This is a genomic window from Vibrio paucivorans (genome assembly GCF_054053395.1).
Map to the genome: position 1 here is coordinate 516,510 of NZ_CM133230.1, position 57,671 is coordinate 574,180.

Annotated in this window: 53 protein-coding genes and 1 other RNA gene (1 of these 54 only partly in view); 39 read left to right on the forward strand and 15 right to left on the reverse strand. The window is 45.3% G+C overall.

Features of this window, described 5'->3' with window-relative positions:
- Positions 1-43: 43 nt before the first annotated feature.
- Positions 44-490 (reverse strand): Z-ring associated protein ZapG, encoded by a 447-nt coding sequence (gene zapG / locus ACXABW_RS02515; protein ID WP_252029493.1) that lies wholly within the window; start codon positions 488-490, stop codon positions 44-46.
- A gap of 131 nt (positions 491-621) precedes the next feature.
- On the opposite strand from zapG, the gene zapE reads away from it, so the two are divergent.
- From zapE to sspB, 8 genes are all read left to right on the forward strand, one after another.
- Complete coding sequence (zapE, locus tag ACXABW_RS02520; RefSeq protein ID WP_252029494.1) at positions 622-1,725, forward strand: cell division protein ZapE; 1,104 nt, start codon at positions 622-624, stop codon at positions 1,723-1,725.
- 243 nt (positions 1,726-1,968) lie between these two features.
- On the forward strand, positions 1,969-2,397 hold the full coding sequence (gene rplM / locus ACXABW_RS02525) for a 50S ribosomal protein L13 (RefSeq protein ID WP_252029495.1): 429 nt from the start codon (positions 1,969-1,971) through the stop codon (positions 2,395-2,397).
- A gap of 15 nt (positions 2,398-2,412) precedes the next feature.
- On the forward strand, positions 2,413-2,805 hold the full coding sequence (rpsI, locus tag ACXABW_RS02530) for a 30S ribosomal protein S9 (protein ID WP_252029496.1): 393 nt from the start codon (positions 2,413-2,415) through the stop codon (positions 2,803-2,805).
- Positions 2,806-3,131: 326 nt separating this feature from the next.
- A complete protein-coding gene (gene petA, locus ACXABW_RS02535; protein WP_252029497.1) occupies positions 3,132-3,725 on the forward strand; it encodes a ubiquinol-cytochrome c reductase iron-sulfur subunit in 594 nt (197 codons plus the stop codon).
- The gene (locus ACXABW_RS02540) at positions 3,725-4,990 is read left to right on the forward strand and encodes a cytochrome b (RefSeq protein WP_252029498.1); all 1,266 of its coding nucleotides are present in this window, start codon (positions 3,725-3,727) and stop codon (positions 4,988-4,990) included. Before petA ends, ACXABW_RS02540 begins: the two co-directional genes overlap by 1 nt.
- Positions 4,987-5,724 (forward strand): cytochrome c1, encoded by a 738-nt coding sequence (locus ACXABW_RS02545; protein WP_252029500.1) that lies wholly within the window; start codon positions 4,987-4,989, stop codon positions 5,722-5,724. Before ACXABW_RS02540 ends, ACXABW_RS02545 begins: the two co-directional genes overlap by 4 nt.
- A 98-nt stretch (positions 5,725-5,822) precedes the next feature.
- Positions 5,823-6,458, forward strand: a complete 636-nt coding sequence (sspA, locus tag ACXABW_RS02550; RefSeq protein ID WP_252029502.1) for a stringent starvation protein SspA — start codon at positions 5,823-5,825, stop codon at positions 6,456-6,458.
- A 10-nt stretch (positions 6,459-6,468) separates the two neighbouring features.
- The gene (gene sspB, locus ACXABW_RS02555; protein WP_265686426.1) at positions 6,469-6,960 is read left to right on the forward strand and encodes a ClpXP protease specificity-enhancing factor; all 492 of its coding nucleotides are present in this window, start codon (positions 6,469-6,471) and stop codon (positions 6,958-6,960) included.
- A 46-nt stretch (positions 6,961-7,006) separates the two neighbouring features.
- On the opposite strand, the gene ACXABW_RS02560 is transcribed toward sspB, so the two are convergent.
- From ACXABW_RS02560 to ACXABW_RS02575, 4 genes are read right to left on the reverse strand one after another with little or no spacing between them, the layout of a single operon-like run.
- Entirely contained in the window at positions 7,007-7,558 is a 552-nt protein-coding gene (locus ACXABW_RS02560) for a BON domain-containing protein (protein WP_457523855.1), read from the reverse strand.
- A gap of 2 nt (positions 7,559-7,560) precedes the next feature.
- Positions 7,561-8,151, reverse strand: a complete 591-nt coding sequence (locus ACXABW_RS02565; protein ID WP_252029508.1) for a phosphoheptose isomerase — start codon at positions 8,149-8,151, stop codon at positions 7,561-7,563.
- Positions 8,152-8,154: 3 nt separating this feature from the next.
- Complete coding sequence (locus tag ACXABW_RS02570) at positions 8,155-8,523, reverse strand: YraN family protein (RefSeq protein WP_252029509.1); 369 nt, start codon at positions 8,521-8,523, stop codon at positions 8,155-8,157.
- The gene (locus ACXABW_RS02575) at positions 8,510-10,315 is read right to left on the reverse strand and encodes a penicillin-binding protein activator (protein ID WP_457523857.1); all 1,806 of its coding nucleotides are present in this window, start codon (positions 10,313-10,315) and stop codon (positions 8,510-8,512) included. Before ACXABW_RS02575 ends, ACXABW_RS02570 begins: the two co-directional genes overlap by 14 nt.
- Before the next feature lie 68 nt (positions 10,316-10,383).
- Here ACXABW_RS02575 and rsmI point away from each other — a divergent pair, with 68 nt between their 5' ends.
- The 16 genes from rsmI to lpxC all read left to right on the forward strand — a co-directional run bounded on the left by rsmI (position 10,384) and on the right by lpxC (position 28,591).
- Entirely contained in the window at positions 10,384-11,247 is an 864-nt protein-coding gene (gene rsmI / locus ACXABW_RS02580; protein WP_252029513.1) for a 16S rRNA (cytidine(1402)-2'-O)-methyltransferase, read from the forward strand.
- Positions 11,248-11,357: 110 nt separating this feature from the next.
- An RNA gene (gene rnpB, locus ACXABW_RS02585) (RNase P RNA component class A) lies at positions 11,358-11,763 on the forward strand.
- 249 nt (positions 11,764-12,012) lie between these two features.
- Positions 12,013-12,963, forward strand: coding sequence for a 16S rRNA (cytosine(1402)-N(4))-methyltransferase RsmH (gene rsmH / locus ACXABW_RS02590; protein ID WP_457523858.1), 951 nt, complete (start codon positions 12,013-12,015; stop codon positions 12,961-12,963).
- A gap of 13 nt (positions 12,964-12,976) precedes the next feature.
- On the forward strand, positions 12,977-13,294 hold the full coding sequence (ftsL, locus tag ACXABW_RS02595; RefSeq protein WP_457523859.1) for a cell division protein FtsL: 318 nt from the start codon (positions 12,977-12,979) through the stop codon (positions 13,292-13,294).
- On the forward strand, positions 13,291-15,027 hold the full coding sequence (locus ACXABW_RS02600; protein WP_252029520.1) for a penicillin-binding transpeptidase domain-containing protein: 1,737 nt from the start codon (positions 13,291-13,293) through the stop codon (positions 15,025-15,027). Before ftsL ends, ACXABW_RS02600 begins: the two co-directional genes overlap by 4 nt.
- Before the next feature lie 16 nt (positions 15,028-15,043).
- Positions 15,044-16,531 (forward strand): UDP-N-acetylmuramoyl-L-alanyl-D-glutamate--2,6-diaminopimelate ligase, encoded by a 1,488-nt coding sequence (murE, locus tag ACXABW_RS02605; RefSeq protein WP_457523860.1) that lies wholly within the window; start codon positions 15,044-15,046, stop codon positions 16,529-16,531.
- Positions 16,528-17,889 carry a UDP-N-acetylmuramoyl-tripeptide--D-alanyl-D-alanine ligase gene (locus ACXABW_RS02610; protein ID WP_457523862.1) on the forward strand — a complete coding sequence of 454 codons (1,362 nt, stop codon included), beginning with the start codon at positions 16,528-16,530 and terminating at the stop codon, positions 17,887-17,889. Before murE ends, ACXABW_RS02610 begins: the two co-directional genes overlap by 4 nt.
- Positions 17,886-18,968, forward strand: a complete 1,083-nt coding sequence (gene mraY / locus ACXABW_RS02615; protein WP_252029526.1) for a phospho-N-acetylmuramoyl-pentapeptide-transferase — start codon at positions 17,886-17,888, stop codon at positions 18,966-18,968. The genes ACXABW_RS02610 and mraY overlap by 4 nt, the downstream gene beginning before the upstream one ends.
- A gap of 55 nt (positions 18,969-19,023) precedes the next feature.
- Positions 19,024-20,343 (forward strand): UDP-N-acetylmuramoyl-L-alanine--D-glutamate ligase, encoded by a 1,320-nt coding sequence (gene murD / locus ACXABW_RS02620; RefSeq protein WP_457523865.1) that lies wholly within the window; start codon positions 19,024-19,026, stop codon positions 20,341-20,343.
- Positions 20,344-20,355: 12 nt separating this feature from the next.
- A complete protein-coding gene (gene ftsW / locus ACXABW_RS02625) occupies positions 20,356-21,570 on the forward strand; it encodes a cell division protein FtsW (protein ID WP_252029530.1) in 1,215 nt (404 codons plus the stop codon).
- Positions 21,557-22,618 carry an undecaprenyldiphospho-muramoylpentapeptide beta-N-acetylglucosaminyltransferase gene (gene murG, locus ACXABW_RS02630; RefSeq protein ID WP_457523867.1) on the forward strand — a complete coding sequence of 354 codons (1,062 nt, stop codon included), beginning with the start codon at positions 21,557-21,559 and terminating at the stop codon, positions 22,616-22,618. Before ftsW ends, murG begins: the two co-directional genes overlap by 14 nt.
- 13 nt (positions 22,619-22,631) lie before the next feature.
- Positions 22,632-24,092: a UDP-N-acetylmuramate--L-alanine ligase gene (murC, locus tag ACXABW_RS02635; protein WP_252029534.1), complete on the forward strand. Its 1,461-nt coding sequence runs from the start codon at positions 22,632-22,634 to the stop codon at positions 24,090-24,092.
- Positions 24,093-24,265: 173 nt separating this feature from the next.
- A complete protein-coding gene (locus ACXABW_RS02640) occupies positions 24,266-25,048 on the forward strand; it encodes a cell division protein FtsQ/DivIB (protein ID WP_252029536.1) in 783 nt (260 codons plus the stop codon).
- Positions 25,041-26,303, forward strand: coding sequence for a cell division protein FtsA (gene ftsA / locus ACXABW_RS02645; RefSeq protein ID WP_252029538.1), 1,263 nt, complete (start codon positions 25,041-25,043; stop codon positions 26,301-26,303). Before ACXABW_RS02640 ends, ftsA begins: the two co-directional genes overlap by 8 nt.
- Positions 26,304-26,333: 30 nt before the next feature.
- A complete protein-coding gene (gene ftsZ, locus ACXABW_RS02650; protein WP_252029539.1) occupies positions 26,334-27,575 on the forward strand; it encodes a cell division protein FtsZ in 1,242 nt (413 codons plus the stop codon).
- Between the two features lie 98 nt (positions 27,576-27,673).
- Positions 27,674-28,591 carry a UDP-3-O-acyl-N-acetylglucosamine deacetylase gene (gene lpxC / locus ACXABW_RS02655; RefSeq protein ID WP_457523870.1) on the forward strand — a complete coding sequence of 306 codons (918 nt, stop codon included), beginning with the start codon at positions 27,674-27,676 and terminating at the stop codon, positions 28,589-28,591.
- A gap of 74 nt (positions 28,592-28,665) precedes the next feature.
- On the opposite strand, the gene ACXABW_RS02660 is transcribed toward lpxC, so the two are convergent.
- Positions 28,666-29,127, reverse strand: a complete 462-nt coding sequence (locus ACXABW_RS02660; RefSeq protein WP_252029541.1) for a DUF721 domain-containing protein — start codon at positions 29,125-29,127, stop codon at positions 28,666-28,668.
- A 315-nt stretch (positions 29,128-29,442) separates the two neighbouring features.
- Between ACXABW_RS02660 and secA the strand changes: the two genes are divergently transcribed.
- The 6 genes from secA to ACXABW_RS02690 all read left to right on the forward strand — a co-directional run bounded on the left by secA (position 29,443) and on the right by ACXABW_RS02690 (position 39,420).
- A complete protein-coding gene (secA, locus tag ACXABW_RS02665; protein ID WP_457523872.1) occupies positions 29,443-32,166 on the forward strand; it encodes a preprotein translocase subunit SecA in 2,724 nt (907 codons plus the stop codon).
- Positions 32,167-32,245: 79 nt separating this feature from the next.
- Entirely contained in the window at positions 32,246-32,650 is a 405-nt protein-coding gene (gene mutT, locus ACXABW_RS02670) for an 8-oxo-dGTP diphosphatase MutT (RefSeq protein WP_252029544.1), read from the forward strand.
- A 111-nt stretch (positions 32,651-32,761) separates the two neighbouring features.
- On the forward strand, positions 32,762-33,571 hold the full coding sequence (gene dapB / locus ACXABW_RS02675) for a 4-hydroxy-tetrahydrodipicolinate reductase (protein WP_252029545.1): 810 nt from the start codon (positions 32,762-32,764) through the stop codon (positions 33,569-33,571).
- Between the two features lie 479 nt (positions 33,572-34,050).
- The gene (carA, locus tag ACXABW_RS02680) at positions 34,051-35,190 is read left to right on the forward strand and encodes a glutamine-hydrolyzing carbamoyl-phosphate synthase small subunit (RefSeq protein WP_457523875.1); all 1,140 of its coding nucleotides are present in this window, start codon (positions 34,051-34,053) and stop codon (positions 35,188-35,190) included.
- Between the two features lie 16 nt (positions 35,191-35,206).
- The gene (gene carB, locus ACXABW_RS02685; RefSeq protein WP_265686442.1) at positions 35,207-38,437 is read left to right on the forward strand and encodes a carbamoyl-phosphate synthase large subunit; all 3,231 of its coding nucleotides are present in this window, start codon (positions 35,207-35,209) and stop codon (positions 38,435-38,437) included.
- 203 nt (positions 38,438-38,640) lie between these two features.
- Positions 38,641-39,420 carry a TSUP family transporter gene (locus ACXABW_RS02690; RefSeq protein WP_265686443.1) on the forward strand — a complete coding sequence of 260 codons (780 nt, stop codon included), beginning with the start codon at positions 38,641-38,643 and terminating at the stop codon, positions 39,418-39,420.
- Here the strand turns inward: ACXABW_RS02690 and ACXABW_RS02695 are convergent.
- The 5 genes from ACXABW_RS02695 to mtnN form a co-directional block, all read right to left on the reverse strand.
- The gene (locus ACXABW_RS02695; RefSeq protein ID WP_265686444.1) at positions 39,371-40,216 is read right to left on the reverse strand and encodes a LysR family transcriptional regulator; all 846 of its coding nucleotides are present in this window, start codon (positions 40,214-40,216) and stop codon (positions 39,371-39,373) included. The two genes, ACXABW_RS02690 and ACXABW_RS02695, sit on opposite strands and share 50 nt — an antisense overlap.
- Before the next feature lie 116 nt (positions 40,217-40,332).
- Complete coding sequence (locus ACXABW_RS02700; protein WP_252029554.1) at positions 40,333-40,953, reverse strand: TRIC cation channel family protein; 621 nt, start codon at positions 40,951-40,953, stop codon at positions 40,333-40,335.
- 71 nt (positions 40,954-41,024) lie between these two features.
- A complete protein-coding gene (gene btuF / locus ACXABW_RS02705) occupies positions 41,025-41,843 on the reverse strand; it encodes a vitamin B12 ABC transporter substrate-binding protein BtuF (RefSeq protein WP_457523877.1) in 819 nt (272 codons plus the stop codon).
- Positions 41,844-42,797, reverse strand: a complete 954-nt coding sequence (locus tag ACXABW_RS02710) for a cobalamin biosynthesis family protein (protein WP_265686447.1) — start codon at positions 42,795-42,797, stop codon at positions 41,844-41,846.
- Positions 42,798-42,808: 11 nt separating this feature from the next.
- Positions 42,809-43,507, reverse strand: a complete 699-nt coding sequence (mtnN, locus tag ACXABW_RS02715) for a 5'-methylthioadenosine/S-adenosylhomocysteine nucleosidase (protein WP_265686451.1) — start codon at positions 43,505-43,507, stop codon at positions 42,809-42,811.
- 231 nt (positions 43,508-43,738) lie between these two features.
- Between mtnN and rpsO the strand changes: the two genes are divergently transcribed.
- From rpsO to ACXABW_RS02740, 5 genes are all read left to right on the forward strand, one after another.
- A complete protein-coding gene (gene rpsO / locus ACXABW_RS02720) occupies positions 43,739-44,008 on the forward strand; it encodes a 30S ribosomal protein S15 (RefSeq protein WP_010450057.1) in 270 nt (89 codons plus the stop codon).
- Positions 44,009-44,332: 324 nt separating this feature from the next.
- Positions 44,333-46,465, forward strand: coding sequence for a polyribonucleotide nucleotidyltransferase (gene pnp, locus ACXABW_RS02725; RefSeq protein ID WP_265686454.1), 2,133 nt, complete (start codon positions 44,333-44,335; stop codon positions 46,463-46,465).
- Between the two features lie 134 nt (positions 46,466-46,599).
- The gene (gene nlpI / locus ACXABW_RS02730) at positions 46,600-47,532 is read left to right on the forward strand and encodes a lipoprotein NlpI (RefSeq protein ID WP_457523880.1); all 933 of its coding nucleotides are present in this window, start codon (positions 46,600-46,602) and stop codon (positions 47,530-47,532) included.
- Between the two features lie 120 nt (positions 47,533-47,652).
- The gene (locus ACXABW_RS02735) at positions 47,653-48,072 is read left to right on the forward strand and encodes a MarR family winged helix-turn-helix transcriptional regulator (RefSeq protein WP_457523882.1); all 420 of its coding nucleotides are present in this window, start codon (positions 47,653-47,655) and stop codon (positions 48,070-48,072) included.
- 74 nt (positions 48,073-48,146) lie between these two features.
- Positions 48,147-49,490 carry an MATE family efflux transporter gene (locus ACXABW_RS02740; RefSeq protein ID WP_457523884.1) on the forward strand — a complete coding sequence of 448 codons (1,344 nt, stop codon included), beginning with the start codon at positions 48,147-48,149 and terminating at the stop codon, positions 49,488-49,490.
- A 57-nt stretch (positions 49,491-49,547) separates the two neighbouring features.
- Here ACXABW_RS02740 and ACXABW_RS02745 read toward each other — a convergent pair whose 3' ends face one another.
- From ACXABW_RS02745 to ACXABW_RS02755, 3 genes are all read right to left on the reverse strand, one after another.
- A complete protein-coding gene (locus ACXABW_RS02745) occupies positions 49,548-50,426 on the reverse strand; it encodes a U32 family peptidase (RefSeq protein WP_457524933.1) in 879 nt (292 codons plus the stop codon).
- 34 nt (positions 50,427-50,460) lie between these two features.
- Entirely contained in the window at positions 50,461-51,474 is a 1,014-nt protein-coding gene (gene ubiU, locus ACXABW_RS02750) for a ubiquinone anaerobic biosynthesis protein UbiU (RefSeq protein WP_457523886.1), read from the reverse strand.
- Positions 51,475-51,892: 418 nt separating this feature from the next.
- Positions 51,893-53,932, reverse strand: a complete 2,040-nt coding sequence (locus tag ACXABW_RS02755; RefSeq protein WP_457523888.1) for a sensor domain-containing protein — start codon at positions 53,930-53,932, stop codon at positions 51,893-51,895.
- 196 nt (positions 53,933-54,128) lie between these two features.
- Here ACXABW_RS02755 and ubiT point away from each other — a divergent pair, with 196 nt between their 5' ends.
- The 4 genes from ubiT (at position 54,129) to rimI (ending at position 56,147) form a co-directional block, all read left to right on the forward strand.
- A complete protein-coding gene (ubiT, locus tag ACXABW_RS02760) occupies positions 54,129-54,656 on the forward strand; it encodes a ubiquinone anaerobic biosynthesis accessory factor UbiT (protein ID WP_252029569.1) in 528 nt (175 codons plus the stop codon).
- Positions 54,640-55,143: a GNAT family N-acetyltransferase gene (locus ACXABW_RS02765; RefSeq protein ID WP_252029570.1), complete on the forward strand. Its 504-nt coding sequence runs from the start codon at positions 54,640-54,642 to the stop codon at positions 55,141-55,143. The genes ubiT and ACXABW_RS02765 overlap by 17 nt, the downstream gene beginning before the upstream one ends.
- Before the next feature lie 128 nt (positions 55,144-55,271).
- Positions 55,272-55,682 carry a DNA polymerase III subunit psi gene (locus ACXABW_RS02770; RefSeq protein ID WP_457523891.1) on the forward strand — a complete coding sequence of 137 codons (411 nt, stop codon included), beginning with the start codon at positions 55,272-55,274 and terminating at the stop codon, positions 55,680-55,682.
- 18 nt (positions 55,683-55,700) lie between these two features.
- Positions 55,701-56,147, forward strand: a complete 447-nt coding sequence (gene rimI, locus ACXABW_RS02775; RefSeq protein ID WP_252029574.1) for a ribosomal protein S18-alanine N-acetyltransferase — start codon at positions 55,701-55,703, stop codon at positions 56,145-56,147.
- 12 nt (positions 56,148-56,159) lie between these two features.
- On the opposite strand, the gene ACXABW_RS02780 is transcribed toward rimI, so the two are convergent.
- Positions 56,160-57,671, reverse strand: the 3' portion of a protein-coding gene (locus tag ACXABW_RS02780) for a putative bifunctional diguanylate cyclase/phosphodiesterase (RefSeq protein ID WP_252030772.1). Its footprint extends 549 nt past the window's final position; the window shows 1,512 of its 2,061 coding nt (coding positions 550-2,061); its start codon lies beyond the right edge, outside the window; the stop codon is at positions 56,160-56,162.

Here is a 57,671-nt window from a genome sequence, read left to right on the forward strand (position 1 = left end):
GTGAGAGTTATGACTTAAAAACCTTTGCAAAGTTCCTAACTGGTTAGGATGCTTTCGCCGTTACGACTTCTGCGGAGTCGATAATTTCTTTCTGATGCTCTTTTAAAAGGCCAGTAGAACCGCTCGCATAATCTTTAGGTGCTTGTTCGATGCTATTCTCGACGGTGTCTTGAGATTCATCGATTTTTTGCGGGATCTTATTTGCAAAAGGATTATCTTGGTCGGGTAGGTTAGGTAAGAGCTCAGAAGAGGTCTTAGCCATATGTTGATAAAGCTTGGTGTAATCTTTACCAAGAGTTTCTAGCATTTCAGCAGTTTGAGCGAAGTGGTCGGTCAGCTCTTGACGTTGTTGTTCAAGAGAGTATTTTGCTGCGTCGAGTTCTTTTTGAACCGATTTTTGTTTCTTGTAGTCAGGAGTAGTTAGGCGACAAATAATCACTCCAAGCACAGCACCGATTAGTAAGCCAACAATGGCGTAAATCCAAGGCATAATTGCTCCTTATCGTTGTAATTTAACATGTGTGTTACCGAGTGGTTACACATGTTCAAGCCTCATGGTACTATGAGATTCTGAGTCAATAAAGAAAAATACGTCTGTTCTGTTTAGCGGGTAATGCTGTCGTGACACCTAAAGAAAAATATCAAAACGATCTACTCACACTTGGTTTCCAGCGCGATGAGGCACAAGCTAATGCAGTGAATGCGCTTGATAATCTATACCATCAATTGGTTGATTATTTTAATGCACCAGTCCCTAATGTAAGTCGTTGGAAAAAGTTGCTTGGTAAGAAGCCAGATATGCCAGTCGCACCAAAAGGGCTCTATTTTTGGGGGGGCGTAGGCAGGGGTAAAACCTACTTGATGGATTCTTTTTATGACGCACTGCCAACGCAAAAGAAAATGCGAGTGCATTTTCACCGCTTTATGTATCGAGTGCATGATGAACTCACGGCTTTAGGGGATGTGAGTGATCCACTTGAATTAGTGGCGGATAAGTTCAAATCTGAAACAGAGATCATTTGCTTTGATGAGTTCTTTGTATCGGATATTACAGATGCCATGATCCTTGGGACTTTATTCCAAGCCTTGTTTGCTCGAGGGATTGTATTGGTCGCTACATCTAATATCCCACCTCACGACTTATATCGAAATGGTTTGCAGCGCGCTCGATTCTTGCCGGCTATTAAGCTCATCGAAACCAATTGTGTGGTGATGAACGTGGATAGTGGGGTTGATTACCGCCTTAGAACGCTAGAACAAGCTGAAATCTACCACTACCCATTAGACGAAGCGGCAACCAGTAATTTGTTCAGCTACTATTCCCAACTTGCTGGAGAGGGGAAAGCGAAAGAAACGTCGATCGAAATTAACCACCGCGAGATTGAAGTTGTCGAAGCATGTGACGGTGTTTTACATGCAACTTTTGAGCAGCTTTGTCAAAGTGCTCGCAGTCAAAATGATTACATTGAAATGTCGCGTATTTATCACACGGTTTTATTGGCAGACGTAAAGCAAATGAGTGGTGTCATCGACGATGCAGCAAGGCGATTTATCGCTTTGGTCGATGAATTTTATGAGCGTAACGTTAAGTTAATTATTTCTGCTGAGGTGGCGTTAGAAGCACTATATACCTCAGGGCAGTTAGAATTTGAATTTAAGCGATGCCAGTCACGTTTAATTGAAATGCAAAGTCATGATTACCTAGCGAAAGAGCACTTGGCTTAACCCTTTTTCCGACCTAGGAAGAGTTGAACGAAAAAAATCGTGATTTTGTTCAAAAAGAGGTGATTTTTTCTTCGCTCTTCTCTATAATCCTGCGACCTACCGTTACTGCTGGCCTCTAGTTATAGAGATTTTGTGTAACTATGCCGAGAGTTGCCAACACTCGAAGGGGTGATGAATGGGGCTCTTAGACAGTGGGAACTAACTGTTCCTTAAGTGTAAATTTTTTAATAGGTAATTATTAGCATGAAAACTTTCGTTGCTAAACCAGAAACTGTAAAACGCGACTGGTACGTTGTAGACGCTGAAGGTAAAACTCTAGGTCGTCTTGCAAGTGAAATCGCTTCTCGCCTACGCGGTAAGCACAAAGCTGAATACACTCCACACGTAGACACTGGTGATTACATCATCGTTGTTAACGCGGAGAAAGTTACTGTAACTGGTAACAAGGCTAAAGGTAAGATTTACTACCGTCACACTGAATTCCCTGGTGGTCTAAAATCAATCAGCTTCGAGAAGCTAATTGATCGTAAGCCAGAGATGGCGCTTGAACTAGCTGTTAAAGGTATGTTACCACGTGGTCCTCTTGGCCGTGCTATGTACCGTAAGCTAAAAGTTTACGCTGGTACTGAGCACAACCATGCTGCTCAACAACCAACTGTACTAGACATCTAATTGGGGATTATGAAAATGGCAGAGAATCAATACTACGGCACTGGCCGTCGCAAAAGCTCAGCAGCTCGTGTTTTCATCAAACCAGGCAGCGGTGAGATCGTAATCAACAAGCGTAGCCTTGATGTTTACTTCGGTCGTCCAACTTCTCGTATGGTTGTTAAGCAACCTCTAGAGCTAGTTGAACTAACTGAGAAACTAGACCTTTACATCACTGTTAAAGGTGGTGGTATTTCTGGTCAAGCAGGTGCTATCCGTCACGGTATCACTCGCGCACTAATGGAATACGATGAGTCTCTACGTCCTGCTCTACGTGCAGCTGGTTACGTTACTCGCGACGCTCGTTGCGTTGAGCGTAAGAAAGTTGGTCTACGTAAAGCACGTCGTCGTCCACAGTTCTCTAAGCGTTAATCTTCAATTCGAAGATTACGCTCCAGTTTCGACTGGTTTGTGGTTCAAAAGCCTGGCAAATATGCCAGGCTTTTTTGTTTTCTACGGCAAACAAAATCCCGCCCCCATTAATATTTCGTAATCCTTTCTTTTAATTATGTCCCTTTTGTGACCTAACGAGCGAATTGCTTTATGGATGTTACAAAAAGGTAGCTTTATCTTGTCAAAAAGTAGGGTTTTATTTATCATTTGCCATCAAATAAATACAACTAAATTCGTATTTTGTTAGCCATGCTCTGTAAGCGGAATAACAATAATCCAAAAGGAGCAAATGGGAGAATGTTTGGATGAGCAATGCGCCTTTAAATAACGGTCGCAGACGTTTCTTAACCGCAACAACAGCTGTTGTTGGTGGTTTAGGTGCGGCTGCGGTTGCCGTGCCTTTTATTAAATCTTGGAACCCAAGTGAAAAAGCGAAAGCTGCCGGTGCCCCTGTTGAAGTTGACGTCAGTAAACTTGAAGAAGGGCAAATGGTTCGTGTTGAGTGGCGAGGTAAACCTGTATGGGTTGTACGTCGTGCTCAGTCTGTTGTTGATGGTCTTAAAGAGCTGGATGGAAAATTACGCGATCCGAGCTCTGGTGAAGAACAACAACCAGAATACGCACAAAACGCTTACCGCTCCATTAAGCCAGAGTACTTTGTAGCAGTTGGTATCTGTACTCACCTTGGCTGTTCCCCAACGTACTTACCAGATAGCTTTAGCGAGCAAGTTCAAGGTGTTAGGTCTGGTTTCTTCTGCCCTTGTCATGGCTCTAAGTTTGATATGGCTGGCCGTGTATTCCAAGGCGTTCCAGCTCCACTTAACCTAGTCGTTCCAAAACACATGTACTTGAGTGATACCAAGATCATCATCGGTGTTGACGAAACAGGGGAGGCATAATGCAAGCTGTACTTGATTGGGTAGAAAAACGTCTACCGGCAATGAACGCGTATAAGAAGCACCTTTCTGAGTACCCAATGCCAAAGAACTTTAACTTTTGGTATTTATTTGGCTCGCTAGCGATGCTTGTACTGGTTAACCAAATCCTAACGGGTATTTGGTTGACGATGAACTATGTTCCTTCTGGGGAAGGTGCGTTTGCATCTGTTGAATACATCATGCGTGATGTGGAATACGGGTGGTTACTGCGTTATATGCACTCAACAGGCGCATCTGCGTTTTTCGTTGTTGTTTACCTGCATATGTTCCGTGGTTTGATCTATGGTTCATACCAAAAGCCTCGTGAGTTACTGTGGGTTTTCGGTATGCTTATTTTCCTAGTGCTAATGGCTGAAGCATTCATGGGCTACCTATTACCTTGGGGACAAATGTCTTACTGGGGTGCTCAGGTAATCATTTCGTTGTTTGGTGCGATTCCTGTCATTGGTGATGACCTAACACTATGGATCCGTGGTGACTATGTTATCTCTGGTGCGACACTAAACCGTTTCTTTGCTCTTCACGTAATTGCACTACCAATCGTTCTACTGCTTCTTATTGTGCTGCACGTATTGGCACTACACGAAGTAGGCTCCAACAACCCAGACGGTATTGAGACTAAACTACCGAAAGGCAAGATGGGTGACGATTATAAGACTCAATTTAAGTTCCACGATTACTACTCTAAGAAGTACGATATCATCGACTCAATTCCATTCCATCCGTACGGTACAGTTAAGGATATGGTAGGTGTTGCTGGCTTCTTGTTCTTCTTCTGTTATGTGCTGTTCTTTAACCCTGAGATGGGCGGCTACTTCCTTGAGCCACCTAACTTTGAAGCAGCGAACCCACTGAAAACACCAGAGCACATTGCTCCTGTTTGGTACTTCACTCCGTTCTACGCAATTCTACGTGCGGTTCCGGATAAGCTACTTGGTGTTGTTGCAATGGGCGCGTCGATTGCAGTGCTATTTATTCTACCGTGGTTAGATCGTTGTAAAGTGCGCTCTTACCGCTACCGTAGCAAATTCCATCTGTTTAACATTATTCAGTTCACCATCAGCTTTATCGCGTTGGGTATTCTTGGTGCGCTTCCAGCAACACCAACATACACACTACTAGCGCAGATCTTTAGCTTAGGTTATTTCATGTTCTTCGTACTACTGTACTTCTACAGTAAGAATGAAGCGACGAAACCATTACCAGAGAGGGTGACATTCAAATGAAAAAATGGATTGTAATTTTATTTGCAATGCTGCCATCTCTTGCAATGGCAGCCGGTGCTAACGTACCACTTGATAAAGCAAACAACGATTTGACTGACCAAGCATCACTTCAAAATGGCGCAAAGCTGTTTATGAACTACTGTTTCGCGTGTCACTCAACTCAGTACCAGCGTTACCAGCGTGTTGCTCGTGATATCGGTATCCCGGATGACCTACTTAAAGAGAACTTGATCTTCGATCCTGAAGCTAAAGTGGGTGATCTAATGGTTAACGCCATCCCGCAGGAATCTGCGGCGAAATGGTTTGGTGCTCCACCACCGGATCTAACATTGGTTGCTCGTGTTCGTGGTACAGACTGGTTGTACACTTACTTGCGCTCATTCTATGAAGATCCATCTCGTCCATTTGGTGTGAACAACGTAGTCTTCCCAAGTGTTGGTATGCCACATGTTCTAGAGGAACTACAAGGTATTCCAAAACCTATCTACGGCACTAAAGTTGTTGAGGGTGAAGAAGTTCAAGTGGTCGTTGGTGTAGAAGCTGACGGTACAGGTGAACTGAACGCAGAAGAATATGACAACGCTGTTCGCGACTTGGTTAACTTCCTTGAGTACTCAGGTGACCCAGTGAAGCTAGAGCGTCATGCACTAGGCTGGTGGGTAATGGCATTCTTAGTGCTATTCACTATTGTTGTTGTGTTGCTTAAGAAAGAGTATTGGCGTGATGTGCACTAATTGTGCTACCATACCGTGCTAATACCTAATTTTTAATGTTTACAATGGAGGCTTAGCCTCCATTGTTTTTTATATCTGTAAGTGTGCTGGAGGGCTCCATGGCTGTAGCTGCCAATAAACGTTCTGTAATGACTCTGTTTTCAAGTGCATCTGATATGTATAGCCATCAGGTTCGTATTGTACTAGCTGAAAAAGGCGTAAGCGTCGAAGTTGAGTTGGTTGATGAGGCAAACCTGCCTGCGGAACTGATTGAGCTAAACCCGTATAAGACAGTACCAACATTAGTTGATCGTGAGCTAGCGCTGTACGACTCAAAAATCATCATGGAATATCTCGATGAGCGTTTTCCTCATCCACCATTGATGCCTGTTTACCCTGTTGCTCGCGGTAACAGCCGCCTAATGATTTACCGTATTGAACGTAACTGGTACTCATTAGCCGAGAAAGTAGTAAAAGGTAACGCTGAAGAATCTGAAAATGCGCGTAACAAGCTTCGCAATGATTTACTAACACTTGCGCCAGTATTTGCTGAGTACGAGTACTTCATGAGTGAAGAATTCAGCTTGATCGATTGTTACCTAGCTCCGTTATTGTGGCGTTTGCCTCAATTAGGTATCGAGTTGGTAGGCCCAGGTTCAAAAGAGCTTAAAGTTTACATGAACCGCGTATTTGAACGTGATTCATTCCTTGCTTCTTTGACTGAAGCTGAGCGTGAGATGCGCTTATCTCGTTAATGGTTGTTTGATGGATATTTCCAAAATGACACCTCGCCGACCATATATGCTACGTGCATTTTATGATTGGCTGGTTGATAACGATTTAACTCCGCACTTGGTTGTTGATGCAACTATGCCTGGTGTTCGAGTACCGCAAGAGTTTGTTCAGGACGGTCAAATTATCCTGAATGTTGCCCCACGAGCTGTAGGAAATTTAGAACTTGGTAATGAAGCGATTACGTTTAGTGCTCGCTTTAGTGGGCGCCCTCACTCTGTGATAGTTCCTTTGTATGCGGTTCAAGCTATTTACGCCCGTGAGAACGGTGCAGGTACTATGTTTGAACCAGAAGAAGCATATGTTGGTTCGATTGAAGAGGAAGAGCCAAACGATTTGTTTGAAGAAGATGTGGCTGCTCACTCCCTTTCAAGTATTGAAGGAGAGCCAGAGTTAGAAACAGAAACTTCTGACGATGAGCCTCCAAGGCCTAAAGGCAAGCCGAGCTTACGCGTGGTTAAATAAAAAAAGCAGCGATATCGCTGCTTTTTTTGTGCTTGTTTGCGGAGTGTTAGTTGCTGTACTGGAATGCTCGAACCACTTTTTTTACACCAGATACGTTACGAGCAACCTCTGTCGCGATTTCGGCATGCTGTTGAGATACGTAGCCTAGTAGGAATACTTCACCATCTTCCGTAATTACCTTAACGTTCGCACCACTCAACTCGGATTTAGTCAGCAATGCGGATTTCACTTTAGTGGTTATCCAGCTGTCTTGACTAACGTTACCTACACTCAATGGCGCTTTAATTCGTACTTGATTATGGATGGTTTTGACACCTTTAACTTTACGCGCCTGAGTCTCAAACTCGGTTAGCAACTCTTGTGTTCTCGACTGCCCCATTAGAATCACTGTGCCTTCAAATGAGCTCGCTGTAATACTCACGTTACCACGGTAAGGTGGTTTATTACTTAAACCAGCGACTTCGAAGTCAATATTGTTATCGCTCCAAATTTGGTTCATGCTGCGCGGATCACTGGCTGTGTTTTCAGCGCTAGAGCCCGCACAACCGGCTAATGTTATGAAAATGAGCAGTAAGCTCGATAATTTAAGTATCTTCATAATTACTCTTCGTGGGCTGGAAACAAGACTTGGTCGATTAAATCACACAAGCAATGTAGCGTGACCATATGAACCTCATGAATGCGAGCGGTACGGTGTGATGGGATCCGGATTTCAACATCGTTCTCGCCAAGAAGCCCTGCCATCTCACCACCATCTTTACCGGTAAAGGCGATGATAGTCATATCACGTGTTACTGCCGCTTCCATCGCTTTGATGATGTTTTTACTGTTACCACTGGTGGAAATGGCTAACAGTATGTCACCTGGTTGGCCGAAAGCGCGTACTTGTTTCGAAAAAATCTCTTGGTAGTGGTAGTCGTTTGCGACGGCTGTGAGTGTGGTGTTATCGGCTGTAAGAGCCATTGCTGGTAAACTTGGACGCTCGGTCTCAAAGCGATTTAAAAGACAAGAAACAAACTGTTGTGCATTGGACGAAGAGCCACCATTGCCGCAGCAAAGGATTTTATTGCCGTTGAGTAAACTGGCAACCATGGCTTGAGCAGCATGGGTAATAGCATCAGGAAGCGCTTCTGCTGCTGCGATTTGAATTTGAATGCTTTCTGTAAAACTGTCTTTAATGCTATCTAGCATTGTTTATCCTTGAGTTATCGCGTTTTTATACCATTCGATTTGTTCACCTTGTTGCTGGATAGCAACGATATCAAATCGGTAATCCGTTGAATGAACTGACAAGCCTTGTTTGAGTAACCATAAGGTCGCTGCTTTAATCAGCTTTTTCATTTTGCTAGCCGTGACGGTTTCTACGGCCAGTCCATGTGTTGTTCGCGCTCGATACTTAACTTCAACGAAGACGATGGTCTCTGCATCCGCCATGATGAGATCGATTTCACCTGCCTTAGTGTTGAAGTTTCTCTCAATAGGTCTAAGACCGCAACCCGTTAAATAGGTTTCGGCTACGGTCTCATAGTGATTGCCAGTACTACGTCGGCTAAATAGCCTCACGTTTCGCCCAGCTAATTTCACGTTGAACAACGCACTGTTCGTCAATACTCAGTACACCTGTTTGGCCTTGAACGGTGTAGTCGGCGACTACCTTCATTTGAGGTAACTCTTCCATCAGCTGATAGGCATCCATCCCTAGAGCTTGTAAGCGTTTCTCTGCGTTAGACCCTTTAGGCCAAAGTGCATCCATCTGAGCTTTTAATGCCGTGTCTGGTTGAATCAGCAGAGGAATATCACTGTACTCAACGCCGGTTAGATCTTCGTACTGGGTAGCACTGCTGTTACTACGCGAGTTTGAAAATAGCTTAGGCGGTTGTGTGTCTGGGTTAATTGCGACTTCAATGAATGGCTTGATAAGAGTAAGATCCGAGCTTTTAGCAACAATGTAGACAGAGTCAATGTCACGGCGGCTGCGTGGCATGCTTTCTAGTGACATGTCCATTAAGCTATCCATTTGCGCGATACGTTGCTGGCTTTCTTGTAAACCAAACACCGAGTTGATGTTTCTCTGTAGTTGGCGTTTATCACCGAACAAATTTACGGCCACTTTATTGTCGCTGTGTTTTTTCCATTCCTTATCAAAGGACTCTACAACTCGTTCACCTAATCGTCCTTGTGGAGCGAGTATAAGTGGATACTCAAAACCTTGCTCTGCTAGGTGCTTAGCCGCTTGAGCTACTTCCTGCTCCGGTGATAGGGCTAGGTAACAGGTATTCGTGCCTTCTTCTACTGACTCTGGGATATTTAAAGCTAGTGTTGGAATTGGCTGAGAAAGGTCATCTTGTACCTCTTCAAGCATTTCAACATTTGCCTTGGTTAATGGACCAACCACAAAGTCGATGTTTTTCTCAAGTAACGTAAGCTTTAGCTGATCAGGTGTCAGCTGATTTGTGTCCAAAATAGTCAGCGTTGCTTCTGAGTCTTTTTCGTCATCGTTCATCATAGCCATGATGAACCCATCACGGATTAGCTGAGCTTGCTTAGCGAATTTTCCTGATAGGGGGAGTAGCAAAGCCGTATTTGTTGGCTTAGTGATCTCTAAAGCAAGAATATCTTGGATCGATTGCGGCGTATGTTGAGCGGCTGGGTGATCAGGGTTTTCTGCTAGCCAGTTCTCCAGAGCGTTTTTTAATTGGGGAACATTACTCGCAAGAGTTTTCATATAAACAGCCAGCTGTAACCAGCCATCAAGAATATCTTCTTCTGGTGCGGTATTTAGGGCGGTAATTTCAGATTCGTTGTAGAGGCTGAAATTATCCCATATGAGCGCTGCAGTATCATCTTGCAGTTCTTGGCTTTGGTATTGGCTAAGAGCGACTAGCTCTCGGTTGGCTGAAAAATAACGATGTAATTGAGTATACAGGTCAGCTCTCAACTGGTGATAGTCTTTCCACTGTTCATTTGGCAGGGTCCACTGTGGCTGAAAATTTAGCTGACCGAGTGCTTGGTCATATTGACCATCTAGCTGCAGTAACTCAGCTCGTGCTAACTGCCATTCTGCCTGCTGGATCTCAGATAAGGGCTGCTTAGCGATGCGCTGTGTCAGCCTTTGGGCTAGCTCAAAATCTTGGTTATCGACAGTGGCTTTCAGCGCCATAATCAGCCAATCAGTTTGTAAGCTTCCTTTACTGCTGTCAGCTTGCATTAGGTAAGATTGAGCCGATTTAACCGGATCGAGCGTGATATCTACGTAAGTCGGTGCTGCGGGTTTAGACGAACAAGCAGCCAATGTAATTGCGAGTGCAACAGGAGTTAGTAAGCGTGGTACACTGATTCTCTTATGGTTCTTCATAGCCATGAGTTCTTAACTTGTAAGTGTAAAATTGTCTCTATATTAATCGTTGAAGTGATGGTAAACAAATGACAGATAACAAAACATTGCCAGCAGAGATCCCAACTCTCTATATTGTTCCGACTCCTATTGGCAATTTAGGTGATATCACCCAACGTGCAATTGAAGTCTTATCGAGTGTGGATGTCATTGCTGCGGAAGATACTCGTCATACTGGCAAGTTGCTTGCTCACTTCAATATTCAAACTAAAACATTCCCTTTGCATGATCACAATGAACAGCAGAAAGCACAAGTATTAGTTGAGCGATTACTAGCAGGCCAATCTATTGCCTTGGTGTCCGATGCGGGGACACCGCTGATTAGCGATCCAGGGTACCATCTTGTCAATAAGTGTCGTCAAGCGGGTGTTAAAGTTGTGCCATTGCCAGGTGCTTGTGCGGTCATCACTGCGTTAAGCGCATCAGGTTTACCGTCGGATCGCTTCAGTTTTGAAGGTTTCCTTCCTGCCAAGAGCAAGGGGCGTAAAGATAAGTTTCTTGAAATTGCTAAAGCTGAGCGTACCTGTATTTTTTATGAATCGCCGCACCGAATTACGGATTCGCTTAAGGACATGTTGGAAATCCTTGGACCTGACCGAGAAGTCGTTTTGGCTCGGGAACTAACAAAAACCTTTGAAACTATTCAAGGCAAGCCATTAGGTGAGCTTATTGAGTGGGTACTAGCGGACGAAAACCAACAACGTGGTGAAATGGTACTTTTGATCCACGGTCATAGAGAGAGTGCCGAGGACTCTTTACCGGAAGAGGCAACACGTACTTTGGCAATTCTGACTAAAGAGTTGCCTCTGAAGAAAGCCGCTGCTATGGCCGCAGAAATATACAATCTCAAGAAGAACGCTTTATATAAGTGGGGGCTTGAGCACTTAGATTAATACAGCAATGCTGCTTGTTTAGTGTAAAAAAGCATCACTTAGTGCATGCCTTTCAGCATATTTGTGATCTTGCTAGACACTGTTAGCGCTTATCTATACAATCCGCCTTCGGAGTTGAACGGGTAATCGCTGCTTCATTGATGTCCTTAGGGAGACTGATGGAGGGGAGGAACGTCCGGGCTCCATAGAGCAGGGTGCCAGGTAACGCCTGGGGGGCGCGAGCCCACGACAAGTGCAGCAGAGAGAAGACCGCCGATGGCTCAATTTTCTTTTTCTTCGGAACTAGGAATGAGTACAGGTAAGGGTGAAAGGGTGCGGTAAGAGCGCACCGTGCGACTGGCAACAGTTCGTAGCAAGGTAAACTCCACCCGGAGCAAGATCAAATAGGCCCTCGCATAGCATTGCTCGTGTTTGGGGGCGGGTAGATTGCTTGAGCCTGTGAGCGATTGCAGGCCTAGACGAATGGTTACCACCGCGTAAGCGGGACAGAACCCGGCGTATGTGTCAACTCCACCCATTCGAGACCCATCATAACCTCCCGTTATGATGGGTTTTTTGCTTTTAATTGACGAAATAAATTTCGTAAGCACTAAACTTAGCGCAATATCACGAGAAGCCTGATTCGAAAGGTGGAGATATGGCGTTAAATCAGTACACTGATACTAGGGTCTGTTGACCTTTCGAACGAAATTTAACCAAGAAAGTTCAATAGACCCTAATAGCTAGCGTTTTACGCGAATTCAGCACCAGCTTGATGAGATAACGATGACCGAATCATTCCAACACATATCTGTACTCCTTAATGAATCTATTGATGGGCTCGCTATCAAACCAGATGGCACCTACATTGATGGAACGTTTGGACGTGGTGGGCATAGCCGCACTATCTTATCTAAGCTAGGTGAAAATGGTCGCCTGTTCAGTATTGACCGTGATCCTCAAGCGATTGCCGAAGCACAAAAGATTGATGATCCTCGCTTTACTATTATTCACGGCCCATTTTCTGGTATGGCGGACTATGCCGAGCGATACGACTTAGTCGGTAAAGTTGATGGTGTACTGCTGGATTTAGGCGTGTCATCCCCACAGTTGGACGATGCAGAGCGTGGCTTCAGCTTTATGAAAGATGGCCCGTTGGATATGCGCATGGATCCAACATCGGGTATCCCAGTGTCACAATGGCTATTAGAAGCTGATCTTGATGATATTACCTGGGTGATTCGTGAGTTTGGCGAAGATAAGCATGCTCGCCGAATTGCTAAAGCGATTGTCGCGCATCGTGACGATGAAGAAAAAGAACCGCTGACTCGTACTAGCCAGTTAGCAAAGCTGATTTCAGAAGCAGCGCCGAAAAGCTTTAAAGAAAAGAAGCACCCTGCGACACGTGCATTCCAAGCGTTTCGTATTTACATCAACAGTGAATTAGAGGAAATTGATACCGCGCTTAAAGGTGCTGCCAGTATTCTAGCACCACAAGGTCGTTTATCTGTGATTAGCTTCCACTCGTTGGAAGACAGAATGGTGAAGCGATTTATCCGCAAAGAAAGCAAAGGGCCAGAAGTGCCACACGGTATCCCTCTGACAGAAGACCAAATCAAAGCGTTAGGTCGCGCCGACTTGAAGGCGGTAGGGAAAGCCATTAAGCCGTCAAAACAAGAGGTTGAGCTGAATACACGTTCAAGAAGCTCGGTATTACGCTTAGCTGAAAAACTGTAGTGAATCGATACCGATGAGTAGAAAAGTGCCTAACTTAGCAAAATTAATCGCACAGGATTTAATTACTGTTGGCCGAGTGCCGATGGTGTTGTTAGTGCTAATTTTTGCCAGTGCAATGGGCGTTGTGTTTGTCACTCATCATTCTCGCCAGGCCATTTCTGAAAAAGATCAGATGTTATTAGAGCGTGATCGATTGGGCAGTGAATGGCGCAACCTTATCCTCGAAGAAACCGCATTAGCCGATCACAGTCGGGTGCAAGCTCTTGCTAAACGAGAGCTTGAGATGAAGCGCCCAGATGCAGACAAAGAAGTGGTAATCAATCTGCAATGACCAAGAGTAAAGCCAAAACCAGTGTAAAAGCGAAAAAAACTCCAGCGAAAGAAACCCCTATTCTGATTCGTTGGCGCTTCCATTTAGTGCTGTTCTTTCTGTTTTTAGCCTTTGCTACGTTAGTCGCTAGAATTGGTTATATTCAAGTTATTGAACCTGACAACCTCATTCGTCAAGGTGATCTGCGCTCAATTCGCGCCAAAACACTTCACTCTGCACGAGGCATTATTTCAGATCGTAATGGCGAACCGCTTGCTGTTAGTGTCCCTGTTGAAGCGGTTTGGGCCGATCCTGCAACTATCTTCAAAGAAAATAGCTTGGAAGACCGCGACCGCTGGTACGCCTTGGCTGATGTACTTGGGCTTGAGCGGGATGCTTTGGTTGAGCGTATCGAAAATAATAGTAAGCGCCGCTTTATCTACCTTCAACGCCAAGTCAGCCCAGCCATGGCGAACTATATTCGTGAGCTGAAATTAAAAGGGGTAGGGTTAAAATCAGAATCCCGCCGTTACTACCCCGCAGGGGAAGTCAGTGCTCACATTATTGGTGTAACCGGAATTGATGGCCATGGCCTTGAAGGCGTGGAGCGTAGCTATGACAAGTGGCTGACCGGAGAAGCGGGTAAACGCATTATTCGTAAAGACAGATACGGCAGAGTGGTTGAAAACATCTCGTTGGAAGAACGAGAAGAAGGTAAGCCTCTAGAGCTGACCATCGATCAGCGCCTGCAAGCCATTGCCTTCCGAGCCATAAAACAAGCTGTGGCGGATTTCCGTGCAACCTCTGGTTCAGCCGTTCTGTTGGATGTCAAAACAGGCGCGGTCTTGGCGATGGTTAACGCCCCTTCATATAATCCAAATAATCGCTCAGATCTTCAATCGTTTAAGATGCGTAACCGAGTGATTACGGATGCTTTTGAGCCCGGTTCAACAGTGAAGCCATTTGTTGTACTCGCGGCGCTAGAGAATGGTGTGGTGGATGAAGATACTGTAATCGATACCGGCAATGGCATTATGCAGATTGGCGGTAGCCGAGTTCGTGATACCTCAAAGGTTGGCAAGGCTGACCTTACCACTATTTTGAAAAAGTCCAGTAACATCGGTGTGGCGAAAATGGCCTTGGACATGCCGCTTGAGGCTTTGTTGGGAATGTATAGCTCCGTGGGCTTTGGTGAAGTATCAGGCTTGAACTTGGTCGGTGAAACGACAGGTATTTTCCCTAATCGCCGTCGTTGGTCAAAGTTTGAAATCGCGACCTTAGCGTTTGGTTACGGCCTTACCATTACCCCACTCCAGCTTGCACACGCTTATGCGACATTAGGCAACTATGGTAAATATCAACCCGTCCATATAATCGAGAATAACCAACAAGACTTGTCGCGCCAGGTGATTGACCACAACATTGCTAAGCAAGTGCTGGAAATGCTGGAAACCGTGACTCAGCCGGGCGGCACAGCGACCAAAGCTGCGGTTCCTGGTTATCGGGTGGCGGCAAAAACCGGTACCTCCCGTAAAGCGATAGCTGGTGGTTACGGTGATGAATATTTTGCCTACACGGCAGGTGTAGCACCTGCAAGTAACCCGAGAGTTGCGCTGGTGGTGGTGGTCAATGAGCCGCAAGGTGACAACTACTATGGTGGTTCGGTTGCTGGGCCTGTTTTCTCTGAAATTATGAAAGGTGCATTGCAGATCATGAACATTGCACCTGACGAGAATAAATTTAAAAGCGAATGATTAAGCGAGAAGTAGCATGGCTTCTGAAATGACACTTGCGCAGCTGATTGCGCCTTGGTTAACGATTGACGACTCCTCTCTGGCACAAACTCAGATCACCAGTTTGGAGCTAGATAGCCGTAAGATACAAACAGGCGATACATTTGTCGCGGTTCCGGGGCATGCCGTAGATGGCCGCGATTTTATCAGCAAAGCAATCGAGCAAAACGCGAACTTAGTGCTAGCGCAAGCGTGTGAATTAAGCCCGCATGCGAGCATTACTTACCAAGACTCAACACCTGTTATTTATATAGACTCTCTTGAGCAGCGTTTGTCAGAGCTTGCTGGGCGCTTGTATCAAAGCCAAGGCAACCGAATTATTGGTGTCACGGGTACCAATGGCAAAACGACAATTTCTCAATTGATTACTCAGTGGATCGATTTGCTGGGGAAACGTGCAGCGGTAATGGGCACTACTGGAAATGGCTTCTTGTCTGATCTTAAGCAGGCTGCGAATACTACTGGTAGCCCAATTGAAATACAGAAAACGCTAAGCGAATTGGCACAGCAAGGCGCTGAATATACTGCGCTCGAAGTTTCTTCTCATGGCTTGGTTCAAGGCCGCGTTAAAGCACTAAACTTTGAAATCGGCGCTTTTTCTAATTTGAGCCGCGACCATCTCGATTACCACGGCACGATGGAAGATTACGGTGAAGCGAAATTTTCACTATTTTCACAGCATAATTGCAAACGCGCCGTGATTAATGTTGATGATGAAGTCGGTGAGAAATGGTTGTCTCGATTACCTGATGCGCTAGCTGTCTCGTTGACGCCGAAGCCCAGTTTAACTCGTGCCGTATTTGCCCAAAGTGTCCGTTATTCGGAAAGTGGCATTGAGCTGAGCTTTGATGGTCAGTATGGCAAAGGGGTGTTATCAGCTCCGCTTATCGGCGAATTTAACGCGTCTAACCTGCTATTGTCTTTTGCTTGTTTACTGAGCTTGGGCTTTGATAAGCAGGCCTTGTTAGATGTCGCTCCTCAACTGACGCCGGTCATTGGCCGAATGGAGCTTTTTTCCTCTCAAGGTAAGGCGAAAGTAGTGGTTGATTATGCTCATACGCCGGATGCATTAGAAAAGGCGTTAATGGCGCTTCGTGTTCATTGCCAAGGGAAGTTATGGGCGATCTTTGGTTGTGGTGGTGACCGAGATACAGGTAAACGCCCAATGATGGCGGCGATTGCAGAGCAGTATGCCGATGAGAGTATTTTGACCGATGACAATCCACGCAGTGAGTCGCCGCAAGCTATTGTAGAAGACATGCTTAAAGGGCTCACCCAACCGGAAAAAGCACATGTTGAGCACAGCCGATATGAAGCGATAAGCTACGCACTTTCTAAAGCTGGGGAGCAGGATATTATCTTGCTAGCGGGTAAAGGCCATGAGGATTACCAAGTGATGGCGAATGAAACCGTCCACTACTCAGATCGCGAGTCTGCGCAACAATTGTTAGGTATTTTGTCATGATAAATGTTTCTCTGAGTCAACTGTCGTCAGTGCTGGGAGCTGAGTTAATTGGTAATGATGTTTCTATCGCTAGTGTCTCGACTGATACACGCAACATCGAATCGGGTGCTCTGTTTGTTGCATTGGCGGGTGAACGTTTTGATGCCCATGATTTTATTCATCAGGCTGAGAGTAATGGTGCTGGGGCGTTGTTGGTCCATAAGCGCTGTGAAACCTCGTTACCGCAATTGGTGGTGCAAGATACCAAACTTGCTCTAGGCTCTCTCGCTGCTTGGGTTCATCAGTTGTGCTCTACACCTACCGTCGCAATTACAGGTAGTTGTGGCAAAACCACCGTTAAAGAGATGCTGGCGAGTATTCTTTCGCGTCGAGGCCAGGTGTTGTTTACCGCTGGGAACTTCAATAATGAAATCGGAGTTCCGCTGACGCTGCTTCGTTCTACACCACAAGATGACTTCGCTGTGATTGAACTAGGAGCCAACCACATCGGTGAAATAGCCTATACCACTTCGCTGACCCAACCTGATATCGCACTGGTCAATAACGTGGCTGCTGCTCATCTTGAAGGTTTTGGTTCTATGGATGGAGTCAAGCAGGCGAAAGGTGAGATTTATTTGGGTCTCAAGCCTGGCTCAGTTGCGGTAGTCAACTTAGACAGTAATGGTGGTGAACTATGGCAAGAAGTTCTGGCAGATAAGCAGGTGCTTACTTTTTCGGCCAAGAACGGTTCGGCTGATGTGTTTGCTTCCGATGTTCAGCTTAATGAGCAAGGTGAGGCGAGCTTTAGTCTTCATACACCGATTGGTGTGTGTCAGGTTCAACTTGGCATTATAGGTGAGCATAATGTTGCGAATGCGCTTGCGGCAAGCTGCTTGGCGATTAAGCTAGGAGTTGGACTTGATGATATTCAACATGGCTTAAAGCATTTGATGAAAGTGAAAGGGCGTGTGGAAGCCATTGAGCTTACGGACAGTATCAAATTGATCGATGACAGCTACAATGCCAGCGTTCCGGCCATGAAAGCTGCGGCTGACCTACTTGGCAGTTTTGGCGGCTGCCGTTGGTTAATTTTAGGTAATATGGCAGAGTTAGGCGCTGAAAGTCTTGCACTTCATCGTCAAGTCGGGGAACATGCTGCCCCGTTTAAATTTGAATATGTATTGACGTATGGGGATGACACGAAAGTGATCAGCGAAGTTTGCGGTGGCCGTCACTTTGAATCCCATGAAGATATGATCGTATATATAGAGCAACAGCTTACAAAACAGAGCGATAAACGCCATACCTTGCTTGTTAAAGGCGCAAATAGTGCTGGGATGAGCAAAATAGCGGTTGCTTTAAAGGAGACCCATTCATGATCATCTGGCTTGCTGAGTTATTACAGCCACATTTTTCTTTTTTCAGGTTGTTCGAGTACTTATCGTTTCGAGCCATTATTAGCATTCTCTCAGCACTAGCCATTTCATTGTGGATGGGGCCAAGGCTGATTAAACGCCTACAACTACTACAAATTGGTCAAGTTGTTCGTAATGACGGCCCTGAATCTCACTTCAGCAAGCGTGGTACGCCAACAATGGGTGGCGTTATGATTCTCGCTGCGATCGTGATTACCGTCTTTCTTTGGGCGGATTTATCGAACCCATATGTATGGGCGGTAATGGCTGTATTGATTGGTTATGGTGCGGTTGGCTTCGTTGATGACTACCGAAAAGTCGTTCGTAAAAATACCGATGGTTTGATAGCTCGCTGGAAATACTTTTGGCAATCCGCTATCGCGTTAGTCGTGGCATTTGCTCTATATGCGCATGGTAAGGACACCGCAGCAACTCAATTAGTTGTACCGTTTTTTAAAGAGGTAATGCCTCAGCTCGGGCTGTTGTATATCGTATTAACTTACTTTGTCATCGTTGGCACCAGTAATGCGGTTAACTTAACCGACGGTCTAGATGGCCTAGCGATTATGCCTACAGTGTTGGTATCGGCTGGCTTTGCTGCGATTGCTTGGGCAACCGGCAATGTGAACTTCGCTAATTACCTACATATTCCTCACATTCCATTGGCGTCTGAATTAGTTATCGTATGTACGGCGATTGTGGGAGCTGGTCTTGGTTTCCTATGGTTTAACACCTACCCTGCACAAGTATTTATGGGTGACGTAGGCTCGTTAGCATTAGGCGGCGCTTTGGGCACGATTGCTGTTCTCGTCCGACAAGAATTTGTTCTTGTGATTATGGGCGGTGTATTTGTGATGGAAACCCTATCCGTTATTCTTCAAGTTGGATCCTACAAACTACGTGGCCAACGTATTTTCCGTATGGCGCCGATTCACCATCACTATGAGCTAAAGGGCTGGCCTGAACCGCGTGTTATCGTGCGTTTTTGGATCATTTCTATCGTGCTTGTTTTGGTAGGCTTGGCGACACTAAAAGTCCGATAATGATTTGCATGCTCTGTGCTGAGCGTGCAGATTCAACACCTTTGCAGGTTACTAAATGAATCAGTGGCAAAACATCAATCGTGTTGTCGTCGTAGGGCTCGGTATTACCGGGCTCTCTGTCGTTAAACACCTTGTGCAATTACCTCATAATCTAGACATTAAAGTCATTGATACACGAGCGAACCCTCCAGGACAGACTGAGCTTCCACAAGATGTTTCACTTCATGCTGGTGGATGGAATCTAGAGTGGCTGCACCAAGCAGATTTGTTGGTGGTGAACCCTGGAATTGCGCTTGCGACAGCTGAAATTCAGCAAGTCATTGCCAAAGGTATCCCTGTTGTTGGAGATATAGAATTATTTGCTTGGCAGGTGAACAAGCCTGTTATTGCTATTACGGGCTCGAACGGTAAGAGTACAGTTACTGATCTAACCGGTGTTGTTGCTGCTGGCTGTGGGCTGAAAGTCGGTGTAGGCGGTAACATAGGTGTTCCCGCCTTGGAACTTTTGAACCAAGATGCGGATTTATATGTCTTGGAGTTATCAAGCTTTCAGCTTGAAACGACTTCGAGTTTGTCTTTAGTTGCCGCGGCTTTCCTTAACCTGTCAGAAGACCACATGGATCGCTATGACGGCATGGAGGACTACCGACAAGCTAAATTAAGAATCTTTGCAAATGCACAAGCCTGCATCGTTAATAAGGAAGACGCTCAAACTTATCCAGATACGATGGATAAACGCTTGATAGAGTTTAGTCTAGGTAACCGCGGACAATTTAAACTAGACCTTCATCAGGGACAGGAATACTTGTTTGCCAATGATGCCCCCGTTTTGGCTAGTAGTGAACTGTCTCTAGTCGGTCGTCATAATGTCGCTAACGCTTTGGTTGTATTAGCATTACTTGCAGAGGCTGGCATCGATTTCACTAAAGGCCTGAATGCGCTGAAATCTTACAATGGTTTGACGCATCGCTGCCAAGTTGTCGCAGATAATAACGGTATTAAGTGGGTGAATGATTCCAAAGCGACGAATGTTGCCAGTACATTGGCTGCGCTCTCGGGTTTAGAGTGTCGTGGCATTTTGTATCTGTTAGTCGGGGGGGATGGCAAAGGTGCCGACTTTAGTGAACTTAGGCCTGCGCTCGCTTCTCTTAATGTTGAACTGTGTTGCTTTGGGGCCGATGGTGCTGAGTTTCTGCCATTACATCACTCATCGAAGCGCTATGAATCAATGGCTGAAATTGTGGAAAGCATTACTCCTAAGTTACAACCCGGTGATATGGTGATGCTATCGCCTGCGTGTGCAAGCTTTGATCAATTTAATAATTTTATGGCACGTGGCGAAGCCTTTACACAGCTTGCACGTCAATACGCCTGACTGAGGTAATTAATGCAGTTAAAAGGAAGCCTTTCAGGCGCGAAAGCATGGTTTAGCCACCCAGTACCAGACGCCCTATTTGACAGGCAATTGGTATGGATAGCGCTGGGCCTAATGCTGACGGGCCTAGTGATGGTAACATCCGCTTCGTTTCCTATTAGCTCACGCCTCACTGATCAGCCTTTTCACTTTATGTTTCGCCATGCAGTGTTTCTGATCTTGGCGCTCTCTACGTCTGCTGTTGTGTTGCAAGTGCCTTTGGAGCGTTGGCTGCGCTATAGCTCAGTATTGTTGGGTATATCGTTTTTCCTGTTGATTGTTGTGTTAGTAGCGGGAAAGTCGGTTAATGGTGCTTCCCGTTGGATCCCGCTTGGGTTATTCAATCTTCAGCCTGCAGAAGTTGCCAAACTATCGCTATTTATATTTATGGCAGGGTATTTGGTTCGTAAGCAAGAGGAAGTAAGAGCCACCTTTTTTGGCGGCTTCATGAAGCCGATCATGGTGTTTGGCACATTAGCGATATTACTATTGGGCCAGCCTGATTTAGGGACCGTTATTGTTATGTTGGTCACCTTGTTTGGCATGCTGTTCATTGCAGGAGCAAAACTGTCGCAATTTATCGCGTTAATGGTCGCCGGTATTATGGCCGTTATCGCGCTGATTGTTGCGGAGCCTTATCGAATGAGGCGGGTCACCTCTTTCCTTGATCCGTGGGAAGATCCATTTGGTAGCGGTTATCAGCTAACTCAATCGCTGATGGCATTTGGTCGAGGTGAGTGGTTTGGTCAAGGACTTGGAAACTCCATTCAAAAACTAGAGTATCTTCCTGAGGCACATACTGACTTTGTGTTTGCTGTTTTAGCAGAAGAGCTGGGGTTTGTCGGTGTTACCTTGGTGCTTATGTTGATCTTCAGTTTGGTATTTAAAGCCATTTTTATTGGCAAAAAAGCGTTTGATAACAACCAGCTATTTGGCGGTTACTTGGCTTTTGGTATTGGTATTTGGTTCGCGTTCCAAACGTTAGTTAACGTAGGGGCTGCGGCTGGTATTGTTCCAACCAAAGGCTTGACGCTACCTTTGATTAGTTACGGTGGCTCGAGTTTAATTATAATGTCTGTCGCCGTGTCGATCTTACTTCGAATCGACCATGAATGTCGGTTAATAGAAAGCCGCAGTACGCCTGAAAAGAATGTGGCGGAAGAAAAAGAATCTAATGAAAAAGAATAAACGTTTGATGGTAATGGCTGGCGGTACTGGTGGGCATGTATTCCCTGGGCTTGCCGTTGCTAAGAAGTTACAGCAACAAGGTTGGGAGATTCGCTGGTTAGGTACCGCGGACAGAATGGAAGCTGAATTGGTGCCAAAACATGGTATTGATATCGACTTTATCAAAGTGAAAGGGTTGAGAGGTCAAAGCCTGACTAAGTTGGTCAAAGCGCCATTCCAAATTATCAGTGCTATATTGCAAGCCAAGCGCCATATTAAAAATTGGCAGCCTGATGCGGTATTGGGCATGGGTGGTTATGTCAGTGGCCCTGGAGGTATTGCTGCTTGGCTTAGCGGTGTGCCTGTCGTTTTGCATGAGCAAAATGCGGTAGCAGGGCTGACGAACCAATGGCTGTCAAAAATTGCCAAAAAAGTGTTTCAGGCGTTTCCCGGTGCATTCCCAACTGCGGAAGTGGTCGGCAACCCTGTGCGTGAGGATGTCGTAGCTTTGCCGGAGCCTTCTATTCGTCTATCAGAGCGTGATGGTCCTATTCGTATTTTAGTAATGGGTGGTAGCCAAGGCGCTCAGATTTTGAATACCACGCTACCAGGAGTGATGCAGTCACTTGGTGGACACTATCAGGTGCTTCATCAGGCAGGAAAGAATAATCAAAGTTCGGTACAGGCCGCATACCAAGAAATGGGAGTGACTGAAGCTGAAACGGTAGAGTTTATCGATGATGTTGCTAAAGCTTATGACTGGGCAGATATCCTAGTTTGTCGCTCTGGAGCGTTGACTGTGTCAGAAGTATCTGCAGCAGGTGTAGGGGCGATATTTATTCCGTTTATGCATAAAGACCGTCAGCAAGCCTTGAATGCTGATCATTTAGTGGAGTGCGGTGCAGCCAAGATGATTGAGCAGCCAGACCTCACCCAAGACAAATTAACAACGATGATTGCCAGTTTAGATCGCCCTGCGTTGCTGACTATGGCGATAAAAGCACGTGAAGCCGCTAAGCTAGAAGCGGATCAAACGGTAGCGAGCGCGATCATTGCTTTGACTAAATAACGAGACAAGATTCATGACCATAGAACATACACAAGATTTAGCTCAGATCCGTGCCATGGTGCCAGAGATGCGAAGAGTAAAATGCATCCACTTTATCGGTATTGGCGGAGCTGGTATGAGTGGTATTGCCGAAGTATTGTTAAATGAAGGCTACCAAATTACAGGGTCTGATCTTGCAGAAAACCCGGTAACCGAGCGCCTAACTGAAAAAGGTGCCACGGTTTATATTGGTCACCAAGAGAGCAATATTGAACAGGCGAGCGTGGTGGTGGTTTCTACCGCGATTAATGAAGAAAACCCAGAAATCATGGCAGCCAGAGAGCGTCGTATTCCTATAGTTCGCCGAGCAGAGATGCTGGCGGAGCTTATGCGTTTTCGTCATGGGATTGCTGTCGCGGGTACTCACGGTAAAACGACGACGACTGCATTAGTCACTCAGATATACTCTGAGGCGGGATTAGATCCCACGTTTGTAAATGGCGGATTAGTAAAAAGTGCTGGAACCAATGCAAGATTAGGTTCAAGCCGTATTCTTATCGCTGAAGCAGACGAAAGTGATGCTTCTTTCTTGCACCTTCAGCCAATGGTTAGCATTGTGACTAACATTGAAGCGGATCATATGGATACATATGGCGGGGACTTTGAAACGCTAAAGCAGACGTTTATCGATTTCTTACACAATTTACCATTTTACGGTCAAGCTATTGTGTGTATCGATGATCCAGTCGTACGAGAATTGATTCCAAGAATCAGTCGTCAAGTTATCACGTACGGTTTTTCTGAAGATGCCGATGTTCGTATTGAAAACTACCGTCAGGACGGCCAACAAGGTAAGTTTACTGTGGTCCGTGAGGGTAAAGATAATTTGGATATTACGCTGAACATTCCTGGTCGTCATAATGCACTGAATGCGTCAGCAGCCATCGCGGTTGCGACAGAAGATGATGTGAGCGATGAAGCGATTCTGGCAGCAATGGCAGGAACACAAGGGACGGGACGCCGCTTTGACCACCTAGGTGAGTTTGATACTGGCAATGGTAGTGCAATGCTGGTGGATGATTATGGTCATCACCCAACCGAAGTAGACGTAACCATTCAAGCAGCTCGCAGCGGCTGGGAAGAAAAACGACTGGTCATGGTTTTCCAGCCCCACCGTTATAGCCGAACGCGCGACCTTTATGATGATTTTGCTAATGTACTCGAGCAAGTCGATGTACTTATCATGCTTGACGTCTACTCGGCCGGGGAAAAGCCAATAGCAGGTGCAGATGGGCGTGCGTTATGTCGAACTATCCGTAGTCGAGGTAAAATCGATCCAATATTTGTTGCGGAAACATCTGCTCTACCATCTGTTTTAGCTAATGTTTTACAAGATGGTGACCTCGTACTAACCCAAGGTGCTGGTGATGTTGGCAAAGTAGCTAAACAACTCGCAGCTTTTGAGTTAAATATTAATAAAATGCAGTCTGCATAATGCAAAAAGTAGAATTGAGTCATTTTATTGGTTTGGCTCAAATCTATACGCTAATTATCACTTTCTGTATTTGATACTTTCAGTTAGCTCAGTATAATCCCAAGGTTAAAGTAACTGCTTTACCTCTATAAAAATAGGGAATGTATTGAGAGCCATGTGTAGGGACAGCGACTTTGGTAAAAAGTGCTTTGAGAAAAAGCCGTCGTGTATCGCATTCACCACTAGTTAAACAACATGCCGTTGGCGGTGTGTTTTTGCTAGTGGTTTTGTTGTCCATAGGTTTTACCCTCTACTCAACATTGTCTTGGATGTGGGATGATCAAAGGCTTCCGCTTTCCAAAATAGTTCTTCAGGGCGATTTGAATTACGTTTCAGCCAACAATGTTCAACAGGCATTTTCTGAACTAGAGCATATTGGCACGTTTATGTCTCAGGACATCGACGAACTGCAAGAGGTGGTATCAACCATTCCATGGGTTGCTCACGCTTCTATTCGTAAACAGTGGCCAGATACCATCAAAGTTTTTCTGACTGAGTATCAAGCAGAGGCTATATGGAATGGAAACGCGTTACTGAATGAAAAAGGCAATGTCTTTGACGGAGATATTGGCCAGCTAAAAGGAGAGCGGGTTAAGCTTTATGGCCCGACAGGGAGTAGCCAAGAAGTATTGAATATTTGGCGAGAAATAACCCCTCTTTTTAAAGCGTTAGATCTAAATATTACATCGTTGGTTTTGAACGATCGCCGAGCATGGCAAATAATTCTAGATAATGGTATTCGTCTTGAATTAGGCAAAGAATCGTTAAACGAACGAATTGAGCGCTTCATTGCGCTGTATACGAGCTTAGGAAGTGACGCTGATAAAGTCAGTTATATCGACCTCAGATACGACACGGGAGCGGCAATTGGCTGGTTCCCTGAACAAGAGTTAGAACAAGAGAGTACAGATGACTAAGGCCGCTGATGACAACTTAATTGTTGGTCTTGATATAGGCACTGCAACCGTATCAGCTCTAGTAGGTGAGGTCTTGCCTGACGGCCAGATAAATATCATTGGGGCTGGAACAAGCCCATCGAGAGGTATGGACAAGGGCGGAGTTAACGACCTTGAATCTGTCGTTAAGTCTGTTCAGCGTGCGGTTGACCAAGCTGAGTTGATGGCAGAATGCCAGATCAGTAATGTTTTCATCTCTTTATCCGGCCGCCATATCGCTAGCCGTATTGAAAAGGGGATGGGAACCATTTCTGATGAGGAAGTGTCCCAAGAAGATATGGATAGAGCGATTCATACCGCTAAATCGATCAAAATTGGAGACGAGCAAAAAATCCTGCACGTCATTCCTCAAGAATTTACTATCGACTACCAAGAAGGGATTAAGAATCCACTTGGCCTTTCTGGTGTTCGAATGGAGGTGAGTGTTCACCTCATTTCTTGTCACAATGATATGGCAAGAAACATTATTAAAGCTGTAGAGCGTTGTGGCTTGAAAGTGGATCAGCTTGTCTATTCTGGCTTAGCTGCAAGTAATGCAGTTATCACTGATGATGAACGCGAACTGGGTGTTTGTGTGGTAGACATTGGCGCAGGTACAATGGATGTTTCCATTTGGACTGGTGGTGCGCTACGTCACACAGAAGTATTCTCTTACGCCGGAAACGCAGTGACTAGCGATATAGCATTTGCGTTTGGTACGCCAGTAAGCGATGCTGAAGAGATCAAGGTGAAATACGGCTGTGCACTTAGCGAATTGGTGAGTAAAGACGATACGGTTAACGTGCCTAGCGTGGGTGGGCGTCCATCGCGCAGTTTACAAAGGCAGACCTTGTCCGAGGTTATTGAGCCTCGTTACACTGAACTGATGGGATTGGTTAATCAGACAATTGATACAGTCCAATCAAAACTTCGTGAAGATGGCATCAAGCATCATTTAGCTGCTGGTGTTGTTCTTACCGGTGGTGCAGCACAGATTGAAGGATTGGTGGAATGTGCCGAGCGTGTATTCCGCAATCAAGTTAGAGTTGGTAAACCGCTAGAAGTTAGTGGTTTAACAGATTATGTAAAAGAGCCGTTTCATTCGACGGCTGTTGGCTTACTTCATTACGCAAAGGATAGTCAAGTGAGTGATGACATAGAATATAGCGAACCAAAGCGTCAATCTATGTCTGGCTTCGTTGGCCGTTTACGTAATTGGATACAAAAAGAGTTTTAACCTGAGTAGCAGGAAAAACGGAGATAACACATGTTTGAACCGATGATGGAAATGTCTGACGATGCGGTAATTAAAGTCGTTGGAGTGGGTGGTGGCGGCGGTAACGCTGTAGAACACATGGTGCGTGAGTCCATCGAAGGCGTGGAATTCATCAGTGTAAACACCGATGCTCAAGCGCTGCGTAAAACGAGTGTAAGCAGTGTCATTCAGATTGGTGGTGACATTACTAAAGGTCTAGGTGCTGGGGCTAACCCTCAAGTTGGCCGTGAAGCTGCACTTGAAGATCGAGAAAGAATTAAAGAAGTTCTAACTGGTGCCGATATGGTATTTATAGCCGCTGGTATGGGCGGTGGTACCGGTACTGGTGCTGCGCCTGTTATTGCTGAAGTGGCTAAAGAACTTGGCGTGTTAACGGTTGCAGTAGTGACTAAGCCATTTAGCTTTGAAGGTAAGAAGCGTTTGGCGTTTGCGGAGCAAGGAATTGAAGAGCTGTCGAAGCACGTAGACTCTTTAATCACTATTCCGAATGAGAAGCTACTGAAAGTTTTAGGACGTGGTGTCACATTGCTTGAAGCGTTTGCGAGCGCAAACGATGTACTGAAAAATGCGGTACAAGGCATTGCTGAACTTATCACTCGTCCTGGTATGATCAACGTCGACTTTGCAGATGTGAGAACGGTCATGTCTGAAATGGGTCACGCAATGATGGGTAGCGGTGTCTCTAAGGGAGAAGATCGCGCGGAAGAAGCAGCTGAAACAGCAATTTCAAGCCCTCTACTTGAAGACATTGATCTTGCCGGTGCTCGTGGTGTACTTGTGAACATCACTGCTGGCCTAGACATGCGTCTTGATGAGTTCGAAACGGTGGGTAACACAGTTAAAGCGTTTGCATCTGATAACGCGACAGTGGTTATTGGTACTTCCCTTGACCCTGATATGACAGATGAGATTCGCGTTACAGTTGTTGCTACTGGTATTGGTAACGAGAAAAAGCCTGACATTACGCTAGTTGCGGGTGGCAAAGCGAAAGTAGCTCCAGTCGCTCAGCCGCAAACGCAAACTGCTCCGTCTACGCCTTCTGCTCCACAGCAGCCAGCTGCTAAAGTAGAAGAGAAGCCGGCACAGCCTTTGCAGGAAAAACCTCAGGTAACATCTCAACCAGCACCTACGGCACCTGTTTCGTCATCAAATGGCCAAAATGCAGCTGCTAAGACAGAAAAAGATGGTGGGTACTTGGATATTCCGGCATTTTTACGTCGCCAAGCTGATTAAGATATAAGCATAATTTGACACTGTTCAAAATTATGGTAGGATTTGCGGTCGGTGAACTCATCGACCGTGATTTGTAGCACTTTTATCGAGGCAAGTAGATGATCAGACAACGTACTCTGAAAGAAATAGTGAAAACTACTGGTGTGGGACTCCACTCTGGTCGTAAAGTGACACTTACTCTTCGCCCAGCCGCTGCAAATACGGGTATTGTTTACCGTCGTACTGACGTCAACCCACCTGTAGATTTTCCAGCCGACCCAGAGTCAGTGCGCGATACAATGCTATGTACCGCATTGGTGAACGATGAAGGCGTACGTATTTCTACGGTAGAACACTTGAACGCAGCACTTGCGGGCATGGGTATCGATAACATCATTATCGAAGTCGATGCGCCTGAAATTCCGATTATGGATGGTAGTGCAAGTCCGTTTGTATTCTTACTGCAACAAGCTGGTATTGAAACGCTTAACACACCTAAGCGCTTTATCCGCATTAAGAAACCAGTGCGTTTTGAAGACGGTGATAAGTGGGCTGAACTGGTACCGTACAATGGTTTCAGAATGGACTTCGAAATTGAGTTCGATCACCCAGCAATAGATGCAGACCAGCAACAACTGCGTTTTGATTTTTCTTCTCAAGGTTTTGTAAAAGAGATTTCTCGCGCACGTACTTTCGGTTTTATGCGTGATATTGAGTACTTACAATCTCAAAACTTGGTTCTAGGTGGTAGCTTTGATAACGCGATTGTGCTGGATGAGTACCGCATTCTAAATGAAGAAGGCCTTCGTTTTGAGAATGAATTTGTGACTCATAAAGTACTTGATGCAATCGGTGACCTATACATGTGTGGTCATGCTATTGTAGGTGAGTTCCGCGCATATAAATCTGGTCATGGTTTGAACAACCAATTGCTACGTGCAGTACTAGCCGATCAGGAAGCATGGGAATGGGCAACATTCGAAGAAGAAGTTGGTTCACCTGTTACTTTTGCTGAACCTAACATGGTGCTTGCGTAAACACTGAAGATATAGATTTTAAAAGCCAGACCTTCGAGTCTGGCTTTTTTGTTTCTTATACTTGCTAAATAAAGTTACTCATCTCGTGCAAGTTGAGCGAGTTTCTCTAAGCGCTTTTTCACTTTAGGTGGAGCCCCCGAAGCAATCATCAGTAGTGCACTTGCGGCATTATTGGACAATGGTGCGCGTTTCTTTGCTGGTTTGTCAGAGGTGAACTCGCCTGGTCGGCGCTGGTAGAGTCCTGGATTTATGCGAATTTCGACCGCCATTAACCGTGCGAACCCAGCGTTTCTTAATTGATTTAGGATATTGAGTCGATCGTAATCGAGCTTCATTTTTATTGCAGCACTGGCAACTTCAATGACGAGGTGGTTTGATCGCACGTTTGCCGCGCGGCAATGATCCACCACTCCTTTAGGTAAGATCTGGGATAGGGCTTGATTGATCTTGATGATCTCTCCGGCGTGTTGCTGGATCTGACCGAGTTTTGAGCCAGTAATCAATTCGTCAGTAAGAGTAGGGCGATGATCTCTCATAAAAGCCTCGATTGGTTTCTATCCCTAATAGTAGGCGATTGTACGGTAGCAAAACAGCCATTCTTAAACGAAATATCGCTGGAATTGGAGAAAAATTTAAGTGAGCTTCAAACAAATGCTCACACTATTGGTTGTTCGGGAGAAAATTCCTTAAACTATGCGGCACTAATTATAGATAGTGCCTTGAAATTCAGCCCGCTCATCACAATATCACTGATACATGATTTATCTCAGTATCCTTAGTTTAAAACGGGTAGAGACTGAAGGCATTTAGAGTAGATCTGAACGATCTAAGCAAAGAGAGATTCACAACAAATGATAGCTAAGCTACTGACTAAAGTTATTGGTAGCCGTAATGACAGAACATTGCGCCGCCTTAAAAAAATAGTTAAAGAAATTAATAATTACGAACCAACGTTTGAAGCTTTTTCCGATGAAGAGTTAAAGGCAAAAACCGTTGAGTTCCGTCAGCGTTTAGAACAGGGTGAATCACTAGACAAGCTATTACCAGAAGCATTCGCGACCGTTCGTGAGGCATCTAAGCGTGTTTATGGTATGCGTCACTTTGACGTACAGCTCATCGGTGGCATGGTACTGAACTCTGGCCAAATTGCAGAAATGCGTACTGGTGAAGGTAAAACACTAACTGCAACTCTACCTGCATATTTGAACGCACTAAAAGGTGCGGTTCACGTAGTAACGGTGAACGACTACCTTGCAAAGCGTGACGCAGAAACAAACCGTGTTCTATTCGAATTCCTGGGCATGACAGTTGGCATCAATGTGCCTAATATGCCTCCGCAAGAGAAGAAAGAAGCTTACCAAGCCGATATTCTTTACGGTACAAATAACGAATTTGGTTTTGACTATCTACGTGACAACATGGCTTTCCGTGCGGAAGACCGTGTACAGCGTGAACGTTACTTTGCTATTGTCGATGAAGTCGATTCGATCCTTATCGATGAAGCTCGTACTCCTCTTATTATTTCTGGTCCTGCGGAAGATAGCTCAGAGCTTTACACGCGTATCAATGTTCTTATCCCTCACTTGCAACAGCAAGAGCAAGAAGACTCTGAAGAATACCGTGGTGATGGTCACTACACAGTCGATGAGAAATCTAAACAAGTACACTTGACGGAAACAGGTCAGGAATTTGTTGAAGAGTTAATGATAAAAAATGGTTTGATGGAAGAGGGCGATACTCTTTATTCACCAACGAACATTAGCCTTCTGCATCACGTGAATGCTGCATTGCGTGCGCACGTGTTGTTTGAAAAGAATGTGGACTACATTGTCAATGAAGACGAAGAAGTGGTCATCGTTGATGAGCACACTGGTCGTACAATGCCGGGTCGTCGTTGGTCTGAAGGTCTTCATCAAGCAGTAGAAGCAAAAGAAGGCGTTAAGATCCAAAATGAGAACCAAACTCTCGCGTCTATCACCTTCCAAAACTTCTTCCGTCTTTACGAAAAACTGTCTGGTATGACAGGTACTGCCGATACAGAAGCATTTGAATTCCAGTCAATCTATGGGTTGGAAACTGTCGTTATTCCTACGAACAAACCAATGATTCGTAACGATATGCCTGATGTGGTTTATCGTACTGAAGTTGAAAAATTCAATGCAATCATCGAAGACATTAAAGAGCGCGTAGAAAAAGGTCAGCCATCACTAGTAGGTACAGTTTCGATTGAAAAATCGGAATTGCTATCGAATGCCCTTAAGCAAGCCAAGATCAAGCACAACGTTCTCAATGCTAAATTCCATGAACGTGAAGCTGAGATTGTAGCTGAAGCGGGTACACCAGGCGCGGTAACTATTGCAACTAACATGGCTGGTCGTGGTACCGATATCGTGTTGGGTGGTAGCTGGCAGATGAAAGTTGAACAACTAAACAATCCAACTCAAGAGCAGATCGATGAGATCAAGGCAGAGTGGAAAGTTGTTCACGATAAAGTACTTGAAGCAGGTGGCCTACATATTATTGGCACAGAGCGCCACGAGTCTCGTCGTATTGATAATCAGCTGCGTGGTCGTTCTGGTCGTCAGGGTGATGCGGGTTCTTCGCGCTTCTACCTTTCAATGGAAGATTCATTGCTGCGTATCTTTACTTCTGATCGTATGGCTAGTTTGATTCAAAGCGGTATGGATGAAGGTGAAGCGATTGAGTCTAAGATGCTTTCTCGCTCGATTGAAAAAGCTCAGCGTAAGGTGGAAGGCCGTAACTTCGATATTCGTAAACAGCTACTAGAGTACGATGACGTTGCCAACGACCAGCGTAAAGTGGTTTATGAGCTTCGCGATGAACTGATGAGCGTTGATGACATCAGCGAAATGCTAGAACAAAACCGTGCGGATGTATTCAGCTCGGTGATCGACGAATATATTCCGCCACAGTCACTAGAAGAAATGTGGGATATTGCCGGCCTTGAAGAACGCTTGAAAAACGACTTTGACCTTCATGTATCCATCCAAACTTGGTTGGATGAAGACGACAAGCTATACGAAGAAGCTCTACGCGAGAAGATCTTAGAAGAAGCGGTAACTGTCTACAAACAGAAAGAAGAAGCAGTTGGTGAGACAGTGCTTCGTAATTTTGAAAAGTCGGTTATGTTGCAAACACTGGACGGCCTTTGGAAAGAGCATTTGGCTGCGATGGATCACCTTCGCCAAGGTATTCACTTACGTGGCTATGCACAGAAGAACCCGAAACAAGAGTACAAGCGTGAATCGTTTGAACTGTTCGAAGGATTATTGGACTCACTCAAGTTTGATGTGATTGCCATCCTTTCTAAAGTTCGAGTTCAACAGCAAGAAGAAGTTGAGAAGATGGAAGCTCAACGTCGTGCTCAAGCCGAAGAAGCAGCTCGTCGTGCTCAAACCCAACATGCTGCAGCGGAAAATCAGTTATCTGATGGTGAAGAATCAGAAGAAGGCAATCAGCCTATGGTACGTGAAGAGCGTAAAGTAGGTCGAAATGAGCCATGCCCTTGTGGTAGTGGTAAGAAATACAAGCAGTGCCATGGTAAAATAGGCTAAGCTAAAATGTTGAGTAAAAGAGCCGCTTTAGCGGCTCTTTTTTATTATGGAAAACTTTCCTATTACGGATGGAATAGTGATGAAACGAATTCATATTGTTGCTGCGATCATTTTTAACCCTGAACAGTCGCAAGTGTTTATTACCAAACGCCCCGAGAAACTACATAAAGGTGGATTTTGGGAGTTTCCAGGAGGGAAAGTTGAGCAAGGTGAATCGCCCGAGCAAGCGATAGCTCGAGAGCTATTTGAAGAAATTGGTATTGAGGTAACGCAAGCGAAGCACTTTGAACATCTTGAGTATGATTACCCAGACAAATCTCTTAAGTTCGATTTCTTTACCGTGAATAGCTTTAAAAATACCCCTTATGGTAAAGAAGGCCAGCAGGGCGAGTGGGTTGATGTAGCGGCATTAAGCGATTACCAATTTCCAGAAGCGAACGTTCCTATTCTTGAGCGTGTAGTCGCAACTTATCGTGGCCAATAATTGGGTGGTAACCCAATTCATTTGTTGCTAGTTTATGTAGACAATTTCAATGAGAACTCGATAGACCCGTGTTATTAGGGGGAGAGTTCAATATCAACGGAGAACAACGCAGTGGTTAGAATTGCGATTGCAGGAGCAGCAGGCCGAATGGGCCGAAACCTCGTTAAAGCAACTTATCAAAATCAGGAGGCACTGATCGGTGCAGGCTCTGAGCGTCCAGAATCGTCACTAGTTGGCGTCGATATTGGTGAGCTATGTGGTGAGGGGAAAATCGAGGTAACACTAACCGATAATCTCGAAAAGTCCATTGCAGATTTTGATGTCATCATCGACTTCACTGCTCCTGTGAGCACACTTGCGAACATCGAGTTGTGTAAGAAACATGGTAAGAAAATTGTCATAGGTACAACTGGTTTCAGTGATGAAGAACGAGCTCAAATTGACGCTGCTGCTAAAGATATCGCAATTGTGATGGCACCCAACTACAGTGTTGGGGTAAACCTTGTCTTCAAGCTGTTAGAGAAAGCTGCTAAAGTGATGGGCGAGTACTGCGATATCGAGATTGTTGAAGCACACCACCGTCATAAGGTTGATGCACCGTCTGGTACAGCAATTGGTATGGGTGAAGCCATTGCGGGAGCTATGGGTAACCAGCTCAATGATGTTGCTGTATATGCTCGTGAAGGAATTACTGGTGAGCGTACCAAGGATGAGATTGGCTTCGCAACGATTCGAGCTGGCGATATTATTGGAGAGCATACTGCAATGTTTGCTGATATCGGTGAGCGTGTTGAAATTACCCATAAAGCGACAGATCGTATGACCTTTGCTAATGGTGCTGTGAAAGCGGCTGTCTGGCTGAACGGAAAGCAAAGTGGTTTCTTTACTATGACAGATGTTCTTGGATTGAACGAACTTTAATACATAATTATGCGCCAGCTTTTGCTGGCGTTTTTATTCTACCTTTCTATGCTATTCGATATTTAGCTGAGCTACATTTCATTTATTTCCCTCCTTTACCTTTGTGTTTTGCGTGTTCTGATGTGTTTTTTATTAAAACCCTTAAAAGTGTGGTTAATCTTTGCTTGATTAACGTTTGCGCAAATTAACAAATAAATTTTGTGATCTTGGTTTTCCTAATCCTTGGCTAAAAATCCCAAATTGCAATTTGATGTAATTATAAGGCCTGTAAAGTTACTGTTTTGGAGGCTTTAAGCGGTTTTTAATGTAGATCCCCTAAAGTTTAATTTTATTTATCGACAAATATTGACAGCAATCAAGACCATCATTAGAATACCGCCAATTTGTCTAATTTCCATAAACACGCAGTTTTGGGTGTTGCAGGAAGGTAGATTTGCAAATTAAATCAATTTTAATGCATTTTTATTCTGGAGGTTGTCTTGAGTAAGTCAGCACTGCTAGTCCTAGAAGATGGGACAGTATTCCACGGTGAATCCATTGGCGCGGAAGGTTTCGCAGTTGGAGAAGTCGTTTTTAATACCTCGATGACGGGGTACCAAGAAATCCTCACTGATCCTTCCTATTCTCAACAAATCGTTACTCTCACTTACCCTCACATTGGCAATACCGGAACCAATTCCGAAGACGAAGAATCTTCTTCCATTCATGCTCAAGCCCTTGTGATTCGCGATCTCCCTCTCATCGCTTCTAATTTCCGTAATGAACAATCCCTTTCTGATTACCTAAAATCGCAAAATGTTGTCGGCATTGCTGATATTGATACGCGTAAGCTAACTCGTATTCTACGCGAGAAAGGTGCACAGAACGGTTGTATCGTAGCGGGCAATAACATTGACGAAGCTTTGGCTCTAGCTAAAGCAAAAGAATTCCCTGGCCTGAAAGGTATGGACCTTGCGAAAGAAGTTACAACAAAAGAAGCGTATCAATGGAAACAAGGTTCGTGGACGCTTACGGGTGGACTTCCTGAAGCGAAAGCAGACTCAGAATTGCCATACCACGTTGTTGCTTATGACTTCGGTGCAAAACGAAACATCCTGCGCATGCTCGTTGACCGCGGTTGCCGCCTAACCGTTGTTCCTGCTGAAACTTCTGCTGAAGAAGTGCTTGCACTGAACCCAGACGGCGTATTCCTTTCAAATGGCCCTGGTGACCCAGAACCATGCACTTACGCAATTGAAGCGACAAAAGTGTTCCTAGAAAAAGGCTTACCAATCTTCGGTATCTGTCTAGGCCACCAAATTCTTGCTCTTGCGTCAGGCGCTAAGACAGTGAAGATGAAGTTTGGTCACCACGGGGCAAACCACCCAGTTAAAGATTTAGATCGTGATGTTGTGATGATTACTTCACAAAACCACGGCTTTGCTGCTGATGAAGAGACGCTACCTGCGAATCTACGTGCAACGCACAAGTCACTATTTGACGGTTCTCTGCAAGGTATCCACCGCACAGACAAGCCAGCATTTAGCTTCCAAGGTCACCCAGAAGCGAGCCCAGGTCCAGAAGACGCAGCGCCGCTATTCGACCACTTCATTGAACTAATTAAACAGCACACAGCGTAATTCGGAGTAGTAGACAATGCCAAAACGTACTGACATTAAAAGTATTCTAATTCTAGGTGCTGGCCCGATCGTAATCGGCCAAGCATGTGAGTTCGATTACTCTGGTGCTCAAGCTTGTAAAGCGCTTCGCGAAGAAGGTTACCGAGTTATTCTTGTAAACTCGAACCCAGCGACCATCATGACTGACCCAGACATGGCAGATGCAACTTACATCGAGCCTATCCAATGGGAAGTTGTTCGCAACATCATTGCGAAAGAGAAGCCAGATGCAGTTCTACCTACAATGGGTGGTCAAACAGCTCTTAACTGTGCACTAGACCTAGAGAAGCACGGCGTTCTAGAAGAGTTCGGTGTAGAGATGATTGGTGCAACGGCTGACGCTATCGATAAAGCAGAAGACCGTTCTCGTTTCGATAAGGCGATGAAGTCTATCGGTCTAGAGTGTCCACGTGCTGATACTGCGAAAACCATGGAAGAAGCTTACGCTGTTCTAGATATGGTTGGCTTCCCTTGTATTATCCGTCCATCATTCACTATGGGTGGTACTGGCGGTGGTATCGCATACAACAAAGAAGAGTTCGAAGAGATTTGTCGTCGTGGTCTGGACCTGTCTCCAACCAACGAGCTTCTAATCGATGAATCTCTAATCGGTTGGAAAGAGTATGAGATGGAAGTGGTTCGTGACAAAGCGGACAACTGTATCATCGTATGTGCGATTGAAAACTTTGACCCAATGGGCATCCACACGGGTGACTCAATCACAGTTGCACCAGCACAGACGCTAACAGACAAAGAATACCAACTGATGCGTAACGCATCTCTAGCAGTACTGCGTGAGATTGGTGTTGAAACGGGTGGTTCTAACGTACAGTTTGGTATCAACCCAAAAGATGGCCGTATGGTTATCATCGAGATGAACCCACGTGTATCTCGTTCTTCTGCACTAGCATCTAAAGCGACAGGTTTCCCAATCGCTAAGATTGCAGCGAAACTGGCTGTGGGTTACACATTAGATGAACTGCAAAATGACATCACAGGTGGCGCAACACCAGCATCATTCGAACCAACAATCGACTACGTAGTTACTAAGATTCCTCGTTTTAACTTCGAGAAATTTGCAGGTGCTAACGACCGTCTAACGACGCAAATGAAGTCTGTTGGTGAAGTTATGGCTATCGGCCGTAACCAACAAGAATCTCTACAAAAAGCACTTCGCGGCCTAGAAGTTGGCGCGACTGGCTTTGACGAAATGGTTGACCTAGATGCGCCAGACGCACTAACAACAATTCGCCACGAACTAAAAGAAGCGGGCGCAGAGCGTATTTGGTACATCGCGGATGCATTCCGTGCGGGTATGTCTGTAGATGGCGTATTCAACCTAACGCAAATTGACCGTTGGTTCCTAGTTCAAATCGAAGACATCGTTAAGCTTGAGCAAGAACTTAAAGCGAAAGGCTTTGCTGGTCTGAACAAAGACGAGCTAAACAAGCTGAAGCGTAAAGGTTTTGCGGATGCACGCCTATCTAAGATTCTAGGTGTAGCGGAAAGCGAAATCCGTCGTCTACGTGACCAATACGATATCCACCCAGTGTACAAGCGTGTTGATACGTGTGCGGCTGAGTTCTCTTCAGACACGGCTTACATGTACTCATCTTACGATGACGAGTGTGAAGCAAACCCAACAGACAAAGACAAGATCATGATTCTTGGTGGCGGTCCAAACCGTATCGGCCAAGGTATTGAATTTGACTACTGTTGTGTACACGCATCTCTAGCGCTACGTGAAGATGGCTTTGAGACTATCATGGTTAACTGTAACCCTGAGACTGTTTCTACGGACTACGATACATCTGACCGTTTGTACTTCGAACCAGTAACTCTGGAAGATGTACTAGCAATCGCTCGCGTTGAGAAGCCGAAAGGCGTTATCGTTCAGTACGGTGGTCAAACACCACTTAAACTGGCTCGTGCACTTGAAGCGGCTGGCGTGCCAATCATTGGTACTAGCCCAGATGCAATCGACCGTGCAGAAGACCGTGAGCGTTTCCAAGTGGCTGTTGACCGTCTAGGTCTTCTACAGCCAGAAAACGCGACAGTCACGACGATGGAGCAAGCGGTAGAAAAATCTCGTGAAATCGGTTACCCGCTGGTTGTACGTCCTTCTTACGTACTGGGTGGTCGTGCGATGGAAATCGTATACGACGAGCAAGACCTACGTCGCTACTTCAACGAAGCAGTAAGCGTATCGAATGAATCTCCAGTTCTTTTAGATAGCTTCCTAGATGACGCAGTAGAAGTGGATATCGATGCTATCTGTGACGGTGAGCGTGTGGTTATCGGCGGGATCATGGAGCACATCGAGCAAGCAGGTGTTCACTCAGGTGACTCAGCATGTTCTCTTCCTGCATACACGCTAAGCCAAGAAATCCAAGACGTAATGCGCGAGCAAGTTGAAAAGCTGGCGTTCGAGTTGGGTGTTCGTGGTCTAATGAACACGCAGTTCGCTGTTAAGAACAACCAAGTATACCTAATCGAGGTTAACCCTCGTGCAGCACGTACGGTACCGTTCGTATCTAAAGCAACTGGCGCACCAATCGCTAAGATTGCGGCACGTGTAATGGCGGGTCAATCGCTAGAGTCTCAAGGCTTTACCAAAGAAATCATCCCACCTTACTACTCCGTGAAAGAAGTGGTACTTCCATTCAACAAGTTCCCAGGTGTTGACCCATTATTAGGCCCAGAAATGCGCTCTACTGGTGAGGTTATGGGTGTTGGTGCAACGTTCGCAGAAGCTTACTCTAAAGCTGAGCTAGGTTGTGGCAATGTTTACCCAGAAGGCGGCCGTGCACTTCTTTCTGTTCGCGAAGGCGACAAAGAGCGCGTTGTAGACCTAGCATCTAAGCTTTCTAAGCTTGGCTACCAGCTAGACGCAACACATGGTACAGCAGTGATTCTTGGCGAAGCAGGCATCAACCCACGTCTAGTAAACAAGGTACACGAAGGTCGCCCTCACATTCTTGACCGTATCAAGAACAACGAGTACACCTACATCGTGAACACTGCAGCTGGCCGTCAAGCGATTGAAGATTCTAAAGTTCTTCGTCGTGGTGCACTGGCTGAGAAAGTGAACTACACCACCACGCTAAACGCGGCATTCGCAACTTGTATGGCTCATACGGCTGACGCTAAAACGACAGTAACGTCTGTACAAGAATTGCATGCGCAAGTGAAAGCATCTGAAGCGTAATTCAGATTAACTTTGCTTAATAAAAGCCCGCTCTTTTGAGCGGGCTTTTTTGTTTCGCTGTAATAGAAATAAATTGATGAATAACGTGAACGATTTAATTGATGAAAATTTGGAATGAATTACTGTCTACGGTTTCGTTATTGCTCGAAGTGACATGGTGATACTGTAGCCCGAAATACACACTCATCGCATGGCACCCTCTGATGGAACTCACCTTAGAAATACTAACGATCTTATTCTTTGTAGCGACTGCAGCCGGGTTTATTGATGCGATGGCTGGGGGAGGCGGTTTATTGACCTTGCCAGCGTTGTTGGCAGCGGGTGTGCCGCCCACCCAAGCTCTTGCTACGAATAAACTACAAAGCTCTTTTGGTAGCTTTTCAGCCAGCTGGTACTTCGTGCGAAATGGCATCGTCAGTGTGAAAGAAATGCGCCTTGCCATAGTGTGTACTTTTGTTGGTTCAGCTGTTGGCGCCGAGTTGGTTCAGTATATTGATGCCAGTCTTCTCACTAGCATCATTCCCGTGTTACTTATCGCGATTTCGATGTACTTCTTATTGGCACCACAAACGAAAGCACATAAGGGTAAACAGACGATCTCAGAAGCGACATTTGCTTTCTGTGTAGGTGGTGGTGTCGGATTCTATGATGGCTTTTTTGGCCCAGGAACAGGCTCGATATTTACAGTGTGTTTTGTTGCGATAGGTCACTTTTCGCTGGTGGATGCCACCGCTCGCACCAAGGTTTTGAACTTCACATCGAATATTGCAGCGCTACTGTTTTTTATCTTGGCTGGGCTACCTATTTGGGAGTTGGGCTTGGTCATGGCGGTAGGTGGGTTCATTGGCGCTCAACTCGGCGCTAAGGTTGTAGTGACGAAAGGACAGAAATGGATTCGCCCTCTTGTTATTGTCATGTCGATGCTAATGGCCATTAAACTGCTTTGGGAACAGCATCAGCAATGGCTTCTATCAATGTTTTGACCCTTGGTGACTGATAGCGACTGGGTCTCACGCATATATGAATAGGCCTGATAAGGTGCTCCAACTCCGGAAAGTAATGGCAGCATTGTGGTTCTATATTTAGTGTTCTGATGATGGAAAGCGGAATAAGCGCTGGCGCGGTTCCGCCTAATGCTAATTGGGCGGCTGCGGTATAGGCATCCATTTCCATAATGGGTTTTATGCCTAATTTTTCGAGTGTGCTGAGCTGATAGCTATTGGCTGGGTTGGTTAAATCATTAGTGATGATTGTTTTGGGCAGTTCGGTGAGTGGAGTGTGGCTTACGATGGCGAAAGGTTCGTCAAATAGGTGGAAAGTCATTAGTCCATGATGTGGTGGCAGCAAGCCTGCACAAAGCCCAAGTGTCGCTTTTCCCGATTGAACATGCTCGATGATTCTAGGCGTATGGTTGGTGGTGATTGACAGGTATTTATCGCGCTGAAGATAGTCACCGATGGTTTTTCCTAAATAACCTGCAATTAAAGACTTCGAGCTATCCAGCTTAATCAGCGAAGTATCTTCTAATTGCTGTTGCTCATATATCAACCCTCTCAATTCACTAAAAGTTGGGCCAATATTCTCAATCAGTGCCACTCCATCGGGCGTCAATTTTATCGAGCGACCTGAAGGCTCAATCAGCTTTTTACCTAGCTTCTTTTCAAGGTTCGCAATTCGCTTACTGACGGCTGACTGGCTGATGTATAACTGACTGCCTGTGCGGCTCATCGTTTTATACTTGCTTAATACCAGCAGTGTTTCAATCCCTTCTAAAAGCATGGTCTCTGATGAAAATTAGGAATGGATAATAGCAATGTAACCAATGTAATGGACGATTGCTAGAGTGGGGTATTTAGAGAGGAAAGAGGCTCTACCTTGAAGTAGAGCCCGAAGAACTATTTATTTATCGCAAATGTGGGCAGCGACAAATGCCAGCGGATCGCACCGAGGCGAATAATAAGTGTCGAAAATACACCCGCCATGAAAGCAGTGGAGTTGTCGTAACCCATGCTAAGTGCAGTGGTATGGAAAATACCACCGACAATACAGGCCGTAGCGTACACTTCACTTCGAAGTACCATTGGGACCTCACGTGCTAGTACGTCACGAATAATACCGCCGCCACAACCAGTAATAACGCCCATGATAATGGCAACCAAAGCAGAGTCTTGGAATGTCAGCGATTTCTCTACACCAATGCCGACAAATACCGCTAAACCAATCGCATCACACACAGGAAGGATCCACCAGGCCAAGCGTTTTGGGCGGCGTATGATCACCATAGTAAGAAGACAAGTAGACAAAATAACCCACAAATATGTGGTGTCGGTTATCCAGAACACGGGAGTTGCGCCTAGGGCCATGTCGCGAATGGTTCCACCGCCGATAGCGGTTACACTTCCTAGTACAGCGACACCAAAAGGATCCATCTTTAGTCGACCTGCCAAGAGAACACCGGAAATGGCAAAAACAGCGGTTCCGAATAAGTCGATAATATAAAGCAGCATGGAGTCCATGTTACTGAGTACTCTTTGTTTATTTTCAGCGGAATTATGGCTCGAATTGTACGGATTTTTATCGCTGAGCGTTAGCTTTTTCGGCGGATGGATTCAAAGTGCTGACACACCTGCTCAATGGCTTTTAACGTACGTGGAGTCGGGCGGTTTATCCAGTCTGAGTTAAGTGTCCAAATGTGCTGTTCTTTTACCGCTGGGATCTGTTGCCAACTTGCCCACATGTTACCGTTTTCTAACGCATGCTGAGAGGTAAATATAGCTTCAGGTTTGGCTAACACAACTTGTTCGATACCCACTTGAGGGTAAGGTAGGGCGCTGTTCTGAAAGATGTTTTCTCCACCACAGAAAGAGAAAACCTCACTTGGCCACTTATTTTGTGCCAAAGTTATGATTGGCTTTTCACTCAATTGGTAAAAATAACGGATTGTTTGCTCGGTTTGGTAGCGAGACTTTATCTCAACCAGTTGCTGTCTAAACTGGTCGGCGTTTTGTTTCCCTATACTAGGGTCATCGCTGTATTGACTCAGTTGCTCTATGTTTGTAGCGATGTCTTCGAGGCTGTTGGTTTGAGAGTAATAGATGTTGAAGCCGAATTGCTTGAGTTTTTCCAACTCCTTAGTCGGGTTTCCTGCTGGCCATGCGATGATCAGATCGGGTTGGAGCGCTATGATGCGCTCAAGCTTCATTCCTTGATAGTTTGCGACTCTTTCTAGTTGCTTTGCTTGTTCGGGAAAGTCACTTCTCTCACTCACCGCTACCAGTTTGTCGCCTAATCCCGCTGCGTAGGCTATCTCGGTTGCGTGAGGCGCTAGGGATATTATTTTTTCCACTGTCTGGGAATACGCAAAAGAAGTGAAGAGTAGAGTGATGAACGTTAGATGGCGTAGCATCTAGAAACCTCGATAAACGATAAAAAGAAGGATACTTTGCAGGGCAATCCAAGCAAACAGGCGCCATGCTAAAAGCTTTTGCAATTGAGCTAAGTGAATTGCCGCAGGGGCGATTCTTCCGCCGATTTTTGCTCTTACGGCTTTACGCTTTTCATAGATAGCGGGGCCGCCAAGCGCAAGCTCCAGTTTTCCACCGACAGCAGTCAGTAACCAAGCAGGCCCCGGTAATGGCCAGCTAGCACTTTGTGCCAGTATCAGTTTGAAACTATGAGAAGCGCGATTGCCAGCAACGATCATTAAAGAGAACAAACGCAGTGGTACGTAGTCGAGTACAGCCACTGCGCGAATAACTGGAATACCAAAAGGAGAATACTGCTGACGAGAAGGGGACCAGGCTCTTGCTAATTCAGCAGTGAGCCGATAAACCAGAGCTCCGCTACCACCGGCAATTGCGTACCAGAATAACACGCAAACCACATTACGGCCGTAGCCCATAATAATGGTCTCAGCACCTGCTTTACCTAGTCCTAACGGAGATAGGCTTGAGGTTTCGCGGTTGACGATTGGAGCAAGTAGGCTGCGGGCGAGTTTTTTATCGTCTTTAGCTAATGCTAGAGTGAGCTCACTGGCCAGTTTTTCAGTACTACGCCAATCAATGGCAAGCAACAGCAGCGCTAACTCAAACAGTTGAGGCTGCCAAACAAGTGGTTTGAGTGCCCATAAAACGAGCAAAGCAGGAATGGTCATGAGTAACCAAGCTAACGTCCCTGAGATGATGCTTTGTGAATAGCTTGTGTTGGTGTTGACTTTATCTGCGAGTTGTTCGGCGAACTTATGCCAAAGAGTGGCTGGGTGCGCTTGCCTTGGAATGGGTAAGATTAGATGAAACAGCAATGCACCCCACATGACGAGGAGTGCACCATTTGCGTAAAACTGATTAAAAAATTCGTCCATGAATTGTTCGATTATGATTTAAGTATGTCGACCATTTTAATCACCATTTCTGACGAACTCTGTGCAGCCAGTGGCAAGAATTCTTCAAAGCTCATCGGTGACTCTTTATCTGCGACGTCTGAAATAGCGCGCACTACGACGAACGGAACATTAAACTGATGACAAGCTTGTGCAATGGCAGATGCTTCCATCTCAACGGCGATTACAGTTGGAAAGTGCTTGCGAATGAAGTCCTGGCGTTCTGCAGTGCATACAAAAGCATCACCTGTACAAATCAAACCACGAACGGCGTGCTTGTCTTCCATAAGTGTTAGTGCTTTTTCCGCTACATCCATGAGTTTGCTGTCTGCAATGAATGCTGCAGGTTGGCCGGCCATTTGACCCATCTCGTAGCCAAATGCAGTGACATCAGCGTCGTGGTGGCGAACTTCTGTTGAAATCACCACATCTCCAAGATTAAGCGAAGAATCAAATCCGCCTGCAGAGCCGGTATTGATAACCACATCTGGCTGATATTCATCAAGCAAAATCGTCGTGCCAACAGCCGCTGCAACTTTACCGATACCAGATTGAAGCAATACAACCTCTACACCGTTTAGTTGGCCTGCAAAAAAGGTACAGCCTGCTTTATTGACGGTTTCACAGTTCTCGATAGCTTGTTTAAGAATCTTAACTTCTTGTTCCATTGCACCGATGATGCCGATTTTCATACTCAATCCTGTTCATTGATAAATAGATGTTTAATGGCGGTAAGTGTAACAGAAAAGGCCAATAACGGAATATTTTGCCTATGGTTGACTAAGGTCGAGAGACCTTAAAATAGCGACTCAAATTACCTATTGCTTAAGCTATGTACATCCCCTATAATTCGCGCTTCTCGTGTCGGCTGAATCAGAGATTGGCTGGCACAAATATTAACCTACTCTTATTAGGAGAGAATTATGTCTCTGAATGCAGAAACTAAAGCAGCAATCGTTGCTGAATACGCTCAAGGTGAAGGCGATACTGGTTCACCAGAAGTTCAAGTAGCTCTACTTACAGCTTCTATCAACCACCTACAAGGTCACTTCAAAGCGCACAAAGGCGATCACCACAGCCGTCGTGGTCTTCTACGTATGGTTTCTCGCCGTCGTAAGCTTCTTGACTACTTGAAAGGCAAAAACCTTTCTCGTTACCAAGATCTAATCAAGCGTCTAGGCCTACGTCGCTAATCAGCGGCTGCATAGAACAGTTTGTCGAAAAAGGGGCTTTTAGCCCCTTTTTTGTTGCCTGCTACTTACTTTTGGTTGGTATGGCTTAGCCAAACCGAATTTATCCCGCTATAATACGCACGGTAAAATTCCAATCGGGATTTTACACGCAATTACTCATAGCATTACAGTCAACCAAGTCGACCAAAAGGTCGCGACTATTAAAAGTGAACTCACCCTATATCTGTAGTTTGTTTTTACTAGTCGCGATTTGTAATGCCTTGAGCTTTTATCAAAATCATCTGAGCCTTCTAAATAAGAATGGCTGAGACACAAGGAATAACAATGTTCGAAAAACCAGTTGTTAAAACGTTCCAGTACGGTAACCACACGGTTACTCTAGAAACTGGCGTTATCGCACGTCAAGCTACGGCTGCAGTTATGGTAACAATGGACGATACTTCAGTATTCGTTTCTGTTGTTGGTAAAAAAGAAGCCGTTGAAGGTCAAGACTTCTTCCCGCTAACAGTAAACTACCAAGAGCGTACTTACGCTGCAGGTAAGATCCCTGGTGGTTTCTTCAAGCGTGAAGGTCGCCCTTCTGAAGGTGAGACTCTAACGGCTCGTCTAATCGACCGTCCTATCCGTCCGCTTTTCCCTGATGCTTTCAAAAACGAAGTACAAGTTATCGCGACAGTAATGTCTGTAAATCCAGACGTTCAGCCTGACATGGTAACAATGATCGGTACATCAGCAGCGCTTGCTATCTCTGGTATCCCGTTCAACGGACCAATCGGTGCAGCACGTGTTGGCCACATTGACGGTCAACTAGTTCTTAACCCGAGCAACACTGAGCTAGAAACTTCTAAGCTAGACCTAGTGGTAGCGGGTACTGAAGGCGCTGTTCTTATGGTTGAGTCTGAAGCAGACAACCTAACAGAAGAAGAGATGCTATCTGCAGTTGTATTTGGTCATGATCAACAGCAAGTTGTTATCAACGCGATCAACGAGTTCGCAGCTGAAGTTGCTACTCCTGCATGGGATTGGGTTGCTCCAGAAGAGAACACTGCGCTTAACACTCGTATTGCTGAACTAGCAGAAGCTAAATTAGTTGAAGCGTACCAAATCACAGAGAAAATGACTCGTTACGACCGCATCCATGAGATTGCTGCTGAAGTTAACGAAGTACTAGTATCTGAAAACGAAGAAGTGAACCTAAAAGAAGCTCACTCTATCTTCCACGATCTAGAGAAAACAGTAGTACGTCGCAGCATCATCGCGGGTAACCCACGTATCGATGGCCGTGAAAAAGACATGGTTCGTGCACTAGACGTGCGTACTGGTGTTCTTCCACGTACACACGGTTCTTCGCTATTCACTCGTGGTGAAACTCAGGCTATCGTTACCGCTACTCTTGGCACACAACGTGATGCTCAAATCATCGATGAGCTGACAGGTGAGCGTAAAGATCACTTCCTACTACACTACAACTTCCCTCCATACTGTGTAGGCGAAACTGGTTTTGTAGGTTCTCCTAAGCGTCGTGAAATCGGCCACGGTAAACTGGCTAAGCGTGGTATTGCTGCAGTAATGCCATCTGTAGATGAGTTCCCATACACAGTACGTGTAGTATCAGAAATCACAGAATCTAACGGTTCTTCTTCAATGGCTTCTGTATGTGGTACGTCTCTAGCACTTATGGATGCTGGTGTTCCAATTAAGTCTTCTGTTGCGGGTATCGCAATGGGTCTTGTTAAAGAAGGCGATGACTTCGTTGTTCTTTCTGACATCCTTGGTGACGAAGACCACCTAGGTGACATGGACTTTAAAGTAGCAGGTACTAACACTGGTATCACTGCACTTCAGATGGATATCAAGATCGAAGGTATCACTAAAGAGATCATGCAAATTGCTCTTAACCAAGCGCAAGGTGCACGTAAGCACATCCTATCTGTAATGGATGAAGCTATCTCTGGTGCTCGTGAAGATATCTCTGAGTTCGCTCCGCGTATTCATACAATGAAGATCAGCGCAGAGAAGATCAAAGACGTTATCGGTAAAGGTGGTGCAGTTATCCGCGCTCTAACTGAAGAGACTGGTACAACTATCGAAATCGAAGACGACGGTACAATCAAGATTGCTGCAACTGAAGGTACAGCTGCGAAAGAAGCTATCCGCCGTATCGAAGAGATCACTGCTGAAGTTGAAGTAGGCCGTATCTACACTGGTAAAGTTGCACGTCTAGCGGACTTCGGTGCGTTCGTTACTATTCTTCCTGGTAAGGATGGTCTAGTACACATTTCTCAAATCGCGGACAAGCGCATCGAGAAAGTGTCAGACTACCTATCTGAAGGCCAAGAAGTTCAAGTTAAAGTACTTGAAATCGACCGCCAAGGCCGTGTTCGTCTAAGCATGAAAGAAGCGGTAGAAAAGCCAGCTGAAGAAGCAGCAGACAACGCTGCACCAGAAGCTGAGTAAGCCTAGCGCGTAAATCAGTGGAGTGAGGGGATAGTTACCTATTTCACTGAAAGCATGTTATAAAGGGAGCATTATCGCTCCCTTTTTTTATGCGGATTTGTCAGTCAGATACTGACCTACAGGAGTATCAATTTGTGAAATGGTTTCGAACCGCAGCAGTTAGTGCTTTTTTATTGGTAACAGCAGGTTGTGCATCAACCTCGAGCTCAGATCAAAGTGAGCAGTGGGTATACCCTCCGATGGCGGTACCTCTTCAAGCAAGTGTGCAGCAGGAAGTACAAATAGCTCGCTTAACGCAATTACTTCAACGTACTGATTTAAATGATGAAGTGCGAGCGAAGATGTATTACGAACGTGGTAACTACTATGATAGCGTTGGTCTACGTGACTTAGCTCGTTTGGATTTCAATCAGTCACTTTCGCTCAATCCTGCTCAGCCAGATATCTTTAACTTGCTTGGTGTGTACTTTACTCAAGTTGGTGAATTTGATGCTGCGTATGAAGCATTCGATTCAACGTTAGAGTTAGATCCTGAAAACTCTTATGCGGAGCGTAACCGCGCGATCGCTCTGTATTACGGTGATCGTAATGAACTTGCGTTTGAGGATATGACGAAGCACTTTGAAGAAGATCCAAGCGATCCGTTCCGTGCATTATGGTTGTATATCATTCAGTCGGAACTTGATCCGGTACAAGCCAAGGCTGATCTTCTAAGTCGTTATGAAGAGCGCAATGAAGAGTGGGGCTGGGTGCTGGTTGCCCTGACTTTAGATCAAATCGCTGAAGAGCAAGCATTTAAAGCGATTCTGACAGGAACCCGTGATAATACCTTGTTAGCACAGCGCTTAACTGAAGTGTACTTTTACTTAGGTAAGCGTTACCAAAGTGAAGGGGATTTCGCTAGTGCCGTGTCATTGTATAAGTTAGCGCTGGCCTCCAACGTATTTGAATATGTTGAGCATCGATACTCTTTCCTAGAGCTCAGCCGAATTTACAATGAGGTAAAGGCAGAGCAGGTAGCGAAAGCAAAGCAGCAAGCTGAACAAGAGCAAGCTAAGTCGGAATAGCCCGTAACCAATGTATAAAAAAGCCGCCTGTAAGGCGGCTTTTTTATTTTTAGCTAGGTGACATTGGTTAAAAGTACCGCTAAAATAGTTAGCTTAACTAACTAAATCATTGAGTGGCGCATGGCACTGGAATCAAATTTAGAGAAGCTAGAACGTTTTTCTTCTAAAGTATGGCGTAAATACAGTAAAGAAGATCCTCTTTGCCACTTAAGCTTTAATGAATACGATTACCTTAAAGTCGTGCAATGTGCACCAGAGCCAATTCGTTTGACTGATTTAGCCAGTGAGATGGAGGTGTCTAAACCTTCTGCTTCAAATATGATTAAACGCCTTGAAAGAAAAGGTCTGGTAGCTCGAATCGACTGTGAGCAAGACGCTCGTTCAAAACGATTTGTGTTAACAAAAACCGCCTTGGAACATTTAAGTTACGAAACCAAGGTGTATCAAATTATCGCGGAAAAAGTATCTAAAGGATTAGAGAGTGCGGAAGTAGAGCAACTGAATACGTTGCTCAACAAAGTTCTGAAGCACTACAACTAACCAACTACGAATTGTGTAGTGTTAGTGTCGAATAATAGTTAGCTATGCTAACCAATATTTTAAAGAGAAATTTCATGTCGCAATCTATTTACCGCCAGTTTTGGCGCTATACCATTCCAACCGTCGCGGCGATGTTGGTCAACGGCCTATATCAGGTGGTTGATGGGATCTTTATCGGCCAATACGTTGGAGCTGATGGTTTAGCTGGCATCAACGTGGCGTGGCCAATCATTGGTACCATTTTAGGTATTGGTATGCTGGTGGGGGTGGGTACAGGAGCATTGGCTTCAATTAAGCAAGGGGAAGGAGATAACTCTTCTGCTAAACAAATCCTCACAACCGGACTAATACTGCTGTTAATTCTGGCACCTGTAGTTTCGATAACATTGTACGCATTTGCCGATGATTTCTTGCTGTGGCAAGGCGCGCAAGGGCGAGTGTTTGAACTTGGTTTGCAGTATTTACATATACTGATTTTTGCCAGCGCGTTCACGTTGGGTTCGATTGCGATGCCATTTCTGCTGCGTAACGACGACAGTCCTAACTTAGCGACATTGTTGATGGTGGTGGGTGCCGTGATCAACATTGCACTCGATTATGTGTTTATTGTCTGGTTGAACTGGGAGCTCACTGGTGCTGCACTCGCGACGGCATTTGCACAGTTTGTTGTGACGTTATTGGGAGTGGGTTATTTCTTCTCTTCTCGTGCAAAACTGCGATTGAGCCGCCGATGTATTCGTTTACGTGCAGACTTAGCGCCTAAAATTGGGGCGATTGGAGCGTCTAGCTTCTTTATGTATGCCTATGGCTCTGTCATGGTTGCGCTGCATAATGCACTGTTTGCTCAATACGGCAGCTCTATTCTAATTGGTGCTTATGCAATTCTAGGCTACATAGTAACGGTTTACTATCTGACAGCAGAAGGTATCGCAAATGGTATGCAGCCCTTGGTGAGTTTTAACCACGGAGCTAGGAATCAAGATAACATTAACAAGTTGCTGAAGGTGGCAATGAGTGCTTCTGTACTGGGTGGATTGGCATTTGTAATAATACTGAACCTATTCCCATACCAGTTTGTTTCTGTCTTCAATTCAACCGATCAAGAGCTAATCGATGGTGCCGTTTGGGGAATTCGCCTGCATATGTTTGCTCTGTTCTTAGATGGATTTTTGGTGGTTGCAGCGGCTTATTACCAAGCGGTGAATAGAGGCAGCAAGGCGATGTTTGTGACAATAGGTAATATGCTTGTGCAGTTGCCGTTCTTGTTCATCCTGCCAAAACTATGGGGCATTACAGGGGTTTGGCTAGCCTTCCCATTGTCGAATATTGCACTGAGTTTGGTAGTACTCACTATGCTCTGGAAAGACATACAACGAGCGAACCAACAAAGCTATCAACCTGCGACCGTCGCAGGCTAAGAGAAAATAAAAAGGTCTGGCAATGCCAGACCTTTTTTCTATATGGAATAGAGGGGGTTAAATGTTTTTCACATCCAACCCTGCCAGTTGATGCCAGTAGCCATTACATTGTCTGTCTTCGATGACCTTCGGCTTCTGACCAGCTTCGTTTGCACGGAAGTCATCTAGCTCTGTGAAGGTGTTTAATCCAAGTGGACTCAAGCGCACCACATCGACTAAACCTTGCATACTTGGTAAGTCATTGACCAAGTTATAGCAGTATCCTGATTGGGTTTGAATACCGTTCAGGTTGAACACGGCTTGCCCTTCCTGGCTGTGCACTTGAATACCCGTCGGGTATTTAATACAGCAGGTTTCGCAATCATCTTTGGCTTTGTTTTCTGCACGCGCAGTAAAGCAACGCGCCGAATAAGCGAGCGGTAAATAGCCGTGGCTAAATACTTCGACTTCAAATTGGTTCTTGATGCCTAATTCGTCACATTGCGACAATACGTTGCTTAGCCAATCTCGCGACAATTCTACTGGCATACACCAACGAGTCATGCCTTGTTTGAGAAACAGTTTTAACGTGTGCGCATTATAGGTATTAACCGCTGGGCCCACGACAAAAGGTACTTTGCTGTCGCTGGCCAGTTGAATGGCAGACACATCGTTGGCTTCAATCGCAAAGTCGCCGTTATCAATGTACTTTTTCATCACATTGACTTCGCTAGGCGCTTCTAGCAGAGCTATGGTAGAGAGTACAACTTGCTTGCCTGTGGACGAGAGTTCTTTTGCGATATCAAACCAGTGCGCCGGCTTCATTTCGCGGCGCTTAGAGCAGACTGACTCACCTAAATAAATTATATCGGCACTGCTTTGTTTCGCTTGTTGGTAGAAGTGTTCGATGTCTTGTTTTGGCCAGAAATACAGAAGAGGGCCAAGTGCATATTTCATGTTGTTTTCCATGCTGTTCTCCACAACTGACGCGCTATTGCCATTTACGGTGATAAGCACCGAGAGTGGTTTGGGTGCCTTCCGAGACATTCGCTAATGCGGCATTCCAAGCGGCTTCGACTTGGTACGCATCTGGATTTGCTTGGTAGCGATCAATTGCCGCGCGCCAAGTTCGTGTTACTTGCTCAACATAGGCTGGGCTGCGTTGTCGCCCCTCAATCTTCACAGACGCAACATTTGCCGCAAATAACTCTGGCAGCATTGATAGAGTATTGAGGCTGGTTGGCTCTTCTAACGCGTGGTAGCGTTTAGATTCACCTTCAATATCAGCGGTGAAGCGGCCTTTACACAAGGTCGGGTAACCTGCGTTCTCACCTGCTTCATAGCGATCGATCAGGATATTATTCAATCGAGACTCTAGCCCTGTTTCTGTTTCTTGCCAGCGAACGTACTTAGCTGGAGAACATGCACCTACAGTATTTGGTGATTCACCTGTCATATACGAAGAGAGGTAGCATCTCCCTTCCGCCATGATGCACAAACTGCCAAATGCAAAAACTTCTAGCTCAACTCCTTGCGGAATATTGCGTGATAGCTGCTTCACTTGATGGATAGAAAGCACTCTTGGTAATACAACGCGCTTAACATTAAAGTTCTGTTGATAAAAGTTGATAGCTGCGACGTTGGTAGCTGAGGCTTGAACGGATAAATGCAGCTCGAGATCTGGATATTTGTTAGCGGCGTATTCGAGTACCGCAATATCGGCGACGATTAAAACATCGACACCCAGTTGAGCGGCATTGTCGACGGCGTTAGTCCAGCGTTCAAACCCATCAGGGTGAGCAAAGGTGTTCAATGCAACGTGAATTTTCTTATTACGGTCGTGTACATACTGAACCGCTTTGTCTAACTTCTTGCCTGTAAAGTTCAGGCCTGCAAAGTGGCGGGCGTTCGTATCATCTTTGAATCCGATGTAAACCGCGTCTGCTCCACAATCAATGGCTGTTTTGAGAGCAGGTAAGTTACCTGCTGGACATAAGAGTTCCATTGCTCAGTACCAATTTCTATCAAAAAAGTGACCGCATTTTATGAAGAATTATGAATGGCAAATTTGATGTAAGGCAGGTTTGAGTGAATAAAGCCGACAATTAACCAGATTGGGGTAGTGCTGAATTAGGGTCTGTTGAACTTTCGTGGTTGATTTTTGTTCGGATGGGGACGCCTAGTCAAAATCGTTTTAGTCGAGGCGAAGACTGTGTAGCCTAGTTATTCTAAGCAAATAGTCTTCAACAAAGCGTAAAACGATTTTAGTCCGGGGCGCGTAGCCGAACCCTTTGGGCTGCCTTTGTGGTTCATTTCTACTGCGTTATCGGCTTCTTATGTAGGCTAACTACACATCAAAGCCTCTGCCTTGTATAAATTTCCCACAAAGCGCAGCAAAAATCAGCTCAAAAGTTCAACAGACCCTAGTGTTTATGACGGCGGTTTTGAGCGAACAGCTCTTCAACTTCTTGTTTTGGTTGAGGGCGGTAAAAGTGGAAGCCTTGAATCGAGTTGCAATTCAAGTTGGACAAAAGCGTGGCTTGCTGCTGAGTTTCCACCCCTTCGGCGACAACAGATAAGTTGAGGGACTTACCTAAATTGATGATGTTTTCGATGACGGTGACTTGCTTAGGTAGGGTATCTAGATCGGTAATAAAGGCTCGGTCTATCTTAAGTTCATCGATTGGGAAGCGTGCCAAGTAAGACAGAGAAGAGTAGCCAGTTCCGAAATCATCAATTGAAAGCGCAAAACCGAGCTTTTTGATTGCATTAAGCATTTGCAGCGTGTGTTCACTGTCGCTCATCACCGCACTTTCGGTGAGTTCGAAGGTAATACAGCTTGGGTCCAAATCGGTAGTACGGAGCAGCTTTTCCATGTAGTCGATAAGCTTAGGGTTACCGAACTGCTCTGGAGATAAGTTGATTGCTACGCGACCCGGTAAAATACCTTGTAATTTCCAACGCTTAACGGTAGCGAATACTTCACGCATGACCACTCGGCCTAAGTGTTCTATCAAGCCAGCCTTCTCTGCAACGGGAATGAAAGCCGCAGGGCTGATGTAACCTTCGACTGGGTGTTTCCAGCGAATCAATGCTTCCGCACCATTGATACTGAAATCACGGGCGTTAACTTTTGGTTGGTACCAGACTTCAAGCCCGTTTTGTTGCAGTGCTTTTTGCAGCTCGATCTCTAACCACAAACGCATGCGAGCTTCTTTGTTCATTTGGTCGTTGAACTTGATCAGGCGGTTACGGCCACGATCTTTTGCTTCGTACATTGCGGTATCGGCATTTTGCAGCAAAATTCGTGCATCGTTACCGTCGCCTGGGTAGGCCACACTACCGATAGAGCAGGCGAGGCGTTTGCTAAAGTGATGCAGATCGAACGGTTGGTTGATGAGGGCAATAATACGTTCAGACAGCATTTCTGCCATTCGGTTGTTGTCTGGCTCTGGCAAGATCAAACCGAACTCATCACCACCTAGGTGTCCTAGAATAGCGTGTGGGGGCAATAGACGTTTTAAGCGTGATGCCACTTCTTTGATCACTTTGTCACCGATGTGGTGACCAAGCGAATCATTAATGTTCTTAAAATTATCGATATCCAAGTAGAGCATGATCAGCGGTGTTTCGTTGTTGATCAGTTGCTCAAGCCGTTTGGTGAAACCAAATCGGTTATACGCACCGGTTAGACTGTCGATATGGATATCTTCTTGGTTCGATGCTGATAGGGCTTTAGGTGCATCATCGGCATCTTGAATCAGGATTATCTGAGATTGGCTGCCCAAAACCATGGTTGAGTCGGCATGCAGCTGAACTTTCCTCTCAAAGCCACAACGCGGTCCAGTTAAGCACACCACTGGTGCTTCTGCGACCAACAAGCTGAGTTTGGTGTTGAATACGGCTTTGGTACTTTGGTCAATGAACAGCCTTGTTAAATCTTCACCAAGTAAATCGCCCGAGTCATTAAAGCCAAGCATTCTAATTGCTGACGGGTTGGCTGAAATGATGCAGTCGTCTTCAACGAGCAAAAGGCCGTCAGGTAGCAAAGAGGCCAATGTCGAGAATTTGCTTTCGGACTCTTCGAGTGAGCGGATTAGAATCTGCTTTTCTGAAGTATCAATAGCATGAAAGATAACATGCTCAACTTGCTTGTTGTTGATGATAGGAGAAAGACTGAAATGCAGGCTGGTATCGAGGTCGATGTCGTTGAGGGTAACTTCTGCTTCCAGAGTTTCCCCTTTAAAGGCACGCTCGTAGTAAGGTTTTAGGTGTTGGTAGAAGTGTTCACCTAGCACTTGAGAGTCATTCATTCCTACTAACTCTGCAGTGCTAAGCCCAGCTACGTCACAATAACGTTCATTGACCATGCTGTAGTTATGCTGGTCGTCCAAGATTGCAAAAAAGAAAGGACTATTAGACGTTAATTTTGCAAACCAATGTTGTAACTGTTGCGAAGGCATCAAGTACTACCACTCTCCAAAGAGCATATTCATTCACAAGCCATGTGAAAGGTGCGCGATACATTAACTATACCTGTGAATGGCGCCATGTAAAAGGCTAGCGCGCATTGTATAGTTTTTTGATGCATAACAGGAATCCGCACAATCACTTCCATTATGATGAGAAATTCTCTTTACAAAGTAACGGATAAAGCTCGTGATAAACAAGATTCGTACCCAACTAGTTCAAAATGCCGCATCAATTTTGCGATCTCCAGTCCACTTATTGCCGCAAACTGTACAAAAAAAGGCCTTGCTAGAAGGTATGAAAACGGTGTTTAAAGAAGCCTTGGAAGATGGTGACTTTGAATTTCTTGAAGATAAGTGGCTGAAAGTTGAAGTAAAAGATATGAAACTGAGTTGGTACATCAGTTACGAAAACGAGAAAATTGTTGTTGCCGATAAGCCTGTTGATGAAGATGTCAGCTTCAGTGGCAACTTAAACGATTTGGTACTGATTGCAGGGCGTAAAGAAGACCCTGATACACTATTTTTCCAGCGCAGACTCTCTATTGAGGGGGATACAGAGCTAGGCTTAGAAGTGAAGAACCTAATGGATAGTGTCGATTTGGATCTTTTGCCAAAACCGTTACAAATTTTGCTAAACCAACTAGCTGATTTTGTGCAGAAGGGCGTACAATCCCCAGCGACACAAAATGAGGTAGTGAATGCTTATTCGAACTGAAGCACCCGCAGACATTTTGGCGATCGATCGCCTGCTCAAGTCTGCTTTTGAAACTGATGCTGAAGCCAACTTGGTGATGAAGCTCAGAGAAAATAGCCATCTGACCCTTTCTCTCGTTGCTTGTAACGATGAAGGCGAAGTGATTGGCCATGCGATGTTTAGCCCTGTATTACTAGAAGGCGAAGACTATAACTGGCAAGGGCTTGCGCCTGTCGCTGTGAAATCTGAATATCGCAAACAAGGCGTTGCGCAGAAACTTGTTACTGAAGGCCTAGAGTCTTTAGTGGAGTTTGGTTATCCGGTTTGTGTCGTGTTAGGCGATCCAGCCTATTACTCTCGCTTTGGTTTTAACGCCGCAGAAAAGTATGGCTTTAACTGCCAGTGGGAAGTGCCAGCAGGTGCATTCCAAATCGCAGAGCTAGTACCAGAGCAACTTACGGGTAAAGGTGGGATGATTCAGTACTGCGAAGAGTTCAACGAGCTATAACCGTATTTGCTGTGTAACCCGATGTACATAAAAGCCAAGAAGCAGTCTTCTTGGCTTTTTAGGTTATCGATCACGCATTCTAGAACGATGTTTGATATTATGAACGGGTTCTCAAAGGTTCTATCGTTATGCAATCACTTCAATCAAACCAACAGCACTCTGCCTATCTTGAAGAGATGGGGATTAGCCAATGGACGTTAGTCCACCCTGAACGTTTATCTGGATATCAGCTTGATAAAGCGCCATTAGAAGAAAGCTGCAAGTTACTGCTGGTTTCACCTGTCTGCCCTGAAGCGGGGCTAGCTGAAATGTTTGAACGCGTACTGAAAAGTATTAAGTTAGATCTTACTCAAGCCCAACATGTTACTCCAGATAACTTAGCTGTAATTGGTGAGCACCAATTGGAATGGGTTTGGTTCGCCGGATGTGAGCGTGTAGACGGGGTCACCGACAAAGTTCTTACTTCACCTCTGCTATCAGACATTGATGGTAACAATGAGCAGCGCCGCTTGCTGTGGCAACAAATCTGTTCTTATTAAGCTACCTTGGAATTTCCTATGTCCTTTATTTTTACTCCGCTTAGCCAAGCGCATTTGGATGCTGTATGGCAGATCGAAACCGTTGCCCACAGCCATCCTTGGGCTGAGTCGATGATACGCGATGTGCATAGTCGTGGTGCGATGCATTATGTTATGCATCATAACAATGAGTTGGTGGGTTACTTCTACGCTCAGAATATTGTTGGTGAAGTAACGTTGCTGAACATTGCAATAGCGCCTAAACATCAAGGCAAGGGGTTAGGGAGGGCACTATTAGAGCAGTTTCTCACGCTCTGTGAACAGCAAAAGGCTGATAGTGCATGGTTAGAAGTTAGGGAAAGTAATCAGGCGGCATATGGACTTTATGAAGCGTTAGGCTTTAACGAAGTCGATAGACGTCGTAACTATTACCCAAGCGATAATGGCAAAGAAGATGCCATTATCATGAGTTACCTGTTTTTCTAGTTAATGTGTATATTATTTATGGGCGGTTTTGATGTTGCCAATCGGTTCCACTTCTGGGATTTGATATTGGTTGTGAGCAAAGCGGCTATTAAGTTCAGCCGCAGGGAGCGGTTTATCAAATAGATAACCTTGGAACTGATCGCAGCCAAGTTGCTTTAACGCGTGTAACTCATTGGCGTTTTCGACCCCTTCTGCAATTACCTCTAAATTCAATCTTCTTGCCGTCATCACGATGGTATCAACAATCGCCTGGTCGCTTTCGTCCATATGCAGTTGAGTGACAAAAGAGCGATCGATTTTAAGTACGTCAACCGACAAATGCTTGAGGTAGCGCAGTGAAGAGTAGCCTGTACCAAAGTCATCAATCGAAATCTTAAGCTGATGCTCTTTTAAGTTGGCCATCTTTTGAATAGCACTTTCTACATTTTCTAACAGCAGACTTTCAGTAATCTCGAGCTCGATATGCTCTCCAGTAATGTTGAACTGAGATAGAGTTTGAGTGATATGGTCGACGAACGAGTCCTGGGAAAACTGCAATGGACTGATGTTGATTGCGAGACGGCGGAATGTACTTGGGAGTATGCCTTGTTGCTGCCAGTTCGCATATTGATAACAGGCTTGCTCAATGATCCAGTCACCGATTTGCAGGATTTGCCCTGTTTCTTCAGCGATTGGCATGAACACACCAGGTGGTAGCAACCCTTTATCGGGGTGGTTCCAGCGAATCAAGGCTTCGACACCAACAATCTGGTGATGTTCGTTGACCTGAGGTTGGTAATACAGCTCTAGCTGACCTTTGTTAATGGCTTCGTGCAGACCTTTTTCTATTTCTAAGAAAGATTCCACCTGAGCCTGCATTTCAGGTTCATAGAACATGTACTTGTTACGACCTGCGACTTTCGCCCGGTAGAGGGCGGTGTCGGCTTGGCGTAATACATCAATGTTAGTGCTCCCCACCGATGGAAAGATGGCGATACCGACACTCACCGTGCAGTAAAGCTGGTGGTCGTCAATTGAATAAGGGTTCGAAATCAGAGCCAATAGCTGCTTTGCAACGTCGTGTGCTTTATCTGGTTGAAGGTCGGGAAGTAGGATGGCAAATTCGTCACCACCAATTCGAGCGGCAATGTAATCACTATGCAGCCAAGCTTCCATGCGAAGCGCAATGGCTTTTAGTAAGTTATCGCCAATGGTATGACCGAGCGAATCATTAATGGTTTTAAAGCGGTCTAAATCCAGATAAAACAGCACCCCAGAACGATGCTCTTTAATCGCGGTATCGATACTTTGCGCCAACGTATCAAGCAGCAAACTTCGGTTTGCTAGGCCGGTTAAGGAATCGTAGTACGCCAATTGATTGAGCTGGTGTTCGGCTTTTTCACGGTCGGTCCACAAGGTGTGAAACGAGGTCGCCAATTGGCTAAGCTCGTCATTTTGTTTTTGCGCTGGAATAGGCAGCGCTTTTTGTTTGTCTTGTAATGAGTGAACCCACTCAATCAGAGTGACTATCGGCTTCGACAGCTT

Excerpts from the sequence above, each read along its gene's own strand:
- zapG (WP_252029493.1), bottom strand. The coding sequence starts at position 490 with ATGCCTTGGATTTACGCCATTGTTGGCTTACTAATCGGTGCTGTGCTT.
- rplM (WP_252029495.1), top strand. The coding sequence starts at position 1,969 with ATGAAAACTTTCGTTGCTAAACCAGAAACTGTAAAACGCGACTGGTAC.
- rpsI (WP_252029496.1), top strand. The coding sequence starts at position 2,413 with ATGGCAGAGAATCAATACTACGGCACTGGCCGTCGCAAAAGCTCAGCA.
- petA (WP_252029497.1), top strand. The coding sequence starts at position 3,132 with ATGAGCAATGCGCCTTTAAATAACGGTCGCAGACGTTTCTTAACCGCA.
- ACXABW_RS02540 (WP_252029498.1), top strand. The coding sequence starts at position 3,725 with ATGCAAGCTGTACTTGATTGGGTAGAAAAACGTCTACCGGCAATGAAC.
- ACXABW_RS02545 (WP_252029500.1), top strand. The coding sequence starts at position 4,987 with ATGAAAAAATGGATTGTAATTTTATTTGCAATGCTGCCATCTCTTGCA.
- sspA (WP_252029502.1), top strand. The coding sequence starts at position 5,823 with ATGGCTGTAGCTGCCAATAAACGTTCTGTAATGACTCTGTTTTCAAGT.
- sspB (WP_265686426.1), top strand. The coding sequence starts at position 6,469 with ATGGATATTTCCAAAATGACACCTCGCCGACCATATATGCTACGTGCA.
- ACXABW_RS02560 (WP_457523855.1), bottom strand. The coding sequence starts at position 7,558 with ATGAAGATACTTAAATTATCGAGCTTACTGCTCATTTTCATAACATTA.
- ACXABW_RS02565 (WP_252029508.1), bottom strand. The coding sequence starts at position 8,151 with ATGCTAGATAGCATTAAAGACAGTTTTACAGAAAGCATTCAAATTCAA.
- ACXABW_RS02575 (WP_457523857.1), bottom strand. The coding sequence starts at position 10,315 with ATGAAGAACCATAAGAGAATCAGTGTACCACGCTTACTAACTCCTGTT.
- rsmI (WP_252029513.1), top strand. The coding sequence starts at position 10,384 with ATGACAGATAACAAAACATTGCCAGCAGAGATCCCAACTCTCTATATT.
- rsmH (WP_457523858.1), top strand. The coding sequence starts at position 12,013 with ATGACCGAATCATTCCAACACATATCTGTACTCCTTAATGAATCTATT.
- ftsL (WP_457523859.1), top strand. The coding sequence starts at position 12,977 with ATGAGTAGAAAAGTGCCTAACTTAGCAAAATTAATCGCACAGGATTTA.
- ACXABW_RS02600 (WP_252029520.1), top strand. The coding sequence starts at position 13,291 with ATGACCAAGAGTAAAGCCAAAACCAGTGTAAAAGCGAAAAAAACTCCA.
- murE (WP_457523860.1), top strand. The coding sequence starts at position 15,044 with ATGGCTTCTGAAATGACACTTGCGCAGCTGATTGCGCCTTGGTTAACG.
- ACXABW_RS02610 (WP_457523862.1), top strand. The coding sequence starts at position 16,528 with ATGATAAATGTTTCTCTGAGTCAACTGTCGTCAGTGCTGGGAGCTGAG.
- mraY (WP_252029526.1), top strand. The coding sequence starts at position 17,886 with ATGATCATCTGGCTTGCTGAGTTATTACAGCCACATTTTTCTTTTTTC.
- murD (WP_457523865.1), top strand. The coding sequence starts at position 19,024 with ATGAATCAGTGGCAAAACATCAATCGTGTTGTCGTCGTAGGGCTCGGT.
- ftsW (WP_252029530.1), top strand. The coding sequence starts at position 20,356 with ATGCAGTTAAAAGGAAGCCTTTCAGGCGCGAAAGCATGGTTTAGCCAC.
- murG (WP_457523867.1), top strand. The coding sequence starts at position 21,557 with ATGAAAAAGAATAAACGTTTGATGGTAATGGCTGGCGGTACTGGTGGG.
- murC (WP_252029534.1), top strand. The coding sequence starts at position 22,632 with ATGACCATAGAACATACACAAGATTTAGCTCAGATCCGTGCCATGGTG.
- ftsA (WP_252029538.1), top strand. The coding sequence starts at position 25,041 with ATGACTAAGGCCGCTGATGACAACTTAATTGTTGGTCTTGATATAGGC.
- ftsZ (WP_252029539.1), top strand. The coding sequence starts at position 26,334 with ATGTTTGAACCGATGATGGAAATGTCTGACGATGCGGTAATTAAAGTC.
- lpxC (WP_457523870.1), top strand. The coding sequence starts at position 27,674 with ATGATCAGACAACGTACTCTGAAAGAAATAGTGAAAACTACTGGTGTG.
- ACXABW_RS02660 (WP_252029541.1), bottom strand. The coding sequence starts at position 29,127 with ATGAGAGATCATCGCCCTACTCTTACTGACGAATTGATTACTGGCTCA.
- secA (WP_457523872.1), top strand. The coding sequence starts at position 29,443 with ATGATAGCTAAGCTACTGACTAAAGTTATTGGTAGCCGTAATGACAGA.
- mutT (WP_252029544.1), top strand. The coding sequence starts at position 32,246 with ATGAAACGAATTCATATTGTTGCTGCGATCATTTTTAACCCTGAACAG.
- carB (WP_265686442.1), top strand. The coding sequence starts at position 35,207 with ATGCCAAAACGTACTGACATTAAAAGTATTCTAATTCTAGGTGCTGGC.
- ACXABW_RS02690 (WP_265686443.1), top strand. The coding sequence starts at position 38,641 with ATGGAACTCACCTTAGAAATACTAACGATCTTATTCTTTGTAGCGACT.
- ACXABW_RS02695 (WP_265686444.1), bottom strand. The coding sequence starts at position 40,216 with ATGCTTTTAGAAGGGATTGAAACACTGCTGGTATTAAGCAAGTATAAA.
- ACXABW_RS02700 (WP_252029554.1), bottom strand. The coding sequence starts at position 40,953 with ATGGACTCCATGCTGCTTTATATTATCGACTTATTCGGAACCGCTGTT.
- btuF (WP_457523877.1), bottom strand. The coding sequence starts at position 41,843 with ATGCTACGCCATCTAACGTTCATCACTCTACTCTTCACTTCTTTTGCG.
- ACXABW_RS02710 (WP_265686447.1), bottom strand. The coding sequence starts at position 42,797 with ATGGACGAATTTTTTAATCAGTTTTACGCAAATGGTGCACTCCTCGTC.
- mtnN (WP_265686451.1), bottom strand. The coding sequence starts at position 43,507 with ATGAAAATCGGCATCATCGGTGCAATGGAACAAGAAGTTAAGATTCTT.
- rpsO (WP_010450057.1), top strand. The coding sequence starts at position 43,739 with ATGTCTCTGAATGCAGAAACTAAAGCAGCAATCGTTGCTGAATACGCT.
- pnp (WP_265686454.1), top strand. The coding sequence starts at position 44,333 with ATGTTCGAAAAACCAGTTGTTAAAACGTTCCAGTACGGTAACCACACG.
- ACXABW_RS02735 (WP_457523882.1), top strand. The coding sequence starts at position 47,653 with ATGGCACTGGAATCAAATTTAGAGAAGCTAGAACGTTTTTCTTCTAAA.
- ACXABW_RS02740 (WP_457523884.1), top strand. The coding sequence starts at position 48,147 with ATGTCGCAATCTATTTACCGCCAGTTTTGGCGCTATACCATTCCAACC.
- ACXABW_RS02745 (WP_457524933.1), bottom strand. The coding sequence starts at position 50,426 with ATGAAATATGCACTTGGCCCTCTTCTGTATTTCTGGCCAAAACAAGAC.
- ubiU (WP_457523886.1), bottom strand. The coding sequence starts at position 51,474 with ATGGAACTCTTATGTCCAGCAGGTAACTTACCTGCTCTCAAAACAGCC.
- ACXABW_RS02755 (WP_457523888.1), bottom strand. The coding sequence starts at position 53,932 with ATGCCTTCGCAACAGTTACAACATTGGTTTGCAAAATTAACGTCTAAT.
- ACXABW_RS02765 (WP_252029570.1), top strand. The coding sequence starts at position 54,640 with ATGCTTATTCGAACTGAAGCACCCGCAGACATTTTGGCGATCGATCGC.
- ACXABW_RS02770 (WP_457523891.1), top strand. The coding sequence starts at position 55,272 with ATGCAATCACTTCAATCAAACCAACAGCACTCTGCCTATCTTGAAGAG.
- rimI (WP_252029574.1), top strand. The coding sequence starts at position 55,701 with ATGTCCTTTATTTTTACTCCGCTTAGCCAAGCGCATTTGGATGCTGTA.